General features: G+C 45.8%; 42 protein-coding genes, 3 pseudogenes and 1 other annotated feature. Of the genes and pseudogenes, 10 read left to right on the forward strand and 35 right to left on the reverse strand.

Annotated features, from left to right (window positions below; translation table 11 throughout):
* On the reverse strand, window positions 1-766 hold a 766-nt coding region (locus ACPV3A_RS30345; RefSeq protein WP_426203350.1), incomplete at its 3' end, for a manganese catalase family protein.
* 187 nt (window positions 767-953) lie between these two features.
* Between ACPV3A_RS30345 and ACPV3A_RS30350 the strand changes: the two genes are divergently transcribed.
* Window positions 954-1466: a DUF3231 family protein gene (locus ACPV3A_RS30350; protein WP_194542269.1), complete on the forward strand. Its 513-nt coding sequence runs from the start codon at window positions 954-956 to the stop codon at window positions 1464-1466.
* A gap of 92 nt (window positions 1467-1558) precedes the next feature.
* Here ACPV3A_RS30350 and ACPV3A_RS30355 read toward each other — a convergent pair whose 3' ends face one another.
* Together ACPV3A_RS30355 and ACPV3A_RS30360 are read right to left on the reverse strand one after the other, a co-directional pair.
* Window positions 1559-1909, reverse strand: coding sequence for a DUF2512 family protein (locus ACPV3A_RS30355; RefSeq protein WP_194542268.1), 351 nt, complete (start codon window positions 1907-1909; stop codon window positions 1559-1561).
* A 45-nt stretch (window positions 1910-1954) separates the two neighbouring features.
* The gene (locus ACPV3A_RS30360) at window positions 1955-2977 is read right to left on the reverse strand and encodes an EamA family transporter (protein WP_194542267.1); all 1023 of its coding nucleotides are present in this window, start codon (window positions 2975-2977) and stop codon (window positions 1955-1957) included.
* A gap of 131 nt (window positions 2978-3108) precedes the next feature.
* Between ACPV3A_RS30360 and ACPV3A_RS30365 the strand changes: the two genes are divergently transcribed.
* Window positions 3109-4506 (forward strand): PLP-dependent aminotransferase family protein, encoded by a 1398-nt coding sequence (locus ACPV3A_RS30365; RefSeq protein WP_220685587.1) that lies wholly within the window; start codon window positions 3109-3111, stop codon window positions 4504-4506.
* Between the two features lie 67 nt (window positions 4507-4573).
* Here ACPV3A_RS30365 and ACPV3A_RS30370 read toward each other — a convergent pair whose 3' ends face one another.
* Window positions 4574-5233 carry an FMN-dependent NADH-azoreductase gene (locus ACPV3A_RS30370; RefSeq protein ID WP_220685588.1) on the reverse strand — a complete coding sequence of 220 codons (660 nt, stop codon included), beginning with the start codon at window positions 5231-5233 and terminating at the stop codon, window positions 4574-4576.
* Between the two features lie 140 nt (window positions 5234-5373).
* Between ACPV3A_RS30370 and ACPV3A_RS30375 the strand changes: the two genes are divergently transcribed.
* From ACPV3A_RS30375 to ACPV3A_RS30385, 3 genes are read left to right on the forward strand one after another with little or no spacing between them, the layout of a single operon-like run.
* Window positions 5374-6708 carry a spore germination protein gene (locus ACPV3A_RS30375; RefSeq protein WP_426203355.1) on the forward strand — a complete coding sequence of 445 codons (1335 nt, stop codon included), beginning with the start codon at window positions 5374-5376 and terminating at the stop codon, window positions 6706-6708.
* The gene (locus tag ACPV3A_RS30380) at window positions 6701-7795 is read left to right on the forward strand and encodes a GerAB/ArcD/ProY family transporter (RefSeq protein ID WP_426203358.1); all 1095 of its coding nucleotides are present in this window, start codon (window positions 6701-6703) and stop codon (window positions 7793-7795) included. Before ACPV3A_RS30375 ends, ACPV3A_RS30380 begins: the two co-directional genes overlap by 8 nt.
* A 1-nt stretch (window position 7796) precedes the next feature.
* Complete coding sequence (locus tag ACPV3A_RS30385; RefSeq protein ID WP_194542262.1) at window positions 7797-8879, forward strand: Ger(x)C family spore germination protein; 1083 nt, start codon at window positions 7797-7799, stop codon at window positions 8877-8879.
* A gap of 108 nt (window positions 8880-8987) precedes the next feature.
* Here ACPV3A_RS30385 and ACPV3A_RS30390 read toward each other — a convergent pair whose 3' ends face one another.
* From ACPV3A_RS30390 to ACPV3A_RS30465, 16 genes and pseudogenes are all read right to left on the reverse strand, one after another.
* Complete coding sequence (locus ACPV3A_RS30390) at window positions 8988-9134, reverse strand: hypothetical protein (protein WP_339223500.1); 147 nt, start codon at window positions 9132-9134, stop codon at window positions 8988-8990.
* Between the two features lie 13 nt (window positions 9135-9147).
* On the reverse strand, window positions 9148-9453 hold the full coding sequence (locus tag ACPV3A_RS30395; protein WP_220685592.1) for a Dabb family protein: 306 nt from the start codon (window positions 9451-9453) through the stop codon (window positions 9148-9150).
* 221 nt (window positions 9454-9674) lie between these two features.
* On the reverse strand, window positions 9675-11279 hold the full coding sequence (locus tag ACPV3A_RS30400; RefSeq protein WP_426203362.1) for an alkaline phosphatase family protein: 1605 nt from the start codon (window positions 11277-11279) through the stop codon (window positions 9675-9677).
* Window positions 11280-11408: 129 nt separating this feature from the next.
* Entirely contained in the window at window positions 11409-12620 is a 1212-nt protein-coding gene (locus tag ACPV3A_RS30405; protein WP_426203365.1) for a Bcr/CflA family efflux MFS transporter, read from the reverse strand.
* A 135-nt stretch (window positions 12621-12755) separates the two neighbouring features.
* The gene (locus ACPV3A_RS30410; protein WP_426203367.1) at window positions 12756-13973 is read right to left on the reverse strand and encodes an MFS transporter; all 1218 of its coding nucleotides are present in this window, start codon (window positions 13971-13973) and stop codon (window positions 12756-12758) included.
* A 26-nt stretch (window positions 13974-13999) separates the two neighbouring features.
* Window positions 14000-14410 carry a hypothetical protein gene (locus ACPV3A_RS30415; protein WP_426203369.1) on the reverse strand — a complete coding sequence of 137 codons (411 nt, stop codon included), beginning with the start codon at window positions 14408-14410 and terminating at the stop codon, window positions 14000-14002.
* Between the two features lie 110 nt (window positions 14411-14520).
* A pseudogene (locus ACPV3A_RS30420) lies at window positions 14521-17029 on the reverse strand (WG repeat-containing protein).
* Between the two features lie 175 nt (window positions 17030-17204).
* A complete protein-coding gene (locus ACPV3A_RS30425; RefSeq protein WP_426203371.1) occupies window positions 17205-17666 on the reverse strand; it encodes a DUF2269 family protein in 462 nt (153 codons plus the stop codon).
* Window positions 17663-18289 (reverse strand): TetR/AcrR family transcriptional regulator, encoded by a 627-nt coding sequence (locus ACPV3A_RS30430; protein WP_426203373.1) that lies wholly within the window; start codon window positions 18287-18289, stop codon window positions 17663-17665. The genes ACPV3A_RS30425 and ACPV3A_RS30430 overlap by 4 nt, the downstream gene beginning before the upstream one ends.
* Before the next feature lie 29 nt (window positions 18290-18318).
* The gene (locus tag ACPV3A_RS30435; RefSeq protein ID WP_339224433.1) at window positions 18319-18771 is read right to left on the reverse strand and encodes a hypothetical protein; all 453 of its coding nucleotides are present in this window, start codon (window positions 18769-18771) and stop codon (window positions 18319-18321) included.
* Window positions 18772-18969: 198 nt separating this feature from the next.
* Window positions 18970-20217, reverse strand: a complete 1248-nt coding sequence (locus ACPV3A_RS30440) for an MDR family MFS transporter (RefSeq protein WP_426203374.1) — start codon at window positions 20215-20217, stop codon at window positions 18970-18972.
* 273 nt (window positions 20218-20490) lie between these two features.
* Complete coding sequence (locus ACPV3A_RS30445; protein WP_426203376.1) at window positions 20491-20895, reverse strand: NUDIX hydrolase; 405 nt, start codon at window positions 20893-20895, stop codon at window positions 20491-20493.
* A gap of 33 nt (window positions 20896-20928) precedes the next feature.
* On the reverse strand, window positions 20929-21387 hold the full coding sequence (locus tag ACPV3A_RS30450; RefSeq protein ID WP_194542250.1) for a DMT family transporter: 459 nt from the start codon (window positions 21385-21387) through the stop codon (window positions 20929-20931).
* A gap of 40 nt (window positions 21388-21427) precedes the next feature.
* Window positions 21428-22129: a Crp/Fnr family transcriptional regulator gene (locus tag ACPV3A_RS30455; RefSeq protein ID WP_426203378.1), complete on the reverse strand. Its 702-nt coding sequence runs from the start codon at window positions 22127-22129 to the stop codon at window positions 21428-21430.
* A 48-nt stretch (window positions 22130-22177) separates the two neighbouring features.
* The gene (locus tag ACPV3A_RS30460; protein WP_339223482.1) at window positions 22178-22603 is read right to left on the reverse strand and encodes a DMT family transporter; all 426 of its coding nucleotides are present in this window, start codon (window positions 22601-22603) and stop codon (window positions 22178-22180) included.
* A 231-nt stretch (window positions 22604-22834) separates the two neighbouring features.
* A complete protein-coding gene (locus ACPV3A_RS30465; protein WP_426203381.1) occupies window positions 22835-23776 on the reverse strand; it encodes a tetratricopeptide repeat protein in 942 nt (313 codons plus the stop codon).
* A gap of 200 nt (window positions 23777-23976) precedes the next feature.
* Here ACPV3A_RS30465 and ACPV3A_RS30470 point away from each other — a divergent pair, with 200 nt between their 5' ends.
* Entirely contained in the window at window positions 23977-24840 is an 864-nt protein-coding gene (locus ACPV3A_RS30470) for a pentapeptide repeat-containing protein (RefSeq protein WP_426203408.1), read from the forward strand.
* A gap of 148 nt (window positions 24841-24988) precedes the next feature.
* Here ACPV3A_RS30470 and ACPV3A_RS30475 read toward each other — a convergent pair.
* The 4 genes and pseudogenes from ACPV3A_RS30475 to ACPV3A_RS30490 form a co-directional block, all read right to left on the reverse strand.
* Window positions 24989-26671: pseudogene (locus tag ACPV3A_RS30475) on the reverse strand (glutamine--tRNA ligase/YqeY domain fusion protein).
* Window positions 26672-26748: 77 nt separating this feature from the next.
* Window positions 26749-27007, reverse strand: a binding site (T-box leader).
* 96 nt (window positions 27008-27103) lie between these two features.
* Complete coding sequence (gene infC, locus ACPV3A_RS30480) at window positions 27104-27592, reverse strand: translation initiation factor IF-3 (protein WP_426203384.1); 489 nt, start codon at window positions 27590-27592, stop codon at window positions 27104-27106.
* A 40-nt stretch (window positions 27593-27632) separates the two neighbouring features.
* On the reverse strand, window positions 27633-28379 hold the full coding sequence (locus ACPV3A_RS30485; RefSeq protein ID WP_426203409.1) for a metallophosphoesterase family protein: 747 nt from the start codon (window positions 28377-28379) through the stop codon (window positions 27633-27635).
* Between the two features lie 22 nt (window positions 28380-28401).
* The gene (locus ACPV3A_RS30490; RefSeq protein ID WP_220685636.1) at window positions 28402-28842 is read right to left on the reverse strand and encodes a GNAT family N-acetyltransferase; all 441 of its coding nucleotides are present in this window, start codon (window positions 28840-28842) and stop codon (window positions 28402-28404) included.
* A gap of 281 nt (window positions 28843-29123) precedes the next feature.
* Here ACPV3A_RS30490 and ACPV3A_RS30495 point away from each other — a divergent pair, with 281 nt between their 5' ends.
* A complete protein-coding gene (locus ACPV3A_RS30495) occupies window positions 29124-31070 on the forward strand; it encodes a GTP-binding protein (RefSeq protein ID WP_426203388.1) in 1947 nt (648 codons plus the stop codon).
* A gap of 185 nt (window positions 31071-31255) precedes the next feature.
* On the opposite strand, the gene ACPV3A_RS30500 is transcribed toward ACPV3A_RS30495, so the two are convergent.
* Window positions 31256-31879 carry an MBL fold metallo-hydrolase gene (locus ACPV3A_RS30500; protein ID WP_426203390.1) on the reverse strand — a complete coding sequence of 208 codons (624 nt, stop codon included), beginning with the start codon at window positions 31877-31879 and terminating at the stop codon, window positions 31256-31258.
* Between the two features lie 78 nt (window positions 31880-31957).
* Entirely contained in the window at window positions 31958-32515 is a 558-nt protein-coding gene (locus ACPV3A_RS30505) for a TetR/AcrR family transcriptional regulator (RefSeq protein ID WP_426203393.1), read from the reverse strand.
* A gap of 305 nt (window positions 32516-32820) precedes the next feature.
* On the opposite strand from ACPV3A_RS30505, the gene ACPV3A_RS30510 reads away from it, so the two are divergent.
* Window positions 32821-33690 carry a cation diffusion facilitator family transporter gene (locus ACPV3A_RS30510; protein ID WP_426203395.1) on the forward strand — a complete coding sequence of 290 codons (870 nt, stop codon included), beginning with the start codon at window positions 32821-32823 and terminating at the stop codon, window positions 33688-33690.
* An 86-nt stretch (window positions 33691-33776) separates the two neighbouring features.
* Here ACPV3A_RS30510 and ACPV3A_RS30515 read toward each other — a convergent pair whose 3' ends face one another.
* Window positions 33777-33980: a helix-turn-helix domain-containing protein gene (locus ACPV3A_RS30515; RefSeq protein ID WP_326107947.1), complete on the reverse strand. Its 204-nt coding sequence runs from the start codon at window positions 33978-33980 to the stop codon at window positions 33777-33779.
* Between the two features lie 172 nt (window positions 33981-34152).
* Between ACPV3A_RS30515 and ACPV3A_RS30520 the strand changes: the two genes are divergently transcribed.
* Window positions 34153-34440 carry a hypothetical protein gene (locus ACPV3A_RS30520; protein ID WP_426203398.1) on the forward strand — a complete coding sequence of 96 codons (288 nt, stop codon included), beginning with the start codon at window positions 34153-34155 and terminating at the stop codon, window positions 34438-34440.
* A 551-nt stretch (window positions 34441-34991) separates the two neighbouring features.
* Here ACPV3A_RS30520 and ACPV3A_RS30525 read toward each other — a convergent pair.
* The 8 genes and pseudogenes from ACPV3A_RS30525 to ACPV3A_RS30560 form a co-directional block, all read right to left on the reverse strand.
* Window positions 34992-35543 (reverse strand): hypothetical protein, encoded by a 552-nt coding sequence (locus tag ACPV3A_RS30525; RefSeq protein ID WP_426203400.1) that lies wholly within the window; start codon window positions 35541-35543, stop codon window positions 34992-34994.
* 286 nt (window positions 35544-35829) lie between these two features.
* Window positions 35830-36015: pseudogene (locus ACPV3A_RS30530) on the reverse strand (histidine phosphatase family protein); the annotation flags it as partial.
* Window positions 36016-36230: 215 nt separating this feature from the next.
* Complete coding sequence (locus ACPV3A_RS30535) at window positions 36231-37523, reverse strand: hypothetical protein (RefSeq protein ID WP_426203401.1); 1293 nt, start codon at window positions 37521-37523, stop codon at window positions 36231-36233.
* Between the two features lie 290 nt (window positions 37524-37813).
* Window positions 37814-38158, reverse strand: a complete 345-nt coding sequence (locus tag ACPV3A_RS30540) for a hypothetical protein (protein ID WP_426203402.1) — start codon at window positions 38156-38158, stop codon at window positions 37814-37816.
* 165 nt (window positions 38159-38323) lie between these two features.
* A complete protein-coding gene (locus tag ACPV3A_RS30545; protein WP_426203404.1) occupies window positions 38324-38740 on the reverse strand; it encodes a hypothetical protein in 417 nt (138 codons plus the stop codon).
* A 399-nt stretch (window positions 38741-39139) separates the two neighbouring features.
* Window positions 39140-39298 carry a hypothetical protein gene (locus ACPV3A_RS30550; RefSeq protein WP_426203405.1) on the reverse strand — a complete coding sequence of 53 codons (159 nt, stop codon included), beginning with the start codon at window positions 39296-39298 and terminating at the stop codon, window positions 39140-39142.
* On the reverse strand, window positions 39295-39672 hold the full coding sequence (locus tag ACPV3A_RS30555) for a hypothetical protein (protein WP_426203406.1): 378 nt from the start codon (window positions 39670-39672) through the stop codon (window positions 39295-39297). Before ACPV3A_RS30555 ends, ACPV3A_RS30550 begins: the two co-directional genes overlap by 4 nt.
* A gap of 99 nt (window positions 39673-39771) precedes the next feature.
* Window positions 39772-40272 carry a hypothetical protein gene (locus tag ACPV3A_RS30560; RefSeq protein ID WP_426203407.1) on the reverse strand — a complete coding sequence of 167 codons (501 nt, stop codon included), beginning with the start codon at window positions 40270-40272 and terminating at the stop codon, window positions 39772-39774.
* Between the two features lie 331 nt (window positions 40273-40603).
* Here ACPV3A_RS30560 and ACPV3A_RS30565 point away from each other — a divergent pair, with 331 nt between their 5' ends.
* Entirely contained in the window at window positions 40604-40654 is a 51-nt protein-coding gene (locus tag ACPV3A_RS30565; protein WP_229716897.1) for a putative holin-like toxin, read from the forward strand.
* Window positions 40655-40799: the final 145 nt, after the last annotated feature.

A 40799-nucleotide genomic window follows, 5' to 3' on the forward strand; every position in this document is an offset into this window, starting at 1 on the left:
CATTTCTGCTTGGGGCATTTCTGCTTGGGGTTTGACCGCTAAAGATTTCGCCGATTCGTGTATCATCCAGCCTGAAGTTGAATTGTGCGTTATGGAAGCCCATATCTACGTATTTTTGACACTCCGGATATTTATGGATGTCATAATTCGGAACGGGGAATATTTTACCCCATTCAACGCCCAGCGTCTCCAGCGCTTTGGCAAACGCATTTTGATGCGCGTTATCCCGTACAATCAGGAAAGCCAACGTTTCACGGAAGGTTTTGTTTGTGCTCATCTCATAGATTCGCGTTTTTTGGAGCACTCCCGTTGATTCGAGCACGACATTATCAAGTAAATTACTAACCAAATTTCCGTGATCGTACACGTAATTACCCTGCCATGGGTTTCCTGCGGCATCAACAGGCAAAGAACTTTGGGCCCCCATAATGAAGTGATGCGGATTCGCATGCTTAATCGCTTCATTCAGCGGAGCACCGTCCGTTCCGGCATTACCTGCGCCTTCTGCGCCCGCGCCTGTCAGCAGCTGGTTTATTGTATGTTGAACCAACTCAACATGGCTTATCTCCTCCAAGAAAACGCCACGGATCAAGTCACGGTATTGAGTTGCGTTCCCTCTGAAATTATTGCTTTGGAAAAAGAACTGCATCAACGTCCGCATTTCGCCGAATCGGCCGCCTAACGTTTCCTGCAGCACTTTTGCAGCTGCTGGATCGGGTTTATCCGGAACGATCAGATTGATCAGATCCTCTTTGTAAAAATACATGTAACGTCCTCCCGCTTCCTCAATATTGTCACGAATCCAGTTTGCGTTAATGTCCCATTTCCCATGCATCCGCACCTTCAGACAATGATTTCCTCGAAAAATGCCTGTACCTGCTTCGAAAGAATTAAAAGATACTCTCCTGCACATAATGACTCTGTTTGTATTAAACACAAAAGGAGAGAACAACTTGGGAATTCTAAGCGGCAATCCTAAAAATGAGCCTATGCATTATGGTGAAATCTTCAGTGTATGGGAAACGTCCATGATGGCAAAAGGCATGGTTTCCTGCTACGAGGCTTATATGAGTCACGCAGGCGATAAAGATCTCAAAAATATGCTAAAAGATCTGCTGGATCAAGCAAAACTTGAGATTAAAGAATGTGATGAACTGCTTACAGATAACGGAATCGCCCCTGCACCGGGACTTCCCGAAAGACCCCCGGCCAAACTTGAGGATATTCCAGTAGGTGCAAGATTCACAGATCCTGAAATTGCAGCCAAAATCGCTGCTGATACATCACTCGGACTCGTATCATGCAGTAAAACCATGGGGATGTCCATCCGGGAGGATATTGGAGCCTTATTCGCTAAATATCATCTCACCAAGACGGCGCTGGGTGTGCGGATCCTCCAGATGAATAAGGAAAAAGGCTGGCTCATTCCTCCTCCTCTTCAAATCAAGAGACCTGAAGAAAAATAGCCCAAAGCACAAAAACACGCTGATCTCCGATGAGGTCAGCGTGTTTTTTCTTTGTTTAAAATTTGTTAATCACAGATTGACCTTGCCGAAACTCAAGCCCGTTGTTTTTGAACAGGCTCGTGGTCCCGAAGGAGCCACATGTGGTAGAAATATTCAAAGATACCGGCTAACACCGTAATCAGCAAGATCTCCGGTAAGGTCAAGGTCCAGTTCGCCGATTCGCTGATAATCCACAGCATGACGAATACCAGTCCCGCATCTCCAATGGTAGCCATCATGTTATTCGTCCTCGGCAAAATTAAAAGATCACCCACCAGATAAGCAACAATCCCGATACCCAAAGCAGCAATAACCGCTGATGCAAACGTAGCATTCGATAGACCGACTAGGATTGCCGTAATCATAACACCATGCACCAGAAGCTTAACTAGTAATTTCTCCATTCGGATCACTCTCCTTATCCTTAATGTTATCCCTCTTATCATTTATTACCCAATTTTATCTGTTCTACGTTTCCCTCCGTCTGGATCCATGCGTTCATTTCGAACTCCAGATATCATTCCATGGTCAGAGACAGGCTGCATGGACAATTTACCGGTTTGTGCTTGATTTCTCCCAATCAGAATCATACCTATAATGACCAGGAGTCCCCCGCACCACTGCTCCCAGCCGGCCGATTCCTTTAATAGGATGACCGAGAGCATTAAAGCGGTGAATGGCATCATCCCCGAAAAAGCTGCGGCCGTTGAAGCCTGGCACCGCTTGATGCCGGCATACCAACAAATAAAAGCCAGCGCCGTTACAATAGGTCCATACCATACCAGAGCCAACCACTCCTTTAGCCCGATCGCTGATAGTGAAGCTGCGGGGTTCTCAAACCATGAAGGAACCAGGCAGAGCATGAGGGCAAGTGCAGAGACCAATGTCGTTTGGACTATAGGATGAATATTCTCATCGTATGTCTTGTTTTGCTTGACTGAACTGATCCGAGACAGGATGTTAAAGTAAGATTCACTCGCTGCTGCGCAGAGGACTAGCGCGTTACCCCGTATATGATGAAGGGAAAATGAAACATCCGATGAAAATAACCCCTGGATCACGATAACGCCTCCCACCGTACTTAGAACACCTACTAGCTTGGTGCGGTTCATCGATTCTTTCAGCAGCATGCCGGCCAGAATAACGGTAAAGGCAGGCGTGGCACCCGTTAAGATTCCGGCTTCAGCAGAACTTGTATGTTGTAGGCCGTACAGTAAAAACATCCGAAACAGAAACATTCCAAATAACGCCTGGAAGAATAGAATCCTCCACTCTCTTATCGATAAACGACGGACCGTCTTCATCAGGTTCCTCAGGCACAGCGGCAGCAAACACAGAAGCGCAAAGAACAAGCTGACTGCGGTAATGGTGAAAACCCCTAATCTTTCGTTCAAAAACCAACCGGTAATAACCGAAGTGCCCGCAAGTGAAAATGCGCCCAACAGATACAACATCCCTTTCCAACGCTCCAAACAATCACATCCCCCAACCATCCTAGGACTAATAGACATTGATATATGCTACAATCATAGAGTGTGAACTGGTATGGAAAAAGTGCCAGTTAAACTAGAATTTATACAGACCAGTTGGAGGTCATGCCCTAATGTGGGGAATTGAACTGATACGGAGCAGCGAAATTCCGCTGAAACGCCAGATTTATCTTGCCGTCCGGGACCAGATTATTAACGGGAAACTCAAGGAAGGCGAAGCACTGCCATCTACTCGTGTTTTGGCAAATGTGCTGCATGTTTCACGAAACACCGTAAATGAAGCTATTGAGATGCTGCTCGTCGAAGGCTTTGTCGTAAGCCGCCAGGGAGCACCGACCCGGATTGCCGAAGGTTTGTCTCTGGAGGTGCCTCCAGTCGAAGAACCGCCGAAGCGAGTAGAGAGTCCCCTATCTTTTTTAGTTGATTTCCGGACGGGCCAGCCGGAATTAAGGCAATTTCCACGGTATCTGTGGCAGCAGATCTCGCAGAAAACTTTAAGCGAGATGCCTCATGATCTGCTAGGTTATACGGGCCCCCAAGGTTTGCCGCGACTGCGCATGGAAATCGTTTCATGGCTTTACAGGAGCAAAGGGCTCTCCGTAGATCCTGAAGACGTCTTTATAACGGCAGGAGCTACCCATGCACTGCACGTCATTGCTGACTTGTTGTATGAGGATGGAATGGAAATTATGGTTGAAGACCCCTGCAACATCGAGATGCTGCAGACATTTATTAATAAGGGCTACAACGTCCAGCCTATTTCAGTGGATGAACATGGAATACAGCCAGACAAGCTGAAAGGAAAATCATCTTCACCCGTCTATATCACGCCTTCGCATCAATTTCCTCTAGGCGGAATCCTGCCCGCTGACCGACGTGCCGCGTTAATCCGTTTCGCACGAGAGAACCAAAGCTATATTATCGAGGATGATTATGACAGCGAATTCCGGTATTATGGTGATCCGGTATCGCCGTTATATGCCATGGACTCAGAGCGGGTAATCTATATCGGTACTTTTAGTAAAGTACTCTTTCCTGCTCTTCGAATTGGTTATGCGATACTTCCACCTAAGCTTCAGCAACGCTGGCGTTTTCTCCGCACTTATACGGATGTCCAGAATCCGCCGTTTGAGCAAGCAGCACTGGCTGAGTTTTTACATACTCGAAAATTCGACAGACATATTAGGAAAATGCGGAGGTTATATGGTGAGCGTAGAGAGGTGCTTCTATCATCACTTAAAGAGTGTTTCGGGGAGGCCTGGCACCCCTGGGGAGATGCGGCAGGACTGCATCTTGCCGTTGAGTTTCCCGGAATTCATTTTGATGAGTCGTTCAGAGAAAAAAGCCGGTTAAACAGAATACGCATTACGCCTGTGGAGCATCACAGTATTCAGAAGGGCATGCATGTAAATAAGCTGCTTTTGGGTTACGGTCATCTGAACCCTGATGAGATCCGCAAAAACATGGCGTCATTGCTCACCTATTTGAAGGAGCAGGGCCACTATGAATGAACGAAGGAAAGGCTGCCGGGTTGGCAGCCTTGTTTATTTGATAAACAGAGCAGAACTCTATCTTCCCTTACTTACTGGATGTCTCAATTTTCTTACCTGCAAGACGTTTCGCAGCTTCTTCGGCTTCCTTATAAGCCTGTTCTAGAATTTGATCCCTATCGAAAAATGCATTTCCTTGAGCCCGGATGATCTGATAATCCATAACCCCCATAAAGTTAAACATGGATTTTAGGTATTTATGCGAATATTCCACCTCGGTATACCAATCATTATTTGTATAAATGGCGTCACTCGCCTGAATGACCAGCAGACTGCGGCCATCGGTTAGCAAACCTTCCGAACCCTTCTCCGTATATTGGAACGTCTCTCGTGCAATGAGGATGTTATCGATATAATCCTTAAGCTTCGAAGGAACGTTGAAATTGTGCATCGGCAAGACGATGACATATTTCCGTGCCGCCTTAAATTGCTGTAGAATGGCGGACGTGCGGACCGTTAGCTGTTGTTCCTCTTCGCTAAGCAGCTCCCCTCTTCCCTGTTTGCTCCGTAGCTCTAGAATCATATGATCTATGGCAGGTATAGAATCACGGTATAAATCGATTTGTTCTATCGCTCCTGCTGGGCTCCATTTCGTGTACGCCTCCAAAAAATGCTGAAGCACCTGCAGGCTGACCGATGTCGCTGACTCCACCCTCGGATGTGCGTTGATGATGAGCATGTTCTCCATCGTATATCTCTCCTTTTTCGTCTATTTCATAATGTAGACAAATAAGGCACGCCAAGTGTGACATCAATTAAGCTTTTTTGCATAAATCAATGGCTGTAATGGAAATGATATCTAATATACCGGCGCGTGGGAGTGAATATATGGATCTCAAAGAAAGCCTTGCTGAGTATTTCAAAGCGAATGCTGATTATTTCAATGTAGAAATTCGATTGCAGCAGTATCAAGTTCAAGTGTTTGGTTTAGATTCGTTAGTTGATCTGCCCCAGAGTATCGCATCCCTTCAAACTCAAACCTCAAATCTGGTCAAAACCTCCCTGCCGCCCGCTAAGCTTCTTAAAATTTTGGGCGAGCTTGTAGAACCTAATCTGGCATCGATTATACCTGACATCATGAAGGGCCACCTGATCCTGCTGGAGCCTCTGTCAGGGACATGCTGTGCCGTTCTTCCGATATCGAAAAGTGTCACCCGCTCGGTCTCAGCGCCTGAAACGGAAAGTACGGTATACGGCTCCAGCAGCTCTTTTCAGGAGGATATCCATACGAATATCGGCATCCTTCGAAAACACTGCACCGGATCCAGCCTTCAGGTAGAATCGTACACGGCAGGGTCAAGTCACCCCAAGTCGTTATTGCTAATCTATCAGGAGGACAGGATCAACCCCCAGTTACTGCAATCCATTCAAGCGAAGATCAGAGCAGGATTACACCAGGATGTTCAACATATCCAACAGCTGGAGAACATGCTGGGATTAAACAAGTGGTCGTTCGTAACCAACTTCAACATGACGGAGTTGCCGCAAAATGCAGCTCACGCCCTTCAACAAGGTAAAGTGGTATTTATGATTGACCGTCATCCTTTTGCAATCATTTTACCCAGTCTCGTCATGGATATGTTCTGCATGAAGGACGATCATAATTACCCTCGCACCTTCATGTACCTTATCCGTCTTTTGCGAATTGTGGGCGTCTTGATCGCAACGATTATTCCTGGGTTATATGTGGCCTTAGTGTCCGTTAACCCTGAAGTACTGCGGCTTCAGCTGGCCTTGTCGATTGCTAACAGCCGGCAGGACGTACCTTATCCCGCCTTTGTCGAAACGCTGCTGCTCCTCATCGTTCTAGAGCTCATTCTTGAAGCAAGTGTTCGACTTCCAAAAAGCGTGGGACCCACGATTACGATGGTTGGCGGTATTATACTGGGCCAGGCAGCCGTGTCCGCTAAACTTGTCAGCAACCTTCTGATTATCGTGCTGGCGGGTACCACGATTGCTTCTTCTACTGTAGTGGGGTTTCAGAACGCTGTATCTGTTCGCGTGTTCAAATACCTGCTGATCATTTTATCCGCCATCTATGGGATGTTGGGGCTCCTTGCTGGAATCGTGGTCATCTGTGCCTATATGGGTCATCAAAAAAGCATGGGCATTCCTTACTTGTCATTTCCAACATTAAATCAGAAGGATGATCGCAATGGATAAGAGTGGTTATCAAGCAGCCATCGTGTATGTGGTTTGTCATATGGGTCTTATCTTTTTTCTCTATCCTTCCGATTTGTTTTCAGCCATGGACATGGGGCATTGGATCGGAATTTCCATATGCTATGCACTGCATGCGATAGCCCTCTACATGTATGTCAAAGGACTGCAATGGGCCGCGCATCGGAATGTCGTGGATATTTTCGGGAGCGTCGGCAAATTTCTTCCATGGCTACTCCTGCTGCCTGCCTTGCTCTACTTCGGCGTAGCCATTATCATAACGATCCGAGCTTATTCCGAGATGCTCACCTTAGTATTCTTATCGAGCACGCCGCTGTGGGCGATCCAGTTGTTACTGATATCCATTGCTTTCCTCATGGCTTGGCAAGGAATGAGCAGCATGGCCCGAACCAGTGTCCTGCTGGTTATCCTGTTCACAATCCCCATCCTTTTTGTTCTCTGCTTTAGCTTTCAAAATGTGGATTGGTATTACTTGCTGCCGATCATTGACCCTGGTCAATCGTTCCATTTTCTTGCGAAACCTGATTTTCTGGTCAGTTTATTCGTATATGCGGGCGGCTTCTTTTTCCTGGGGCTGTTGCCGCCCTCTATACAGATCAGCACCAAAAAAATGATGCTAGGCTGTCTCTTGCTGTTTCCCATGTTCTTATTGTCCGTATATTTGCCGCTTCTGACCTTTGGTCACGCAACCGCCGAATTATATGAATTCCCCATGCTAATGACGATAGACACCGTGAACATTACATGGCTTTTATTTGATCGGGTCACAATCTTCTTTTTATTGAGTTTGATGGCTTTTGCATTTCTGTACCTGGGTGTGACGTTATGGGTTCTCGTCACGCTTGCGAAGCGGGCCGTCCCGTTCATTCCTCAAAACGTTCTCCTGATTGCGCTGACCATCGGATTGTTTGCCATATCCATCGCCATCCCCAACTGGGACTACCTTAAGACGCTGCAAGGGTGGATAATTCCACTGAGGCTGTATATGTTCCTGGTGATTCCGCTGATCACGTTTATCATCGGTTGGCGGCACAAGCATAAAGCGAACCGTACGACGGAGGTAACTTAATATGGACAAGCTTGCCACCATCCGAATTACCTTTAAATTCGTTCTCCTGCTGGTAGCGATGGTTCCCTTCGTAACCGGTTGCTGGGATATCAAAGACATTAACCATCGCTCGCTTCCGGTCATTATGGGCATTTCGTTAACCGAGGAGAATCAATACAAGGTGTTTCTGGATATTCCGGCAACCAATGAAACGAGCACCGTAAATATCGTTTCGGAAACGGGTGACACCATCAATAAAATTATTGATCATATTAGCATGAATATGGAGACTCAGGTCGATTTGCTGCATTTGAAAATCGTCATCGTGGATAAAAATTTTGCCCGTAACGGCATGGAAGACATTATCTCCGCGTTTAATCGTTCCAGAGACATCTCCTCCAAAACGCTATTTGCCATCAGTGATCAAGGGCTGGATCAATTCTTTTCGGATATGGCAGCCAAATCGGAGCACAGCGGCAATATCATTTATGATTTTTTTGAAGAAAACGCCGGCTGGAACCCTCAATTGGCGGATACCCGGATATGGCAAATGTTTCGCAGCATTCATTCCTATACGCATGATGTCATCGTCCCGATCATACGTTCAGGAAGATCCACAAGTATCGAATGCATGGGTTCGGCCATCATCAAGAATGGCAGAATGACGGGTCAAATCGGATCCGATGAAACGTTAGTAGCCAATGCCTTTTATGGAAAAAGCGCATTCGGCAAGGTGGAGATTATGGACAGCACCACCGTACAAATCATTAGCAACAGGCTTACCCATCACAGCTGGATGAAGAATGATAAGCCTTACCTCCGCAGCCATCTCAGGCTGAAGGTCACCATTCTAGATTCCAGGGGGCATCTAACGGAAGAACAAATTAAGGAGAGGCTGGAGGCGCTGTTGACCTCTCGTCTGGATCAAATGTTCAAGAAAACGCAAAAAGAACAAGCCGATATCTTTGCCTTGGGCCAATATTTCAGAAATCACCTGAATCGTGAACAGCTGCGGGATTGGAGAACCACTTACTACCCGAATCTGGATTTCAAACTGCATGTAACAACCATCATTGAGAATCGGGGTAATCTGAAGAACCTATAAATTCAGGATAACGGATTAGACTGCATCACAATTTATCAAAAAAACTGCACCTCCCATTGTTAGATATGTCTAACAGTGAGAGGTGCAGTTCAACCGGCGATCCATAGGTTACGTGGTATGCCCTAGGATTTCACTTAAAGCATCAAGCAGCGCTTGATTTTCTTCCGCGGTTCCTACCGAAATCCGAATATGCTCAGGCAGTCTCCAACCTTTGGCGTAGCGGACGATGATCCCCCGCTCCAGCAGCTTATCCATGTGAATTCATCTTCTACACTTCGCTGTAATCGATCTCCAAAAACTGTTCGACTTCCTTCTTCCAGCGATTCTCGACGAAGTCCACATGCTGCGGGTGCACATTATAGGCATCATAATCGGCTTCGTTCTCAAACACCATCGAGAAGCCGAAATCATATGTATTTTTAGGACTGATTTGCTTGAATATCTTAAAGTCTTGAACCGTTGGAATCGTGCTGAGGGCAGATCGTCCATCCTCCAGGAAACGCTGCTCCTCCGCTGAGCCTTTCTCATGTTTAAGCGAAAAAATAACGGAATGAATGATTTGGTTGGTCGTCATGTTCGTACAGCTCCTTTATTAAAATTCTTATAAGGTTGAGATCATCTTGTACAGCTAGAAGTGTTGTGGCTAGAGTTACATCTTATTATAACGGCAAAAGTCAAATAAATCGCTACAAAAAAGGCACCCTTTTCCACATAAATTGGAAAAAGGTGCCTAATATCCAGCAAACTACACTACACCGGCCAAGTCGTAGAACATGATGGTATAGCCTCTGCAAATTATTTTGTCTTCTTAACGTGATTTGTCAGCAGATCAAGTAAATAGGCTTTTAGATCAACCATTCGTAGATGCTCAGGCTTTTCGTCAGTTCCAACAATGATAAGCGGGACAAGCGACTCGGTTCGACGGAGCGAGCCATGACCCCCGCCCCCCTCATGTGTTGGTGAACTTCGGTCTGCCAATTCGTATCCCGGTTTAGCCGTCACGACCAAAAATTTACCTTTATGAGAATTCAGCGAACCGGACAACCTCTCCAGCACATCGGGATATTGTCCGTAATCCAAGGTTCGATGATCGGCATTTAATGTAAGGTCCAGCACCTCGGCATCCTGCTTCACGGTCCACGTTTGTTTATAGCGATCAATCAGGTTACCTTTCGCCTTATATCGGAGTTCTTTCAAAGTGGAGCCTTGAAGGACATGCATCCATTCGTTTTCTTTCCAAGCAACAAAGTCGATACGGTCATCCTTGCTCAGGATTTCCGCCAAGCTTCGCAGGGAACGATTGGGTTTGAAATTATATACATAAGCCATCGTTTCATTGACTGCAAGGGCGACCTCGGTTTCAGCTTTTACCTCTTCGCCCGGCTTTAGAACGGAGATGCCTCTCAACATAGCTGGCATATCAATCACGGAACGCTGATTCGCTGGAAGAAGCTGTGTCATTCCGCTGTCCCCGGCGATGACGAAAATAGCTTCATTTAACGCTTTTTCCCGCGAACCGAAGGAATTCAATACGGATTGGAGCTGCTGATCCAGCTCTTTGACTCCTTCAAGCGAAGACGGACCCTTCTTGTGAAGCTCCTGGTCCATATCCGGTAAATAAACATACAAAAAATCCGGCAGCTTGTTCGCTTGAATTAAATAGTTCAAAGCTTCTATTGCATACTTATTGTTTAGCCCCATCCGGTCGGTGAGATGATCAGGCAAATTCTCCGCACCTTCTAAGGGATTAGACAAGGCTCCCAAAGTTAGAAAATCCGGCCCCTTGACTTTTATTTTTTTCTGCAGTGTTGTCGGACCTTGAATCCAATCCGGTATCGTCAGCGTATGCTCGGTCGCTCCCCGATATATCAAGCCGTTAATCGATCCTGATTTCAAGCCAGCACGGGCTAAATCTTCATAGATCGTTCGTGAATTCGAGTTTAAATGTTTCCCGTTCAAATGGATTAATGCATCGGTCAGGACCGGATTGATGCCTTGTCTGAGGATTTCCATCGGTCCGGTACCGTAGTTGATCATTTTTTTATCGTCGGAAGAATACCATAGGAGACCCGGTATACCATGGTCATTCGGATTTTTCCCGGTTAACATCGTGCTGTCAATCGTAACGGACATCGTAGGAAATGAGCTAACCATATCCTTATGGTATTGTCCATGTTCAATCAAATACTGTATGGTGGGCAGCTGTTTTTGTGAAATGCCCTTATCGATCGCCTGTGCCATGAGTGAGTCGACCATCAGGAATATGACTTTCTTATGTGTGGCCCCTTGTTCGGATTTAACCCGCAGCAAATCCTGTTCGGCAGGTTTTTGATGCTGGCAGCCCACAATCGTGATCAATACAAGCGACAGCATTATGGTTATAATTCTCTTTATCTGCATTTCCATTCACCGCCTTAGTACATTTTGTCACGGAGATGGGAATGTCATTCGAGGGATATTTTGCATATTTCTTCACGCCTGTTTGTCCTAATAAAGAGAGGGCTTGTCGCCCTCTCACCAAACACAAAATCAGCTTTCCACTGGACTCCCCTGTGGTTTCGTCAATTTGAAGAATGATGCCGCGCCCAACACGGAAGTGAAGAACAATATGGCCCCCATCGGCACGGCTGTGGATTCGTCAATACCGACCAGCGGTGACACAATCGAACCAAGCATCAAGGGCAGCAAACCAATGACAGCACTTGCGCTTCCTGCCCGATGACCTTGTTTCTCCATGGCCAGCGTAAATGTGCTGGTAGCCACCATGCCGATTGTAACCATATACATAAAGATCAAGATGACAATGATCGCGAGAGGCCCTCTGAGCATCGTCATGATCAGGAGCAGGAAGGTTGCACTTACGGAGACGATGACCCCGATTCGAAGCAAATTCCGCTCATGGATGATGCCGCCAAAACTACCAATAATAAAGCTCCCCGAAATAATGGCGATTCCATTGATTCCGAACAGCACGCTAAATACCTGCGGTGACACACCGTAAATTCCTTGGTATACAAACGGCGTCCCCGAAACGTAAGCAAAGCTCCCTCCGTGAATAAAGCCCACTGTCAACGCATATCCGATAAAGGATCGATCTTTGAACAAGCTTCCCATCGTACGCACGGAATGGGTAAGGGAGCTTGGCGTTCTTCTCTCCCGCGGCAAGGTTTCCTTCAACCGAAAAGCGACGATCAATACGATGACTGCACCGAACAAGCTTAAAAAATAAAAGATCGAATGCCAACTTGCACCCGGCATAAGCAAAATGGCTCCACCGGACATCGGTGCAACCATAGGGGCAACCGCATTAATGACGGATAATAAGGCAAAAAACTTCGTAAGCTCGCGACCGCTGAACACATCCCTTACTACGGCGCGCGAGACGACAAGGCCGGCAGCTGCCGTAAATCCCTGCAAGAATCTGGCGATGATAAGGGTCGTAATATCGGGTGCCAATGCACAGAATAAGGAAGAAAGAGCAAACAAGGCAAGCGATATGAGCAGCGGTCTTCTTCTTCCTTGCGCATCGCTGATCGGTCCCACAATGATTTGGCCAGCCGCAAGGCCGATCAGACAGGATGTCAAGCTAAGCTGTACGAGCGACGCCCGCGCGCTTAAATCATCGGCAATGTCGGGAAAGCTCGGCAAATACATATCGATATTGAACGGTCCTAATATGCCAAGCAAGCTGAGGAGCAAGGCTAATCCGAGGCGTTCTTTTCCTGTCGGGTTATGAAGCATATGTGTCAAACACCTCTACTCTACTATTTTTTTGTATTCTTATAATGTATCAGGTTTGTCCAAAATAGAATAGTGCGCCCGCAAGGTTTATACGGTATACGTATAATTCCGGACAAAAGAAGAGCCCGGTTCTAATCAAACCGCGCTCTTCCCGTTTTTATAAAGGATACGGTTAACTTTCTCGGAGCTCAGCAGCATCATCACGGCAAACAATAGAATGACGACAGGGAACAAACCTATCGATATTTGAGCCGCAACTATGCCAAACAACGGAGGCAGTATCGTGGTGCCCGTATAAGCTACAGCCATCTGATAGCCCATAATTCTGGATGAGTGGGCTCTGCCGAAGCGGGCCGGCGTTTCATGCAGCAAACAAGGAAATATAGGCGCAAGCCCGAGTCCGATGACAACCAAACCGATTAGGGACAAATAGGGATGCAGCGGCAGCAATAACAGGATGGCCCCTGCAATGGCTGTCATCTGCCCGGCCCGGATAAGCGTGAGGTTGTTGAACTTCAGCGTTACGAATCCGGTAATAAATCGGCCGACCGTGATGCCTCCATAATACATGGAAACCCACACTGCTGCTGTTTCTAACGGTAAATCTCTGGTCCCGACCAGAAAGCTCGCTCCCCATAAACCGACGGTCATTTCCGTTCCGCAGTAGAACAAGAAGGCCATCAAAGTAAACTTAACCCCTTTCATTTGAAGCGGGTTTCTTTGTTTGCGTGCGGCAGCCTCATCACCGCTCGTTGATTCGTTTCTCGTATGAAGTTCCTCCATGCCTTGGGGCTGATGTTTGCCCGCCACGATCCTCCAGAGCGGAAGCGTGAGCAGCAGGATGAAGACCAGCACGAATTGCAGCATCGATACGGTATAATATCCGTCTCTCCATGCATCGTTGGTCCCCATCGAATAAGACATGATGATGGGTCCTAACGTTGCGCCTACGCCCCAGAAACAGTGCAGCCAGCTCATATGATGGGCCTTATAATGGTTCGCCACGTAGTTGTTCAACCCCGAATCGACTGCCCCTGCACCTAATCCAAGCGGAATCGCCAGCAAAATCAGCCAGAACAGCGATGGCGCAAACGAAAATCCGAGGAGCGCGCTCGCCGTCAACAAACAGCTGACAAACGTAACGATACCCGTTCCGAAGCGTTCAATCAAACTTCCGCTGACCAAGCTGGATACAATGGTGCCTCCGGTTACGACCATGGATAGCAGCCCTGCGGATTCGAAGGCTGCGCCGATCTCCGGCTGCATGGCCGGCCAGGCGACCCCAAGCAAGGAATCGGGAAGCCCTAAACTAATAAAGGCCAAATAAATAATAAGAAGAAAAAAAGTTACCACAAATTAAGGTCCTTTCTACGACGTGATCATTCAGATAATGGGATTGTATAGGAAGTGATCTCCTTAATTTTGGCAGCTTTACCGCTGCTAAACCGGTACACGTTACAAAATGCCAGGCGCTTCCGGTCATCGAATACAAGGATCCCTTCCGCTGCGCCGGTACTGCCATGTGTAATCAGATGATGAATATGCAGTTCGACTGTCTTGCCATACTTCACCTGACATAACGATTCAATCACTTGTTCCTTCCCTTGAACGATTCTTTCCCCAACGTAATTTAGCTGAATCCCCTCCGTGAAATTCTCATTCATAAATTGTGCGTCCATGCCAGCCATAGCGATGTGGAGTTTCTTAAGCAGCTCCTTCTTCGGTGCGTTCCCGCAATCCTCAGCGCATGTGATAACGAAATCTTTTTTGCCTGTGACACTATCTGCCATAACCAAACCTCCAAGCCCAGCTTCGTATGTAAGGGGAGTTTTCATCTATTCTAATCCTTGTTCGGAAATATGGAAAGGTTAGGTATGGCTTTTATTCCCGAAATGAAAGCTCAGGAATGAAACGCCCTCCAAAATTCACTCTCCGTATTGATCATGTCCTTGATCTCAGTGAAAGGAATTGTGAATGTCGGAAAACCCGCTGCGTAAGGAGCGATCTCATACGGTGCAAACACCAGATGCAACGCGTCCTCGGTTACATAGAAGGGCTGGTTTGCTGCAATTCCCTTGTAGCTATCCGGGAATACGTACGAATACTGCGGATCCTCTTGTATAAGCTTGCCAACGATACGGCTGAGCTCCTTCACATAATCGATGCCAGGCTTAAACAAGTCCTTCAATTCATACATCCTGCCGTTCTCCAGGTTGATCACAGCGTAAACTTTGGTTGGCATGCCATGTGCGGCACCGAAGGGATAGTTATAACCGTTCAACTCTAGTTCGAGGAGCTTCTGCTTGTAGAAAATGACGTCAAAATCACCTGTATACGTGTAATCAAGCTGTTGATTCTCAGGAATGAATTTCACCTGTGACATTTCTTTAAGCTTCGTATTCAGCGTTTGCTGAGCTGCCTGATCCCTCATACCTTCGATCTGTGGATAGTAGACCAAGTAATCCGGATTGGGTTTGTACTTTTCTTCCATTACCTTATAAGGTGGTTGCAGCGGAATCACCGTGTTCTGCTTCCAGATGACGTGACCCGACCGATCTACGTAAGACAGCCGCTGATCGACCAATGCCTTAATTAGCCCGCCTGGTTCGAGCGTGAGCGAACCGCTGCCGTTCACTTGAGGATACCCCGGGGCCGGTCTGCCGGTTCGATCAATAAAATACGTCTGCTGTGCATCATAAACGGATGCCAATCCGTGCTTGTATTCCGATACTTCACGGTATACAAAATCGGATAACCTCTTTCCATCCCAATCCGCAATGGCATAGATCGAACCGATATACGGCTGTGCAGGATCGATCGCACGTCCAAGCGCAAACCGGTCTTCATTCAAATCCCGAATATCGTTATATTCCGGTTGGATGACCCACTCGCCCTGTTTATTAATGACGCCATACTTCGACTTGTAATCTTCAGCCGTGTTGACGATGGCTCTGTCATGATGAAAAGGAAATGCCGAAGTATAGGTCGGCGGAATGACGATGTTCCCCTGCTCGTCGATATAGCCGTATTTGCCAGTGCTATCCTTCTGATAAGCAAGCAAGCCATCGCCGGGCGGTCCGACGTAGGCGAATGGATAATTGGCCAATCGGCGGCCATGGAGATCAACGAGCGCGTAATGACGGTCTTGGATTTTCACAACAGCTTTGCCATCGACAAAATCATTCGCTTCCTCATATTGCGCCGGGATTACCTCTTGGCCTGTGGAATCTAAATAGCCGTATCTGCTGTTCGCGCTATCGCCACTGCCATTATCGGTTACATAATAAACCGCTCTTCCTTCTTTAAGTTCTGCGATATACGGATAACCTCGTCGTGTCAGAACTACTCCTTGTTCGTTAATCATCTTAAAACCTTGTTCATCGATCACGGTCGCTCGATGCTCCGAGAACGGGCTGATGAACTGATATATAGGCTTCACTACAAAACGGTCAGTCCTGTCGATGAGGCCATACTTCCCCTTCACGCCTACGATCGCGAGACCATTGTCCTGAAAATCCTGTGCATCATCGTACTTCGGCTCAATGACCATATTTCCGCTGCGATCAATGTATCCCCACTTCGTTCCGTTCGTCGTTTTCACGGATGCCGGAAATAACCCGACATGCTGCTGGGACTGCCCTCTGCTTGCCAGCATCTCCTTGATCCGTTTCTCAAGTTCAAGCAGCGTTTCGCGCGCCGGGTAAGGTTCTGCGAACGTAAGTGCTTTGCGGACCGACACAAGGGCTGCTTCCGGCATTCCGGCCCGATACTGTGCCTCCGCCAGGTAATACCAATAATATGAGTAATCCGGATGTTCTTGCGTCAGTCTCTCGTAGTACCTAACAACGACAGGATAATAATAGGGGTATACATCCGGTGCAGTGACTAAGGCCCCTTGGCTCCACCTGACGACCTCGACTCGATAAGCTTCGCCTGTATCGTGAATCCAAAGCGCAATTTCAGCCTGGCCATCCGGACCCGAAGCACCTGGCATGTCGGCAATTTCGATATAACTGTAATATATATCGGCAGGTGCGATATCTTGGAGGCCCTCTGGTGTCCAAGCGTATATCGACAATTTCGACCAGATGGAACCGAGCTGCCATCCCACGATCAATTGATTCATATGAGGGTTCAACACCGGGGCCGCGTTCAATAAATGAACCGCATATCCCTCCCCCCAAGACATTGGCTACGACCTCATATCCGCCGTTGCGGTACTGCAGCACAAATAAATATAGTGCTTCATTGAATCGGGACACACCAGCAATCTCCGGTATGTGATCTCCCGTTACGTCGGCTGCGATAACCGCAGGATGTTCTGCAGGTTTATCGATTCGTACAAGTTCAGCACCGCTTGGCAGATAGGCCTTAGCGATTTGTGCCAAATGCTGATCATTAACGGACATTTGGGCATCCTCCCTTATTCAGAGCTTTCTCGCCTAACTGTATGCAGAGGATGGTCAAATATGCACCTGCAGGCAGGTTGGAATGGCACGTCTCACCCCTGTGTTCCATTGTCGGATGAACGCAAGTTAAAAAAACGACTTGATCACGTTAGGCAATCAGATCGTTCTCTTCACTTCAAAATGGTTTGCTGACCATGAAGTATAAAATAACAATGGGCAGCAGGGTGGCTATTGTCCCGCCTAAAGCCCAATACGTCGAAGCTCTTTTATAACCGGCTGAAATGACCCCATCCCTAATGGATTGCAAACTATGCCGAATCATCCCTTTTTGCAGCGGAATCAAAAAACCTGCCCACAGGATCCCCGTAACGCCAAACAGAATCAATGAGGCCATCAGCCAGTTCATTCCGCCCATTGCATATCCGGCTTGAACAGCCATCATAACGCCTGAGACGATAATTAGCAGCAAACCTGGCAGGGTAAATACCATATCGGCTAACATAACATTCTTAACCGTATTATGGACTTCGGCCGGATCCCCTTTCAGGTCAGCTCTTATTTTCCAGAATGCCGCCGTAATGATATTACCGAGAAATAATACGCATCCGGCGATGTGCAGAAATAACCACAGCGTCATAAGCCATCCTTCCCCTCTTTCCGGTGCCCGGGCCGGAGAATATCGATGATGAATTCGGCATAATCCTTCGTGCTGAATGCATGACTATTTACACCGATAAGCCCCCGCATCCGCAGTCCGAACGACAACAGCTCGAACAGCTCGGCGGTGCGTTCCGCATCGATGGATTCCGGTATAACCCCTGCTTCCTGGCCTGTGACAATCCATAGCTTCGAAGTGGCTGTCGCTTCCCTATAGAAGCCAGCCACAATGTCGGCGATTTCGGGCTGATCGCTTTTGCCAATCAGGTACATGAAGATCAGGTTGCTGACATCATCACGACTTTCCAGTCTCGACATGCTGTTGGTAATGGTATTCATCGGTCCGTCAAACTGTTTGACGTCCCCTTGCTTGTTCACTTCGCTCATGAACTGCTCGTTCTGCTCGGCAAGCTTAGCCCGTAATACGTGCACAAACAGCTCATCCTTACTTGAAACATAATGAAATATGGCGCCTTTAGACAAACCGGAACGCTTCATGATGTCATTAAGGGTGGTTTGGCTGCAGCCTTGCTCCCTAATCAGGTCTTCCGTGGCTTCAAGCAGTATTCGCTTGGTTTGCTCTCGCCTTTCTTCCTGCTTCACTTATTAATTCCTCCTTGATGATAAGTTGATTACCCTTGAGGTGGAAGCCAGCCCGCCATAAGAACCGCTGCCAGAAACACGATTTGGAGAAACGTTCTCGGTACGATTGGAGTGACCGGCTTACCGCCAAGTGACAAATGGTGATTCGCTGCGTATACATTGGCGGGAAACATGGCGATCAGCATCAGCGCCAGACCGGCAGAGGCCCATGCTGTTGTAGCCGGAATAAGGATGAGCATCGCGCCTGCAAGCTCCAGCACACCGGTGATGGTAACCATGAGCGCAGCCTTCGGTATTCCTGGCGGGATCATGGCGATTAAATCGGGTCTTCGTTTTCCCCAGTGGGCAGAAGCCGTTAGCAGAAACAGGACCGCAACCGCAAATCTGAGTGAGATGACCCAGTCATTCATATACTCCCAGCCTGCAAAGCCGAGCGTCCGAAACAAAAGAAGCGAAACCAACATGGCTATAAACGGAATCATGACCTTCACCAACCCTCCGTATATTTGTAGCTTTATTATATATACCGACCAGCGGTTTGTAAATGTGAATTTCAAATTTATTCCTTTAAAGACTTCAGTCACGTTCAGCGTCGAATAAAAAAGAAAGCAAGCAAGCCTGCGGCTGCGTTCCAACCCGGCTTGCTCTCATCTCTACTCTCTTATCATAGGTCTGGCCTATTATGCTGCGTCTTTTTTTTCTTCATACATTCGAAATAGCAGGATATACAGCACCACACTGATTAATGCCGATAGCAAGATAATGCTGAATATACCCATAGGCTGCAGCCAAGTGGACAGAAAGACCGTCACCGGTGCCAGAAATCTTCCGATCGTAAACTGTAAGCTGTCAGCTCCCATATACTGTCCTCTTGCATGCTCCGGAGCATAACGGCTGATAAAGCTTTGCGTCACGGGGGAACGGACCATTTCGCCGAAAGTGAAAATAATGGTTACAAAGAATAGGAACCAGATGTTTGTGTTCAGCCCGAGTGCAAAAGTGCCTACTCCGGATAACAGGGAAGACAGTACGAAGACGTCACGCTCCTTCCAATCCCGAAACCACTTGGTGACCGGGAGAATAAAGAGAACGAACAAGAGCCCGTTAAGCCCCAGCACCCACCCTAATATCTCCGTGCTCGAAAGCATAAGCGAATGCCCATTCCAGGAGAACAGCGCCTGGGATGGTACATAATCGATCACATATACAGCCAAATACAGATCCAGCTGCATGATGGCCACAAGAGCAAAAATCCCCGCCAATATGTACACCAAAAACACCTTATCTCGAAAAATGACGCCATATCCCTTCCACTGTTCCTTGAATACCTGAAGAATCGAGCCTGTCGGCTTCGTGCGTTTTGCAGGCGCCGGCAGGGTCTCCTGAACGATGAAGTAAATCGCGATAAAATAGATCAGTAAGACGAAGGAACAAGACCACAGAAGCTCCTGCCGATACTGAAAAAAGAAAATGGCCCCAAGCGCCGGACCAAGCACGGCTCCCAAGTTGTTCGCCGTCATGAACGTTGCAAATACCTGCCGGCGTTCTTCCACCGGAACCAGATCGGCTACCATCGCGGAGCTGGCAGGCCTATAGATGGCGCCCCCGAATCCGATGCCGATAAATGCGGCATAATCGATCCAGTGCGAAGGCGACAGCGCGAACAGCGCAAACATGACCGTCTGCAGCGAGGCGCCAAGCAGCATGATAGGGCGGCGTCCCAGCCGATCGGCTAATGCGCCGCCGAGCAAGCTGCCGATGATGCTGAATATCGGCGGAACCGTCATGAGGATTCCCGCGATATGATTGCCTAAAGCCGCTCCGAAATAAACCGTTATGAAGGGAAAGTACATCCAAAACAGCATATTGAACAGCGCTTCACCCAATAATCGAACCTTTAAATTGTTATTCCATAATCGTATTTGCACAGGACTCCCTCTTTCTATCCGAACAGCACAAGTAAAAAATGCGATATACCACGTCCCCCGGCCGGGTATTACAAACTATAAAACATTTCCCTGGCAAAATATAGACTTATATTAAGCGCTGAGCTATACTAATAATATGAAAGCCGAATATCGTCCGATTCAATTTAGATGACCCACAAAACGAACATTTGTTCCATATATGACAAGACGCTCCCGCGGGAGCGTCTTTTTTCGATGCATGGAGCTGGATGCAGGCTGCTTCTCCAACGGGACTTAATCAGCCAGCTTCTTCAATTCATGCAGATGATCGAAGATCATCTGGCAGACCTCAGAGACCCGCTCCCGATCCTTGTACGTTAGCCAAGCAAATTCATCAATTTCCGAAGCCGGGCTTAACTCTCCTTCATACTCCGCCGTGTAACAGGACATCGTTACTCGAACGCCCTCCGATTTGCCGTGAGCGCCAGCGCGGAAGCTGCCAGCATGCGCCGCGGTCTCCGGATTGATACGAACGGACAGTTCCTCCTGGATTTCCCGCACCAGCGTGTCGATATCGGATTCCCCGGGTTCTCGCTTTCCTCCCGGCAAGTAGTACGTATCCTTTCCTTTGGAACGAGCGCCCAATATGCGTCCTTCCGCGATGTGGATCCAGGCGATTTTGTCAATCTCCGTTATCATATGGATTCCTCCCCTCATCAGATAAGCTTAACGCTAAGCCGTCTCTTGTTGTTCCCGTTTCCCGCCTAATTTAAATACCAGAATCCCGCCAACAATAACAAGAACACCGATCAGCTGATTCATGGTAAACGGAACCTTCTCTAACCCTAACCATCCCAGGGAGTCCCACAACAACGCAAAACCGAGCTGCGAGGTCATGACAATCGAAATGGCGAATGTGGCACCGAGCAGCCTTGTCGCCTGCACCAGGCAAATCACCACGCCGACCCCAATCAACCCGCTAATCCAGTACCAAGGCTCCATGTTATGTAGGGAGAACGTCCCTTTGCCTTCTACAACAAGACTCATGCCAAACGAAGCCACGAAGCCCATGCCTAACACCAACGTCGTTGTAGACCAGGAGCCTGTTTTCTCATTCACTCTGTTATTGAAAATATTCTGCAAACTAACCAATGAACCCGCGATTAGTGCCAATACCAATCCTGCTATCATGTTCCATCTCCTCACTTCATTGATTCATCCTCACCAAGCGTCATTCTTCGTAGATGTTGCCTCCCGCTACACTCGTCAACGCTTCCCGATCTTTAATCAGAATGAACCCCTTGCGGCGCTCGATCAGCCCTTCTTGACTGAACTTCAGAATCACCCGGTTTAAATGCCGGTAGCTGGTGCCGAGCAGATTCGCGATATCCGTCAGATTGTAAGCGGCCGGATCGTTGGCAGCGAACGTGCCTGACTCTTCGTCAGATACGGATAATAGATAGCTGGCCAGTCGCACCTCAACCGGATGCAGCAAATTAAAACTCAAGAAATTGGATTTAATATAAAACTTCCGCGTAATGATCCGCAGCAAAAATTGCAGCAATGACGGATGCTCCTGTCCGTATTTGCGAAGCCAGCGATAATGCACGCCGATCATATACACAGATGATATGGCCTGTACCGTATTGATCAACGGATTGCCTTGAATGTATTCAATATCTCCGATCACCTCAAGCGGTGTTTTAAAAGATAGAACAAGCGCCTTGCCTTCTGCGGAGGTCGTGAAGATTTTTATCTTCCCTTGAACCAGGATATACAGCATCTCGGCCGGCTCGCCTTGCGTGCAGACGATGTCGCCCTGATCGAAGTGATATAACACCAGATATGGCATTAAATCATCGTGAAATACGGACTGGATCTGGTTGCTCAGCAAAAAATGCTGCATGAGCTCCGCATTTTGAATTTCCTTCACATCTCTCTCTCCTTTCCCGAACATTTCAATGGATCACTTGCTTCCATATCATAATTTGATTATCACGACACCGGCGATCATCATCCCGATCCCGATGAATTGAGGCAAGCTCATTCTCTTCTTCACCACGCCGAACCATCCGTTGCTGTCAATCAGGAACGTCAAGAATAACTGGGCAATCAACAATGCGGATATCGTTAATGTGACGCCGATGTTCTGAATCGCTGTCACCTCACTGAATATAATGGGTGCCCCCAAGGCTCCCCCGATTAGATAGAGCGGCTTCACTTGTCCAAATCCTTGTCTGCTTCCGTCCCGGACGAACAGCAAAATGACCAAAGCCATAATAAATCCGGTCAACTGCGTAACGGTCGCTGCTTGCCAAGTGCCCATATCCTGGCTAATCCGGGCATTGGCCACCCCCTGCAGCGTAATGCAGGCACCGCCAATGAATGCAAATAAGATTCCTCTCACGATACATACTCCTTTTTCTATAGGTCTGTATACTATTAAAAGTGAATTCCCCAAACTCGGGAAAGGACATATGTCCTGAAATGAAGGGAATTCCAAATAAAGCGATGCCCAAAGACACGAATTTCATTATATACTATCGGTCGGCTTGGCATGTAACATACAAAAAAGCTGCCGGAATTTCCTTGGCAGCTTAACAGATTGTCGCGATGGAGTAACTTATACGTATGTAACTTAAACATATTCAGGATGCCCATGCCTTTTGCAGCCGAACCAATAACAAGCGGTCAGCATGGAGGGACGATGATCCATGACGGGATATTCCCCTTCTGTGAAACGCGAAATGATCGTTTGGTAATTTTCAATATCGCCCAAGGCGAAGCGGATGCTTGCCTGGTTTTCCTCATCAAACTCATCTTCTTCCGGATCATGTTGAATATCGGCAATCCATGCCCTGTTTTCCTGTACCGCCTCGGCTGCAATTTCCTCGGCCCTAGAGCTCTGCCCAGCACGAATCAGCGAATAGATAAACCGATTCACCCAACGAGGATCCTTCGCGTATTCGCGCCAGCCCTTCTCGTAAAAGGTAACGGCGGAATGGTATTGCCCCATCTCCAGATACAATTCCGCGATCTCGACATCTCCGATATAGTCGTCTGTCTCGCTCATCAATTTCTCGATCATCGCAAGCGCTTCGTCATATCGTTTCGTTTCAACTAAACAGGCCGCATATTCATATTTCGTATATTCATTTTCTTCGGCTGCAGCAGATTGTCCAAAGTACGTCACGGCCACTTCCACATTCCCAAGACGATAGGCAGCCACGGCTGCATTATGCAACGCAGCAGGCGCCGGATAAATCCGGAGCCCCCGTTCTAACGCTACAAATGCTTCTTCCCATCTTTCTAGATTCAGGTATGCCTCTCCTAACAAATGATATGGAAAATAGGATCGAGGCTGAAGCTCGATGCACTCCTTCAACAGCTCAATCGCTAGATCCTCGGCCGCTTCCCAGCAGCCCTGATCGTCCGGTATTCCCTCGTGAACATAGAAAAACGCCAAGTTATGAAGAGATTGAACATCTCTCGACTCCCTGACAGCCTGTTGAAACAGTAACAATGCACGCTCGTAATCATTCGATTCAATTGCCTCCAAGGCAAGTTGGTTTGTTGTCATGCTATTCCCCTTTATCTATTCGTCCATATGCTCTTAAGGTGCATTATAGCATCCGGGGCTTCTGATTTTAATCCCTTCACCAGGTATAAAACCGTTTAAACCAACATTTCATCTATGACTCTATGATCATTTTGTTTTAAAATATAAATAGATGTCACATTATTGACGTAACACCGACTGGAAGGAGCTCCTCTAACATGATGCCAGACAAACAAGAGCAAGGTCCCGATGAACAGGGTGGATTACAATTACAAGCGGATTGCGAACGCTGCTTTGGATTATGCTGCGTCGCTTTACCTTTCGCCGCCTCCACGGATTTTGCCATAGACAAAGACGGCGGAACCCCTTGTCACCATCTGCAATCCGATTTCCGCTGCGGTGTGCACAGCAGCTTGAGGCAGCGAGGTATGAGGGGCTGCACCGTATACGACTGCTTCGGAGCGGGACAAATGGTTTCACAGGTTACCTATAACGGACGCGACTGGCGGCAGGCCCCTGGGACGGCAAAAGAAATGTATGACGTATTCCCGATCATGCGGCAGCTTCACGAGCTATTATGGTATCTGAACGAAGCCCTGACTTTGCAGCCGGCTCAAGACATCCATACCGATCTGAGATTATCGCTAAATGAGACACGACGGATGACTCAGCTTCCTCCCGAATCTTTGTTAAGGCTGAATGTTGCAGCTCATCGGGCAGACGTGAATCAGCTGCTTCTTCGGACCAGTGAGCTTGTGCGGGATGATGCGCGCAAGAAGCATAAGGGGCCGCCCGTGCGTCAAAAGATCGGGGGCCGCGGTGCTGATCTGATGGGAGCTAAACTTAAAGGAGCAGACCTAAGATACGCCAATCTGAGAGGAGCTTATCTTATTGCCGCGGACCTCAGAGGAGCCGATCTGCGGGCTGCCGATCTGATCGGTGCCGATTTCAGGGACGCAGACCTGAGAGGAGCCAATCTGGCGAACAGCCTCTTCCTTACTCAATTCCAGGTTAACGCGGCAAAAGGGGACGCCAATACCAAACTGCCTCCATCCTTATCTCGACCGGACCATTGGACGCGTTAACGCTGAATATATCGGGTAGAACAGCTGATGATTTACTACCAACACCAAAAAGCCGGCAGCTAACTTGCAGCCGGCTTTTTTTGGTAGTGGCCGAATCGCCGACACTTAACGCCTGTAAACGCTTCAGTTATGGAATTGTATTTTAATTTCACATAGGCTTCTTCCATGAATCCTTCAAAGGAACGATACGGTTAAACACCAGTCTCCGTTCGGTCGTATATTTGGAATCCACGCAGAAATAGCCGTGTCTGATGAATTGGTACGTTCGGTTTTGGGTCGCCTCCTGCATGGAAGGCTCCAATATAGCATTTTCGATGCGAATCAACGATGCGGGATTCATTAGCTCCTCCCATATGTTCCCCGATTCAGATAACTCGGCAGATTCCTTCAGCAGCTTATCATACAAGTGAAGTTCCGCCGGGATCCCGTGCTTCGCAGACACCCAATGCAGCGTTGCTTTCACCTTCCGCTCATTAAATCCGCTCCCGCTCTTCGTTAATGGATCATACGTGCAGTGGATCTCCATGATGCCCCCCGTGGCTGGATCTTTCACGACATGTTCGCATTTGATGAAGTAGGCTCCTTTCAAACGCACTTCCTTGCCAGGAGATAACCGGTGAAATCCAGGAACGGGCTCCTCCATAAAGTCCTCACGCTCGATGTACAACTCCCGTGAAAAAGGAACCTTCCGCTCACCCAATGGTTCATCATTTTCATGATTCGGTATGGCAAGCATCTCAGTGCAATCTTCTGAAAGATTCGTGATGATCACCTTCAGCGGCTTCATGACAGCCATTGCGTTATAACACCGTTCCTTCAAGTCTTGACGGATATAATGATCGAGCATGCCTGAATCCACCAGACTGTTGCCGCGAAACACCCCGAGTTCGCCTAGAAAACGCCGAATGCCTTCAGGTGTCACGCCTCGCCGCCGTAATCCTTTCAACGTTGGCAGTCTAGGGTCATCCCATCCGTCGACAATGCCCCCCTCTACCAATTCCCTCAGGTATCGCTTGCTCGTAACGTATCCCGAGATATTCAATCTTCCGAATTCCCGCTGTTTCGGCGGCTCGGTTACTTCCAGCTCCGTAAGTACCCACTCGTATAACGGTCGATGATCTTTAAATTCGGCTGAGCATAGCGAATGGGTAATTCCTTCGATCCAGTCCTGGATCGGATGGGCGAAATCGTACATCGGATACACACACCAAGTTGTTCCGGTCCGATAATGCTTCGCATGAATGATACGATACAGGACGGGATCTCTCAGGTTCATGTTGGGGGACGACATATCGATTTTGGCTCGGAGTACTTTTTCCGACGTATGGAATGCTCCCGCGATCATTTGCTCAAATAACGCCATATTCTCCTCAATGCTGCGCTCCCGAAACGGGCTGTTGATGCCGGCTTCGGTCAGCGTTCCCCGGTATTCCGTCATTTGTTCGGATGTGAGATCTCAGACATAAGCCTTCCCTTTGGCAATGAGTTTCCTGGCCGCTTCAGCGATTTGATCCGCATAATCCGACCCGAAATAAACGTTCGGCTTAAGTCCAAGCCACTCGATATCCTCCTGAATCGCATGCACATATTTGATATCTTCCTTCAGTGGATTCGTATCGTCGAACCGAAGATTGAATGTTCCATGAAACCGGCTGGCGATGGAGTGATTAATGTAAATCGCATAGGCGCTGCCGATGTGCAGATAGCCGTTGGGCTCCGGCGGAAATCGCGTAGCCACCGGCCTGTGATGCACGCTGTTCTCTACATCCTCCTTGATCATCTTGGTCAAGAAATCCACCGTTTCTTCTCCTTTGTTTTTGTCGTCGCTCATACCTGACTCCTCCTTACGTTGTTTGATCTGCCGTAATTCCATGAAAAACAAAAAAATCCCGTCTCCAAGACATAAGTCTTGGGGACGAGATTGGTTTCGCGGTGCCACCCCTATTCGCCGATATCTCACGATACCAGCCTTTTCAGGTACGGCCATCACGCGATCGCTTATACCCTAGCTCTGTAACAGGAGCTCCTGTCGCACCATCCCTTATCCATAAGTTCCGATGCGCCGCTCGGAGGCTTGGTTCAATGAAGGGCTTCCAACTCCTTTTCAGCTTACCGGAGCTCTCTGTAGGGATTCCTGTTCATCTACTCTTCTCTTCATGGCGTTTATAATTTTGATCCATAGTATCATCAAAAAATTAAAAAGTAAACCGAAAACCGTCAACGCAATGAAAAGCCGATGCGAAGACAAATTTGTCCTGTTCTGTCAGATGGGCAGCAGCTTCACCGTAGCCTGCTTGCCGCTGACTTGTATGCCCGTCTCCTTCTTGCCTACCTCAGCCAGATCTTGCACGAGTCGCTCCAGCAGCTTGCGGGCGGCTTCGCCCTCCTTGCCTTGAATGCGAATAACGGGCTGGACAGCTTTGCCCGCTGCCAGCAGCTTATGCATTTGCGACAGCTTGGTATCATAATCATGCTCTTCGATATGTACGGACAAGCGGAATTCCTTTACTTTGATCGGACCGGCTGAAGCTTGCTGGCCCTTCTTCTCTTTCACAGCCTCCTGCTTCGCCTGCCCCCGGCTTACGAGTTTGCATGGCGGGGGACTGCTGAATAGGGAGGTACATACCAAATCGGCTTTGTGACTTTTCGCCAGCGCAAGGGCCTCATCCCTGGAGACGACTCCCAGATCTTCGCCGTTTAGGCCGGTCAGCTCCACTTCGCGCGCTTTTATCTTTTCATTCATCATTAACATGGATAGATCCCCCTATTGAAAGTAGGTGTTCGTTCATTCATTACTCTGCCTTTGCGTTCACATCATGGTGCATGAACCGAACAGAATGGGTTCGGTATTCCTGCTCTTCCGTGATTTCCAGACAGTTCAGCTGTTTACCGTACACGCACGCTCCATCAATACCGATTTTGTCCCCTTCTCCACAGAACCAAATCTGCTCCGAGTCGTGCAGGTTGACCGCTGGCGTATGCCCGAACACCACGGTTTTGTTGATGCCTGTAGGATAATTGAAGAATGGTTCCCGTATCCAGATGAAATCATGCTGAGGCTGCAACTTCCAGTCTTCAACACCCGGATTGATCCCTGCATGCACGAATATGTGAGTGTCTGTTTCATAGAAAAGTGCCAGCGTATCAAGAAAGGATAGATGATGCTCATACTCCTTCTTAATATAGGCTTTTCCTTCGTTATATCTGGCACGATCCATTTCACCCTCAAAAAAATCGGCGCCGCAGTAACTTTCAATCGTATGTCGAGCTCCATTGCGAATCCAGCGCGAGTTCGCTTCATCCGAATCAAGCAAAATGGCATCCAGCATCATCTGGTCATGATTTCCGCGAAGCGTAATCGCACCATCATCCCGCAGTTTCATCACTTGTTCAATGACATCCCTGCTTCTCAATCCGCGATCCACATAATCCCCGAGCAAGATCAGCTTGTCCTTAGCGGGATTGTACTGCACATCATACAGTAACTGATTGAACTCATCGTAGCAGCCATGAATGTCGCTAATCGCTAATATTCGAATTGCCGTTCCCTCCCTACGCTAATCATATAAAACGATATTTAGCCATCACGTCTCCCCAAGGGGCAATCCCGGCTTCTTTAAACCCGATTTGGGAATATAGCCTTTTTGCATGTACATTCTCGGATTTATAACAGAGCATAACATCGTTTGTTGTATCCGGCGAGTTCCGAATCTCCTCGAGAACCAAACGAATCGCAGGTTTGGCATAATGTAGTCCCTGAAACTTGCCGTCGATCATAAACCGGTAGATCCAGTAGTTATCATCGTGCGGGTGCAGGCCATACATCACAAATCCGATCATCTCTTCATCATGGTAGATCGCACGCGTTTTGAAGCCCTCCATGAATTGAGCTTCCGCTATCGAGTATAGATTGGGGGCAATCCACTTCTCCTGTTCAGGTCTCGGTTTAAGACGGATGCAATCCTCCCAATTGTCCTTATCTATGGCATGAAGTGTTATCAAATGCAAGACTCCTTCATATATGGTGTATGCCTTTATCCTAATCCAATGCCGACCATTTTTCACGGTATTAAATATGTAAATTCAAATAAGACGCTGCACGTTGCCATATTTAGAGCAAGATAATGAACGATTATAAGTATTTATTACATATTCCGATCATCTCTCAATGGATAAACTAGAAGTAACTTTATTTTACACGGAGGCGATATACATGCGGCAATTGAACCATAACTTCCAACCGAAAGGACAACTAACCATGAAACGAATGAGGGTTATGATATATGAAGAACATATTGAATATTGGAGTTTTGGCCCATGTTGATGCCGGTAAAACCACACTAACGGAGCAAATCCTGTTCAGATCCGGCATTATTGATCAAGCGGGCTCCGTTGACCAAGGCAATACCATCACGGATTCGCTGGAGATTGAGCGAAGACGGGGCATCACGATAAAATCCGCTGCCGTATCCTTCATGCTGGGCGATCTAAAAATCAATCTGATCGATACGCCGGGACATGCCGATTTCATCTCGGAGGTCGAGCATTCACTGAGTGTGCTGGATGGCGTCATTCTGGTGATTTCCGCGGTTGAGGGCGTACAGGCCCAGACGCGGGTGCTCATGCAGACGCTGAAAGAACAAGGGATTCCCACCCTTCTATTCATGAACAAGATCGATCGAATGGGCGCAAATTACCACAATGTCTATACCATGATACGAAATCTGCTGGATGAACATATTTGCGAGATGAACTCTGTATCTCATGAGGGCAGCGCAACCGTTCGGGTAGACGTGGCCGATCCCCATAACGCCGGATGGGTCGAAATGTTGGCACTGACCAATGACGATCTGCTGAACGACTATGCCCAGGATATTCCCATATCACACGAGCGGCTGCAGGAGGAATTACGCAGGCAAACCCAGCAAGGTAAAGCTTACCCTCTATTTGCAGGATCAGCAGCCAAAGGGATCGGCATCGAGCCGCTGCTTCATGCGCTTGGGGAGTTGTTCCCCGTTAATGACGCCTCGGAGCTTCAGCATGAATCGTTATCCGGCCTGGTGTTCAAAGTGATCAAACTCCCGAACGGAGAACGGAACGTATACCTCCGGCTGTTCGCCGGCAGTATCCAGGCGCGAGACGAGGTTACGGTGATAATGCAGAACGGAAACATCAACATGTTCAAGGTAAAACACCTCCATGCTCTGCACCATGGCAAATCCATGCCGGTGAATCAGATCGATGCCGGAGACATTGCGATTCTCATGACCGATGAACTCAAGGTGGGCGACGTCATCGGTGCTGTTTCCGACAGGATGAAGAGGGTCCACTTTCAGAAGCCGCCGATTCAAGTCCAGGTTTCGGCCAAGAATCCCGCGGAGGAGCATCAACTACACACGGCCTTAAGCGATCTCACCGAAGAGGATCCATTCCTGCAATATATCCAGGATATGAAAACCAAAGAAAACATCATCCACGTATTCGGTAAAGTCCAGCAGGAAATTCTGCTGGAAACGATCCAGCAGCAATACGGCATCGAAGCTGCATTTTCTGCTCCGCGGGTCATTTGTATCGAGAAGCCGGTTGCTATCGGAGAGGCTGTTGAATTTATTGGCGAATGTCCTTTTTATGCAACGGTTGGCTTACGGGTTGAGCCTGGCGAGAGAGGAACCGGAATTCAGTATCGTCTGGAAGTGGAACTGGGCTCTCTCCCCTTAGCCTTTCAGAAAGCGATTAAAGACACGGTGATTGAGGTGCTGCAGGAAGGTTTGTATGGATGGACCGTGACCGATATTATCGTGACGCTGACGCATACCGGTTACGCAAGTCCGGTGTCGACGGCAAAGGATTTTCGCAGTCTGACCCCGCTCGTCCTCATGTCTGCGCTGGGCAAAGCCGGAACGGAAGTCCACGAGCCTATCAATGTCATCCAATTCATTTTGCCGGAAACCAGTTTAAGCAAAGTGTTATCCAAGTTGGCAGCGCTAGAGGGGACCTATCAGGAACCAACATTCCACAACCATGCTGTCCACGTTCATGGTACCATCCCCGTGCGGACAACCGACTTGCTGAAAGCCGAAGTCCATTCCCTGACAAGCGGTGAGGGCATGCTCTCCGTTAAACCAGGAGGCTACGTGAAGGTGCAAGCCACCGTCCCTGTGAATAAACGGCGACAAGTCAACCCGCTGAACCGCGGTGAATATATGCTTTATTTGAACAAGATCATGTAAAGAACGTACGTGTCAATCCATAGCGGTGTCGAGAGATGATCTCGCCCGCTATTTTTTTGTTCGATCCGTTTTCCTTCTAAAGGATAGTCTCTGGCATTCAATGCTTCCGAACTGGAGGTATATACCGGGGATAAGGGCTGTAAAGCCGTTATCATGTGGTTGTTTACATTGAAAGCAATCAAAGACTACCGACTGCCATGACCTTTACGAAGCAGCTTGGGATATTGCGATGACGCATGTTTAACAACACCGCAATGGGCGCAAGCCGTAAGCTTAGGGTCCAGTCGTTCAAGAATCCTCCCGCTCCGAAGTGACTCTTCCATATCAGGCGTAAATTTCGCAATGGGTCTGCGGAGTTTGCCGAAGAATGCTGTGAACAGATCGCCTGCGAGAAGAATTTGGTCGTCAGGATGATAGAATACCACATGCCCCGGACTATGTCCCGGTGTATGATAAGGGATTAACCCGCCATACGTATGGTCCAAATCCAGGGATTTGGTTGGACTAGAGGAGATATCAGATATCCGGTCCGCTTCTAATGGGTGTACTACAATCGGAACTTGCAAGGTCCGAGTCAGGTTCGGCAGCATCCCCACATGATCCCCATGACTGTGCGTAAGCAGCACCCGTACTAAGGGCTTATTCTTGAAGCGGACGTTTAACGCTTGATACAACGAATTCCACATGGACGGTATCCCTGCGTCAACCAGCGTTAATCCGTCCCGATCTTCAACGATCCATACCATGACAGGCAATGGCCAATATACATATCCGCCCCACACGTGACGTGTCAGCTGCTTCCATCGCATTCCAACCATCTCCTTACAAAAGTTATAATATGCGCTCGCACTTTTATATACCAATTGGTATATAATGATCGAAAAAAATTACCTCAAAACACCCAAAGTAACTTCTATACTGTGTTTCAAAACAACCGGGGCGGGTTCTATTTTTACGACCACGAAAAGTCCAACCAATGCCAGCATTAGAAAGTGTGCCGTGGAATGAACGTCGATGGTCTGCGCAATGTCTCCCGCTTCCATTCCTTCGGTCAACGCGTTTGCCAGAAACTGTGATACCTTGTCCTGATACTCACGGCCTTTTAACGCGATTTGCTCATCATGTGCGGCAAGCTCCGTCATTGTGTTTACGAACAAGCAACCGCGCTTTATTCCACGGTCATCGCCCGATTCAACAATATCTCGAAATAATGCCTCAATCCCCTTGTACCCCGATCCATTAGCAGCAAGAATAGACTCGAGTTTCCGAAGAAACTGGTCCATATAAATGTCCAATACCTTCATAAATAACGCACGTTTATCTCCAAAAGCCATGTATAGGCTCGGCCGGCTAATCTCCATCCTGGTCGTTAAATCTGTAATGGAGGTCGCTTCGTAACCCTTTTCCCAAAATAACTCCAACGCATTGTTCAATGCTTTCTGCATATCGAATTCCCGCGGACGCGCCAACCACTCTCACCTCAGTTATGTACCAACTAGTATATAATCAATGTTACCCTCCTTGGATATTGATGTCAAGCGTCATGCTTAATGCTATCATCCATCCAGTATTCAGTTTTATATGCCAAGACCTTAGCCTCGAACTATCTTTCTTAGTCCAGTGCAACTCTTTTTGCCCCTTGTCACTTATTAAGTGATAGGAAAAAACGTTGCTCTAGACCCACCCCAACTCGGCTTGGTAATATAGTCAGGTACTATTTTTTGGGGCGTGCGGAAGGAGTCGGCTAGATTTGGAACAACAACGTTATCATGATTTAAAATTGGGTGAAAAAGGTGCCATCATCAGTATCATTGCATATATCTGTTTATCTGCAATCAAATTGTTGATAGGTTACACCGCGAACTCCGAGGCTCTGAGGGCGGACGGATTAAATAATGCTACAGATATCGTGGCGTCCATTGCTGTATTGATCGGACTGCGTTTATCGCAAAAACCTGCGGATCGGGATCATCCATACGGCCACTGGAAAGCGGAAACGGTAGCCTCCTTGATCGCCTCTTTTATTATGATGGCCGTCGGAATCCAAGTCCTGTTCGGGGCCGTTTCTTCCATGTTTGAAGGCAACCATGAATCGCCTGATCTTCTATCCGCGTGGACCGGTATTGGCTGCGCCATTGTGATGTACTTGGTCTACCGCTACAACAAGCGCCTGGCCACCAAAGTAAACAGTCAAGCCGTTATGGCAGCGGCCAAGGACAATCTTTCGGATGCCTGGGTCAGCATCGGTACGGTCGTGGGGATCATCGGCGCCCAATTTCATCTGCCATGGCTCGATCCGCTGACCGCCGTATTGGTAGGCTTCCTGATATGTAAAACCGCTTGGGATATATTCCGGGATGCCTCACATCATTTAACCGATGGCTTCGACGAGAACATTGTCAAAAGCTACAAAGAAACCGTAAAGCAAGTGGTTGGCGTTAAGGGAGTCAAGGACATCCGGGCAAGAAATTACGGCAGCAACACGGTTGTTGACATCGTCATCCTGGTCAGGTCGAATCTGGATATCCGGGTCGCACATGATATTTCAGACCAGGTGGAACATGAATTAAAAGAAACACACGGCGTTTATGACGTACATGTTCATATAGAACCGAATTAAGCCTCCACCATTACCAAGTTTCATAACTAATGAAGAAGGTCCGGCCACATTCCTATTGGCCGGACCTTTCTCTTTATTCCTTTCACTTATTGCTCCGCTATATGCTCTAGCAAATCCCCTGGCTGACAACCTAAAGCGCCGCATAATTTATCAATGACTTCTAACGAAACATATTCATTAGTATTAAGCTTCGCCATTGTAGCAGATGAAATCCCCGTCATTTTAAGTAAATCCTGCTTTTTAATTTCCCTGTCGATCAGCAATTTTTGAAAAGGTTTGTAACTAATCATATGATAATCCTTTCACACACAAAGCGAATTTTTCTTTAATTATATGAAAGTATGTTTCCTTAATCAAAAACATCTTCGATATATCTTGACTCGATTGTTCGATTTGTTAAAATAAAATTTAACAAGATGAATTTTACTTCGTAAAATTAAACGAATGGGGTGTTATTCAATTTTGTATAATTCTTTAGAAGTCTTACTAGATTCCCTGATTCGTACTCGAATCGAGTCTTTATATGGCGAGCTTATCAAAAACAACTCCACCTACAACCAGTTCTCATCCGAACGGAATCTATACTTTAAGCAGTTACATGAAGGAGTACCAGAGAATATACAGAAGACCCTATTCCTTTACGATGATGCAGACCTTTCTCTACGAGCTATTTTAGAACGTGAGATTTATTTGCAAGGTTTTAAGGACGCACTTCATCTGCATAACGAATTACATATATCATTAGATTGAGAGCCATTCGGCTCTTTTTTGCATTCGATTCTATTGTATCGTATCCTTTGTCATGATTTGTTTGAAGAACTGTTTTACAGCTTCGAAATTATATTCTTTAAAATATTCGGTATATTTGTCTATGTAATTTTTGAACTTCCTGATTCAACTTACTTATAAGCTCATAATCATATGTTTTAATGACTTTCATTTCACACCTCGAATATACAAATTCTTATCTACTCGTATTTGCGAATATTTCACTTAACGTCCCCGTTTTCTCACGACATCCCACCGCCTAACTGCCGCTTGCGGCAGTTAGGCGGTGGGATGTGTCCAGTGAATCTGCTCCCTCGAAATGCCTCTCCCAGACCAAGGGCGGCTTGCGGCCCTCAGCGTTGAATACATTGTTTCCGAAGTCGCCGCTTCTACGATTATACTCTCAAATCATAATAATGTTATTAGTTTCTCCGAGAAGCCTCGTAAACAAATTCTTAGCCCCGCAGGGTGAATATACTGTTACCAGATTGGAGTGCCGCCTTGATTAGCTTACCTGTATTATTTAGTATTATTTAGTATTTTTTAGTTTTAGTTAGTTTTCTTATTATTCTTCTCACACGTCTTTTTACTTGACTTATAAAACTCCAAATCTTAATTTTTGTTTTACCGAAAAAGAAATAGCTCGAATCATAGTTTAAAAAGGTTTTCTTACGCAACAAATTATATCTATAATTTAAATAATCTATAAATACCCTATCTTCATCATACGTAGCTTCATACCGAAGATCATTATTGATTCTATGATCATGAACCATATCTTCCTTATATCGCCAAGCAAAAGAGTCTAACCGAGGGTCTACAATGTGAGAATTATCATCTATTAATTTAATAATCACATTTAAGTCACTCTCTCTTATCCCTTCGTAACCATCACCAGGAAAAATGGATTCTGATATTGTTTTCATGATTGGTGCATAGACCTTTTCAAGCAATTCTTTGTTAGCATGATATCGCTTATCTTCTCGCTCTTTTTTAAATGTAATCCAATAAGTAAAAAAACCAGCTAAGGCAGCTGTTAAGATTATTTTGATTATCTCAAAAGTAATGTTAATATCGTTTTTCATTTGTTTGCAGTCCTTTCTGATAACGTTTCACTTATTCACGAACCTGAGAGTCTTAAGGTGAGCCTGCACCGGGTCGAAGACTTAGGCTCTCAGGTTGTTCCGCTTGAATCTACTTCTCGATATGCCTCACGCGGACCAAGGCGCGAGCTTGTCTTGGCCCGCAGCGTTGAATGCAACGTTATATGATATCACAGTCTTCCTCGAATTCACCCATAATTCACTTGTTTATATATTCTTTGTGTATCTATTAATTAATTCTTCATCGTTGAACTCCGTTCTATATCAACTCTTCAATTGTTAGGATTGTTCGAATATATGGACTTGAAATAAATACACTAATTCCTTCATCCTTTAAAAATTCGGTTTTTCTATGGGAACCAAACTTTCCTTTTTCAGTTAATCCTCGACTTCTTTCATTTCCTTACGATCTGGATGAATCACTATGTCTAACAAAGTGAATATATGTTTTCATATTTGCCCCAAGATAACATTCACTGGCTTAAGGGGAGCCCCGAGTTCGACGGACTTAGTCAGTGCAGGGTTGTCAGCTGATTCTTCTTCATCGAAAAGCTACTGGAGACCAAGGGCCGACAGGTCCGCCGCCTGAGTATAGAGTTATCTGAAGTTAATGTCTTCTTGAAGTACAAATTAAATAGCCAGTCTCTTAAAACTAGACTGGCTTTACTTTTAAAATAGTTTTAACTGTTTTGGATCATCTAAAGCGGCTTCTGATTCACTAATTAAATCTTCCCAAGGCCATTTTACCGTTAGATATTTCCTATAAAATAACAATTGTCTGTCAACGGCAATAATATCTTCATTCGCTTCATTAAATGCAATTACCAACCCTCTTCCGTCATTGTCAACTTGAATTTCCTCCAGTTTTGTAAGGATAGTACGCATATTAATCTTCTGAATTCTCGGCTGCCTCGAATGTGAAATTCTATAAATTTCGTCTAAATTCAAACCGTTAAGCAACTTTTCATCACTGGCATCAACTATTACTGCCATTGCATGCGCATAAATACCAGTTGAGTCTTTTCTTTTACGAATTCCAGATGAAACTGTACGTGCAAACTGTTGATACAATGCATTTAATTGCTCTGCATACTTCATAGCTGCAGACTCAAAAAAGTCCTTTTTATCAATAAAGATAGTAGACTTTTGCTCTTCAAGTATGTTAGCTTCATCAAGCAAAAATAGAATTAATTGTTGTAGTATACCTATATTTCCAAAACAAGAATCAACAAGTTGATTTTTTATTTCGGTTGATAGTTCAACCTTTAAAACGTTGCTTCCCTTGTTAATAACAGATAATAAATCCTCCGTTGACCAATATACAGATAATTCCGTAATTCTTCCAGATAAATCTTGATTTAAATACGTCAACATATTACTTTGTGACCAGACACCTATAATTACCACAAAACAACCATAATCCCATAAGGTCTTTAAGTCAAAAGCAAATAATTTCCGTTGCTCAATTGATAGATAGTGAAAATCTTCAATAATTAATTTTCTTTCTGATTGTATGATTAACTTAGATATAAATCGTAGATCATTAATATCTTGTCCAACTGTCCTATGTTTTTTATCCTCTGAAAGTTCACTTTCGATGCCTGCTTTTATCCCAATTTTGGCTAATAGAGCAGTGCCAAAGCTAGTGTCGGCCTCTATTCGCCCCTTTATCTTTGTTCCAGTAGATTGCTCTACTGTTAATTTTATCCCCAATTGGGATAGGGCATCAATATATATATCTATAACTGATTTACCATATCTACACTGAACAACTAATCCATTCATAATATTTTTTTGTCTAAACCAAGACTTTCCACATTTTGATTCCCCACGTAGGGCTATGTGTGTAGGTCGTTTAAGATACTTTTGCACCTCAATATCTAAATTACCACGGTCAATATACGAATAACTAAGTATTTTATTTGACATTCCAAATACTTCATGGCTTAGAAGTTTATGCATATGTATTTCCTTTCCCTTAACTAATAAAGACCACTATGATAATACCATATATTAACATAGAATTGGGTTAATTACTTTACTTTGTTGTAAACATTAATTTCCCATAACGTTCCCGTATTCACGCGTCCGACGCAGCCGTATGTAACCAGCTGCCCAACTTCCCAGCTAACAGCATCTGCCGAACCGCGGCCGAATGGCTCGAATTGAAAATACTATGTTACCAGAAGTTCATATTCTCCCTGAATTTCTGTATACCGTACGAATTTAAAAGAAATTTTAGTTATAGCATTTCACATATCCAATTCATCAACTGTTGCCATATTGTACTTTTTATTATTAATGGACCACTCTATGATTAACTCCTCTGACAAACTTATTGGATGTGTTTTCTTAATGTGCTTTAGATAGTGAGTTCTTTCATCTTCGGGTAGTATCTGACATGCAATTAACATGGCTCTACGACTCCACGGATCTAAAGCCGAGTATAGTTCTTTAAGTTCCCTTATCCATGTAGAAGCTCCAGCTTCATGGGCGGCAAGAATAATCTTTCTTTTAGCTTCTGGTGAAGAAGACTTATATAAAGAAAGCAATTTTTTTAGATGATTTAGATCAGAATTGCAAGCAAATAAGTTCAAGATAAGCTCATCCTCAAGCATTGTTACTACCTGAGCCCCTAATGTTAAAAAGTCATCTTCAAAGTTTCTACTTGCTGTAATTAAGTAATGACAAACATCACTAATAGCTGGAATTAATCTATTAATATTTTCTATTGTATATTCAATACCACCTGGTGCACCTAATCATCTAATTTTTTTATAATCTGGCTCAATTACATTTAGATATTTTTCTAAAACTTCATTGATGTTATAATCAGCAAACAACTCCTGATCCTCTGAGTCGAGTTGTCTAAAATCTATTCCTTTATAGGAACCAGTAGTATACTTTTTTAAAACCTTAATCATTTGATCCTCATTTTCATTTAACGGATTATCATTTAGCATATTTTCGCAAATTCGAGTGAATGTTTCCGATTTAATGATAACGGTTTTTTGCTTTTGTAATACAAGCATTTGTTGTTTATCCAATATTTCAGCCATCTGATAAACAGTAATTTGTGCTTCTTTTTCATCGTCGCAAAATACATAAATATCATCTGCATAGCGACAAAAGTCAATTCCTTTTATAGATAAACTATCGTCTTTTGGAATTAAGGTCATTTCAGCAAGCAAATGTGAAGAATGTGGTCTATAGGTATACCTCTAGATACAGTTTTTGTGATATCCTCCAGCAAACGCATGATAAATTTAATTATTGAGTTTGGTAAATCTGATTATAGAAATATCTGATATATATTATTACCTTCTCCTTAAGATCGTTAAAGACATTTATTTCTTTGGGGCTTGGAAATAGATCTGTATCTTTTTCTAATTGCAGATGGTTAATAGCCCATTTTATGGATTCTTCTTTAAGCTTCACAGTACTTCCCCTTTCACCTCTTGACTATGAATATATAAATGCTTTTTTATGATATTGCTTTTTTATGACTTTCATATAACGTTCCCGTATTCACGACGTCCCACTACCTTAAGGCACCGATGATGCCGGCCGAGATGCAGTTAGGTGGTGCGGGTGTGTACGGCTGATTCCGCTTCCTCTCTACTGAAATTGGTGTCCGGCTGCTTCTGCTTCCCCGAAATCCCTTCTGCCGGACCGTGGGTGTATGCCCGATCCGTGAATATAATGTTATATGATGTCGAGCTCATCCTGAGTTTCATTCAATCTTCTCTAAATCACTAAAGAGGTCGTTAATATTTGATAATGCAAAAACTTTAGTATTATATTTCTTATCTAGATTTAATCGCTTAATTCTTTTCATTTGATCACGATCTGTAAGTATGTAATCACAATACGGAAGTAGTGTTGATAAGTTTGAAATATCTGTTGGATCTCCAATTTCAAGTGATTTTCTTTTAGAAGTGAATAAATCCGCCACCATACAAGCATTGATATCTACATAAGGTAATTGCTTGTAGTCATTTGATTGTAAAAACTCTAAGTAGCCTGATAAACCACTTTCTTGTTCGCTATTCCAAAGGGACAAAGGTCCATCTAACATATGTAAAACTTGGTTATTTTCAATTTCACTCAAGGGAATGTTATTATCCATTTTGTATTTATACATGTTTATTAAATACAATGTAGCAGCAAAGTGTCCGTTCAACTCATCATTTATTTGTGGAGTGAATTGTTAATTCTCATAGAACTTATCTTTAACCGATTGCAATTCCTCAATATTCTTTTGTTTTACTGCCTTTCTTGTGACTATTTCTAATTGAGTTGGCTCTATTACAACAGAAAAAATAAAACCTTTATTATTTTTGAGGTTAGTTACTGGATCTTCACGGAATGCGTCTATGTATGTTATCTCTATGTCCTTCGATTTACCATGTGATTTTATTGCTTTAATAAGTTGACTCTCTTTAATTTCATTGTTCGAAAGAAAACTAATCCCGAGTGACAAATTTATAAACCTTTTAATTACTTCACTAACCTCCTCCTCTATCTCTTCTTCTTGTTCACCTAATGGACAAATGAGTTTTCCTTGACTCACTTTTTCTTGAACAATATCGTATAACCTTTTTATTCTTGGATCTTCTGTTTTCCCTTTCATCGCCTTATAAACTTCTATAACGGCGAGAGTATCTAGCCAAATAATTGGAATGCTTGATTTGGTGATGAATGCCCCCAAGTAAGTCACCTTCATTTCTATGTTTTCAACTCGATTTCATATAACGATCTCGCATCTACGACGCGACCGGGCCTTAGATAGTCTTATCTTAGGCCGGGTCGTGAGTTGTCAGAATATTCTTCATCGTAAAATCGTCCAACAAGCAATGAGCGAAAGCCCCGCAGCGTAGATGCATTGTTAAGTGATGTTACTGCCTATCTTGTGATTCCTGCAATACATACTTTTGTTATTCAATCTTTTATTTTCTCAATTCGTACGTAAGGGCGGTCGGCTAATCTCCCAGAAGGGAGGTAATGCCATGGAGGTCAAAGATGTCCTTTCCTTAATGTCCATGTTCGGCATGTTCATTTTGGCATTGCTCACCTACATGAAAAAGAAATAGACCGCCCTCGCTATGAAGTGCTCCCTGTCAAGTAGACAGACTAAAAAAGCAAAATCATTAGCATTCAATATCCCTTCGGTTATCAAGACTGAGGGGATTATTTTTCTTAGTTAAGCTGCTCGTCGATATTCGTTAGGGGATAAGC

The sequence above is a fragment of the Paenibacillus sp. Dod16 genome, assembly GCF_049893405.1.
GTDB lineage: Bacteria > Bacillota > Bacilli > Paenibacillales > Paenibacillaceae > Paenibacillus_AQ.

Coding starts and splice junctions, on each gene's coding strand:
- ACPV3A_RS30470 (WP_426203408.1), top strand. CDS start 23,977: ATGCCAGACAAACAAGAGCAAGGTCCCGATGAACAGGGTGGATTACAA.
- ACPV3A_RS30550 (WP_426203405.1), bottom strand. CDS start 39,298: ATGAAACTCAGGATGAGCTCGACATCATATAACATTATATTCACGGAT.
- ACPV3A_RS30400 (WP_426203362.1), bottom strand. CDS start 11,279: ATGCAGATAAAGAGAATTATAACCATAATGCTGTCGCTTGTATTGATC.
- ACPV3A_RS30355 (WP_194542268.1), bottom strand. CDS start 1,909: ATGGAGAAATTACTAGTTAAGCTTCTGGTGCATGGTGTTATGATTACG.
- ACPV3A_RS30505 (WP_426203393.1), bottom strand. CDS start 32,515: ATGCAGAAAGCATTGAACAATGCGTTGGAGTTATTTTGGGAAAAGGGT.
- ACPV3A_RS30370 (WP_220685588.1), bottom strand. CDS start 5,233: ATGGAGAACATGCTCATCATCAACGCACATCCGAGGGTGGAGTCAGCG.
- ACPV3A_RS30365 (WP_220685587.1), top strand. CDS start 3,109: ATGTGGGGAATTGAACTGATACGGAGCAGCGAAATTCCGCTGAAACGC.
- ACPV3A_RS30435 (WP_339224433.1), bottom strand. CDS start 18,771: ATGATTCCGTTTATAGCCATGTTGGTTTCGCTTCTTTTGTTTCGGACG.
- ACPV3A_RS30495 (WP_426203388.1), top strand. CDS start 29,124: ATGAAGAACATATTGAATATTGGAGTTTTGGCCCATGTTGATGCCGGT.
- ACPV3A_RS30465 (WP_426203381.1), bottom strand. CDS start 23,776: ATGACAACAAACCAACTTGCCTTGGAGGCAATTGAATCGAATGATTAC.
- ACPV3A_RS30515 (WP_326107947.1), bottom strand. CDS start 33,980: ATGATTAGTTACAAACCTTTTCAAAAATTGCTGATCGACAGGGAAATT.
- ACPV3A_RS30385 (WP_194542262.1), top strand. CDS start 7,797: ATGGACAAGCTTGCCACCATCCGAATTACCTTTAAATTCGTTCTCCTG.
- ACPV3A_RS30445 (WP_426203376.1), bottom strand. CDS start 20,895: ATGATAACGGAGATTGACAAAATCGCCTGGATCCACATCGCGGAAGGA.
- ACPV3A_RS30425 (WP_426203371.1), bottom strand. CDS start 17,666: ATGACGCTGTGGTTATTTCTGCACATCGCCGGATGCGTATTATTTCTC.
- ACPV3A_RS30415 (WP_426203369.1), bottom strand. CDS start 14,410: ATGGCAGATAGTGTCACAGGCAAAAAAGATTTCGTTATCACATGCGCT.
- ACPV3A_RS30390 (WP_339223500.1), bottom strand. CDS start 9,134: ATGGATAAGCTGCTGGAGCGGGGGATCATCGTCCGCTACGCCAAAGGT.
- ACPV3A_RS30535 (WP_426203401.1), bottom strand. CDS start 37,523: ATGCATAAACTTCTAAGCCATGAAGTATTTGGAATGTCAAATAAAATA.
- ACPV3A_RS30380 (WP_426203358.1), top strand. CDS start 6,701: ATGGATAAGAGTGGTTATCAAGCAGCCATCGTGTATGTGGTTTGTCAT.
- ACPV3A_RS30500 (WP_426203390.1), bottom strand. CDS start 31,879: ATGCGATGGAAGCAGCTGACACGTCACGTGTGGGGCGGATATGTATAT.
- ACPV3A_RS30395 (WP_220685592.1), bottom strand. CDS start 9,453: ATGACGACCAACCAAATCATTCATTCCGTTATTTTTTCGCTTAAACAT.
- ACPV3A_RS30525 (WP_426203400.1), bottom strand. CDS start 35,543: ATGAAAAACGATATTAACATTACTTTTGAGATAATCAAAATAATCTTA.
- ACPV3A_RS30450 (WP_194542250.1), bottom strand. CDS start 21,387: ATGATAGCAGGATTGGTATTGGCACTAATCGCGGGTTCATTGGTTAGT.
- infC (WP_426203384.1), bottom strand. CDS start 27,592: ATGTTAATGATGAATGAAAAGATAAAAGCGCGCGAAGTGGAGCTGACC.
- ACPV3A_RS30545 (WP_426203404.1), bottom strand. CDS start 38,740: ATGACCTTAATTCCAAAAGACGATAGTTTATCTATAAAAGGAATTGAC.
- ACPV3A_RS30405 (WP_426203365.1), bottom strand. CDS start 12,620: ATGCTTCATAACCCGACAGGAAAAGAACGCCTCGGATTAGCCTTGCTC.
- ACPV3A_RS30375 (WP_426203355.1), top strand. CDS start 5,374: ATGGATCTCAAAGAAAGCCTTGCTGAGTATTTCAAAGCGAATGCTGAT.